This is a genomic window from Streptomyces sp. JJ36 (assembly GCF_021696945.1).
Taxonomy (GTDB): domain Bacteria; phylum Actinomycetota; class Actinomycetes; order Streptomycetales; family Streptomycetaceae; genus Streptomyces.
Genome location: NZ_JACYHE010000037.1, coordinates 1 through 55,883, shown reverse-complemented (window position 1 = coordinate 55,883; position 55,883 = coordinate 1). Strand labels below are relative to the sequence as shown.

Genomic DNA, 55,883 nt, shown 5'->3' with positions numbered 1-55,883 from the left:
CGGGCCGGGCGCCGGGGTGCCCGGGGCCCCGGCGGCGTCCGGCTCCGCGTCGTGCCGCTCCCGGGCCTCGGGGGCGCGCAGCGCCAGCGCAGCGCGGGCCGCCTCGGCCGGCGGCACCCCGGAGCCGGTGAGCCGGCACATCTCCTCCAGCACCTCCAGGTCCCGCGGTGACCAGCGGCGATGCCGTCCGCCCTCGCGGGTGGCCGGACCCACGCCGTAGCGGCGGTCCCAGGAGCGCAGTGTCGTGGGGGCCACACCGAACCGCCGGGCCACGGCGCCGGTGGTCAGGCCGGCCGTGGGGGCGTCCCGCGCCGGGCCGGAGGCGGCGGAAGGCGGTGTCCGGCCGTTCGGGTCGCTTCGGTCGCTGCTCATGCCTCCATCATACGACGCACAATCGATGCAAGTGGCTCCGCTGTGCATCGTTTGGTGACTCTCGAGGTGTCGCACAGGGCCGGCGCACCCGGCGAGACCCCGGCGAGAGGAACCCGCGATGACCACCGCCACCGAGCACCCCCCGGTCCGCGCTCCCCAGGAGGACGCGGCCGCCCGTTCCCTGCGGGCACCCGTCGAGGAGACCGCTGCGGACGAACGGCTCGCCCGGGCGTTCGCCCGGGGGGACGCGCACAGCCTCGCCGCCGTCTACCGGCGCTGGGGGACCCTGGTGCACACCCTCGCTCTGCGGTCCCTGGGCGACCGCGGCGAGGCCGAGGACGTCACCCAGCAGGTCTTCCTCGCCGCCTGGCGCGGGCGCGCCGGGTACCGGCCGGACCGCGGCGCGCTCGGCGCCTGGCTGGTGGGCATCACCCGCCGGAAGATCGCCGACGCGCTCGCCGCCCGCACCCGCCGGACCCGGCTGTTCGCCGCGGCCGCCGCCCGGGAGGGCCTTCCGGTCGTGGAGCAGGCCACCGCCGGGGCCGCGGACGGGGTCGTCGACCGGGTGCTGGTCGCGACCGAGCTCGCCCGGCTCCCACAGGCGCAGCAGCTCGTCCTCCGGCTGGCCTTCTACGAGGACCTGACGCAGACCCAGATCGCCGCCCGGACCGGCATGGCCCTCGGCACCGTCAAGAGCCACGCGCGCCGTGGCCTGCACCGGCTCCGCCGGGTGCTGGAGTCCGTGCCCGCCGAGGGCTGACCGCGCGGTCCGCGCGGTCCGGCTCCGGACGACCGGAAGAGGAGACACGATGCAACTGCGTGACGAACTGCCCGTCGACCACCGGCTGGCCGGCGTCTACCGTTACGGCGCGGCCCTCAGCGGGCTCGTCCTGCTGGCTTTCGGCCTGCTCGGCTTCGCCGACCGGCTGGCCTTCTTCGACACCGACGGGGAGCAGATCGCCGGGCTCTCCAGCAACGGCATGCTGAGCCTTCTCTCCGTCCTCTCGGCCTGCTGCTGATCGGCGGTGCCGTGGCCGGAGGCAACGCCGCGTCCACCCTGAACATGGCGGTCGGCGCCACCTTCGTGCTCAGCGGCTTCGTCCACCTCGCCCTGCTGGAGCGCTCCGCGAACATCCTGGCGTTCCGGATGCCCAACGTCCTGTTCAGCTTCGCCATGGGGCTGCTGATCCTGACCTTCGGCATGTACGGGCGGGTGAGCGGCGGACTGCCCCACGACAACCCGTACTGGCGCCGGCGCCACCCCGAGCAGGCCGCGCGCGAGGAGAGGCGCCGCGAGGAGATCGCAGCCGGGGAGAGGCGCCGCGAGGAGACCGCGGCGGGGGAGCGCCGGGCCGCCCCGGGGGCGGAGACCGCCCACGCGCGGCCCGCCGTGCGGGGAGGGACCGCGGCGGGCGCCCGCGGCGTGGCCGGCGGTGCGAGGGAGCTGCGAGGCCATGCGGCCCCGGGGGAGCGGCCGTGAAGGCCGTCCCCCGGCGCCTCGCCGTCTGGGTGCTCGCCGCACTGGCGACGGCCGCGCTGGTCGGGTCGCTGCTCACGGCGCTCGGCGGCTCCGGTGGCGACCCGCCGCCGGACTTCGGGCGCCCGCCCGCGGCCACCGGCCCGGCGCCCGCACCGCCCCCGTCCACGGAGACCGGTGCGGAGGCCGGGCCCGCCGGGGCGCAAGCCGCTCCCCCGCCCGTACGGCTCCGGGTGCCCGAGGTCTCGCTGGACGCGTCGGTGGTGCCGGTGGGCGTCGCGGACGACGGCACGGTACGCGTCCCGGCGGAGCCCCGGCAGGCCGGCTGGTACCGGTTCGGTCCCGCACCCGGCGCGGAGCGGGGCTCCGCCGTACTCGTCGGGCACGTCGACTCCCGTACCGGGGAGCTCGGCGCCCTCGCCGCCCTCTACGAGGTGCGGCCGGGCGACGGTGTGCGGGTCGCCCGGGACGGCGGGCCCGAACTGCGCTACACGGTGACCGCGCGCGCCACCGTCGAGAAGGACGCCCTGCCGGCCGCGGTGTTCCGCAGGGCCGGGCCGCCGGTGCTGACGCTGGTCACCTGCGCGCCGCCGTACGACCCGGAGCGTGGCGGCTATCAGCGGAATCTGGTCGTCACGGCGGAGCCCGCAGGGTGACGCGGGGCGCATCCGTGCGGGGCGCGTCGTGCGAAGTCCCCGATGAGAGCCCCGTGACAGCGCGGGACCGTCCCGCGGGGACTCCACGAGGGAAGGGTGAAGGAGAATCTGATGCCGTACTCACGCAAGACCGCTCTGCTGGCGGCCGTGGCCGGAAGCTGTGTGCTCGGTCTGTCGGCCGCCCTTCCCGCCGGCGCCGCCTCCGGTGGGAGCGCCGGAGCCGCCGGAAGCACCGCTGACACCCAGGGCAAGGCCATGGTGTCGGTGTTCCACGGCGTGCCCGGGATGACCGTGGACGTCTACGCCGGGGACAAGGAACTCATCCCGGACTTCGAGCCGGGCACCCTGACGGACCCGATGCCGCTCCAGCCGGGCAGCTACGACCTGAAGGTCTTCCCGGACGGCTCGGGCCCCGGCGACGGCAAGCCGGCGATGGAGAAGACGGTCGAGGTGCGCAAGGGGAGCAACGCCACGGTCGCCGCCCACCTCTCCGCGGACGGCACGCCGAAGCTGTCCGCCTATGCGAACGACACCTCCAAGGTCCCGGCCGGCGAGTCCCGCCTGACGGTTCGTCATGTCGCGGCCGCCCCCGCGGTCGACGTACGGGCGGACGGCAAGGCCGTCTTCCGGGACCTGAGCAACCCGCAGGAGAAGAGCGCCGAGGTCGCACCCGGCACCGTCTCCGCGGACGTGGTGCTCGCAGGCACCGACCAGGTCGCGATCGGCCCGGCCGACCTGCCGCTGGAGGAGGGCACGCACACCGTCGTCTACGCCTGGGGCAGCGCCGAGGACGACAGCCTGGCGCTGAAGACCCAGACCCTCTCCGGCATGCACTCCGCCCCCGGCGGTGTCCCGGCCGGCGAGGGCGACGCGATGGCGGGCGGCAACGACTCCACCGCCTGGCTGGCCGCCGGCGGCGCGGGAGCGGCCGTGCTCGCCGCCGGGGCGGTGCTGACGGCCCGCCGGCGCGCCGCCGCCCAGGAGCACTGAACCGCCCGCGTGCCCCGAGGTTCTCCGCAGTCACCACGAGCGGCGCCGGGAGGCGCCGGGAGGAGGAACACAGTTCACCGGTCTCCCCGGCCGGGCGCCGTCCGGCCGGGGGCTCGCGGCCCCGGTCCCGTCGCCGTCCCCCTCCGGCGGGGCCGGGCCGCCGCACGGCGCCGTACGCCGGGGACGCGTACGGCGCCGTGCACCGAACGGAGGGAGGTGCACCACGTGCCGCACATCGACGCCGCCGACCTCGTGGCCCGGGCCGTGGAGGGCGACCAGGCGGTCGCCGCCGAGGCCCAGGACCGGCATCTGGCCCGCTGTGCCGAGTGCCGCGAGCGCCTGGCGGCGCTGCGGCGCGTGGTGCGGGCCGCCCGGTCCGCACCCGGACCGGACCGGCCGGTGCCGCCGCCCCCCTGGCTGTGGCCGGCCCTCGCCCGCCGCGCGGGGGTGCCGGCGCACGAGCCACCCGGGCCGCCCCGTGAGCCGGGGCGGAATCCGCCGGGGGCCACCTGGCGTCGCAGGCCGCGTCAGGGGCCGCCGGGGGGCCGGAAGTAGCAGCTGGTCCCGGCGGTCCGGGGCCGGCTCCGGGGGCTCGGGTCCGGTCCCGGCGGTGCGGGTCTGGTCCGGTCGTCCTGGGTGTGGTCCCGGCGGTGCGGGCCGGTTCGGTCGGTTCGGGACGGCCTCGGCGGCCTGGGTCTGGTCCCGTCGGCCCGGGCTTGGGCCCGGCGGTCCGGCCGGTTCGGTCGTCCACTGGGTTGATCCCGGCGGCCGGTCGGCCCGCGGCGGCACGACGGCCGGCGGGCCCCGGCGGCTGCCTCCGGGCGCGGTGTGCGCCCGCGGTCCCTGCCGGACGCCCGCGGGCCCCCTCGACGGGCGGTCAGTCCACCCCGCGGGCCCGGCGGAAGCGGTCGGCTCCGGCGGCCAGGTCGACCAGCGGCTCCGGGTAGTCCAGTGCCTCCCGGTCGGCCCGGGGCAGGGACCAGGGGGTGTGCACCCGCCGCCCCCGGACCCCGGCCAGCTCCGGCACCCAGCGCCGCACATAGGAGCCGTCCGGGTCGAAGCGCCGGGCCTGGGCGAGCGGGTTGAGCACCCGGTTGGGCCGGGTGTCCGTCCCGGTGCCGGCCACCCACTGCCAGTTGAGCTGGTTGTTCGCCAGGTCGCCGTCGACCAGCAGGTCCAGGAAGTGCCGGGCTCCGGTCCGCCAGTCGATGTAGAGCGTCTTGGTGAGGAAGCCGGCGGTGAGCAGCCGGGCGCGGTTGTGCATCCAGCCCTCGTGGCGGAGCTGCCGCATCGCCGCATCCACGATCGGGTAGCCGGTGCGGCCGTCCCGCCAGGCGGCGGCGTCCTCGCGGGCGTCCCGGCCGGTCCGCCACCGGTCGCCCCTGTCGCGGTAGTCGGCGTGCGCGGCCTGCGGGCGGGCGGCGAGCACCTGGTGGTGGAAGTCCCGCCAGGCGAGCTGCCGTACGAACGCCTCGGCCCCGGGGCCGCCGTGCTCGCGGGACCGGTGCACCAGTTCCACGGCGGAGAGGGTGCCGAAGTGCAGGTGCGGGGAGAGCCGGGAGGTGGCGTCGCCGGCCAGGTCGTCGTGGCGGTCCGCGTAGCCGTCGATCCCGCGGCGCAGCCAGGCGGCGAACCGCCGCCGGCCTTCGGCCTCGCCGCCCTCCGGCAACCCGGGTGAGGTGTCGCGCACCCGCCCCCGCTCGGGCAGCCGGCCGGAGCGCACCTGTCCGGGCACCGGCACCCGCCGCGGGGCCGGCACCGGCGTCCGCAGCGACTCCTGTTCCCAGCGCCGGAAGTAGGGGGTGAAGACGGCGAAGTGGTCCCGGTCCTGCGGGGTGACCGCGCCCGGGGGCAGCGCGGTGGTCACGGCGTCGTGCACGCGCAGATCCCGGCCGTCCCCTGCCAGGCCCTCGCGCAGCCGGTCCTCCCGCCGCCGTGCGTACGCCCCGACGGAGGCGGCGAGATGCACCTCCCCCGCGCCGGTCTCCCGGGCCACCTCCCGCACCTGCTGCACCACGTCCCCGCTGCGCAGCACCAGCCGCCCGCCGCGCTCGCGCAGTCCCGCGTCGAGACCTGCCAGGCAGTCGGCGAGGAAGGCGCGCCGGTTCGGTACGTCGAAGCCGGCCGCGGTGATCGCGTCGTCCTGCACGAACAGCGGCACCACCTGCTCCGACGCGTCGAGGGCGGCCCGCAGTACGGGATTGTCGTGCAGCCGCAGATCGGCGGTGAACAGGGCGATCGAGACCTTCAACAGCTCTCCCGGGGGCGGTGCGCGGGCGCGGGCGCGGCCCGGACGGACGCGTCCGGGCCGCCTCACCGGGGATTCTGCGCGCCGCCGCCGCCCGGATGCGGCGCCGCGCACCGCGGGTCACCCGGACGGCGGCGGCCGGAGCCCGGTGCCGGCCCGCGACCCCCGACCCCGGTCCATCGCCCGACCCCGGTCCTTCGCCCGTCTCAGTCCGCCGACCGGCGCAGGGCGCCGGGCCACCACACCTGCGGGCCGATGTCCCGCACCAGCGCGGGCACCAGCAGCGAGCGGACGACCAGGGTGTCCAGCAGCACGCCGAACGCCACGATGAACGCGATCTGCACCAGGAAGGCGAGCGGGAGCACCGCGAGCGCGGCGAAGGTGGCGGCCAGCACGACGCCGGCGGAGGTGATCACCCCGCCGGTGGCGCTGAGCCCGGTGAGCACGCCCCGGCGGGTGCCGCTGCGGCGGGCCTCCTCGCGGACCCGGGTCATCAGGAAGATGTTGTAGTCGACGCCCAGGGCGACCAGGAAGACGAAGCCGTACAGCGGGACCGACGGATCGGTGCCGGAGAAGCCGAAGACGTGTTCGAAGGCGAGCGCGGCCACGCCCACGGTCGCGGTGAAGTTCAGCGCCACCGTCGCCACCAGCAGCAGCGGCAGCAGCAGGGCGCGCAGCAGCACCACCAGGATCACCAGGATGATGGCGAGCACGACCGGTGGGATGATCTGCCGGTCGCGCTCGGCGGCCTGCTGGATGTCGTACTGCTGCGCGGTGTAGCCGCCGACCAGCGCGTCGGCGCCGGGGACCGCGTGCACCCCGTCGCGCAGCCGCTGCACGGTCTCCATCGCCGCCTCGCTGTCCGCCGCGGCCGTCGGTGTGGCCCGGACCAGGGCCTGCCCGTCCTCGGTGAGCGGGGCGCCGCCGGGGCGTCCGGAGGCGGTCACCGGGGCGGCGTCCGCGACACCTTCGGTGGTCCGCGCCACCCGGGTGACCTCGCGCAGCCGGTCCGCGTCGGTGACGATGACGGCCGGGTTGCCGGAGCTGCCGGGGAAGTGCTCGTCGAGCACCTGCTGCGCGGAGACGGACGGCGTGTCGTTGATGAAGGTCTCGCTCAGCGGCACGCCCTGCGCGTTGAGCCCGGTGGCCAAGGCCGAACAGGCGGCCAGCACCACCAGGGTGCCCGCCCAGATCCGGCGAGGGGCCCGGTCGACCGCGCCGGCCACCCGGGGCCACACGCCCCGCCCGCGGGTGCCCGGGTCGGTGGGGCCGGTGGTCTCCTTGGGGCGGGCCGGCCAGTAGGCGGCGCGGCCGAGCAGGGTGAGCGCGGCGGGCAGGAAGGTGAGGGCGGAGAGCATCGCGCAGACGATGCCGATGGCGCCGACGGGGCCGAGGGCCCGGTTGTTGGAGAGGTCGCTGAGGAGCAGGGCGAGCAGTCCCAGTCCGACGGTGGCTCCGCTGGCGACCACGGCCCCGAAGGAACGGCGCAGCGCCGCGGTCATCGCGGCGAACCGGTCGCCGTGTCCGGCCAGCTCCTCCTTGAAGCGCGCGGAGATCAGCAACGCGTAGTCGGTGGCGGCGCCGATGACCAGGATGAAGAGGATGCCCTGCACCTGGCCGTCCACCCGCAGCACGTCGTGGTCGGCCAGTGTGTAGACCACCGCGGTGGCGAGCGCGAGCGCGAGGACGGCGGCGAGGATGACGGTCAGGGGCAGGAGCACGCTGCGGTAGACCAGCAGCAGGATCAGGAGGACGACGCCGAGCGCCACCGAGAGCAGCAGCCCGTCGATGCCCGCGAAGGCGTCCGTGAGGTCCGCCTGGGTCGCGGCCGGGCCGGCGATGTGCACCGTGGTGTCCGGCACCGTCCCGGCGGCCTCCCGCAGGGTGCCGACCACTTCCCCTACGCGTTCGCCCACAGCGGAGTCGAGCTGGACGACGCCGCGCATCGCCTCGCGGTCCTCGGACGGGACCGCGGGGGAGGCCTCGCCCTGGACGGCGGGCTCGTCCGTGACACCGGACAGCGCCGTGGTGGCGGCTTGGCGCTGCTGTGCGGAGACCGAGCCGTCGTCGGCCGTCCACACGACGATCGCCGGGATGCCCTCGTCCGTGCGGAGCCGCTCCTGGGCGTCCAGCACCCGCGTGGACTCGGCGTTCTGCGGCAGGAAGGCGGACTGCTCGTTGGTGGCGACCTCGCTCAGCTTGCCCGGATACGGGCCGAAGAGGCCGCCGACGGCGACCCAGAGCAGCAGCAGGGCGACGGGCAGCAGGCGGCGCGGAGTGCGCGGCATGAAGTGTCCTCATCAGGGTGGTCGGGGGCCGGTGCAATATATCTCAATGATTGAGAGACTTGTATCCTGGACCGGTGAACGCCTCTTCCGACGGCGAGGGCTCCGTGGATGCGCCGCCGCCCGGCCGGGACGGCCCGGAGCCACCCGCGTCCGCCGCCGGTCTGCGCTCCTTCGCCGTGCAGCTCCGCCGGATGAACGCCGCCTTCCAGCGGACCGCGCAGGAGTTCGCCCGTTCCCAGGGGCTGCACCACACCGATGTGGCCGCGCTCATCGCGATCCTGGACGGTGACGGGAAGGGCGGCGCGCTGACGCCGGGCCGGCTGCGGGACCACCTCCGTCTCACCTCCGGTGCCGTCACCGCCTGCCTGGACCGCCTGGAGCGGGCCGGTCACGTACGCCGGGTCCGGGACGCGGCGGACGGCCGGGTGGTCCACCTCCACTACGCGCCCCTCGGCCGGTCGGTCGCCCGGGAGTCCTTCCGCCCGCTGGCGCGGAGCGTCGACGCGACCCGGCAGGAGTTCACCGAGGCCGAACTGAGGACCGTGCTGCGCTTCCTGCGGACGCTGAACGACCACCTGGACGAGGAACGCGGGTCCGCCGGGTAGCCCGGCACGCAGTACGGGAAACTCTCCGGCGGGGCGTCAGCCGGGTTGCCGGGTGGCGGTTCCGGCGGGCCGGGCGGCCTCGGCCGCCGTGGCGGCTTCGGTGATGTTCCGTGCCATGCCGCCGAACACCAGTCCGTGGAAGGGTGCGACGGCCCACCAGTAGGCGTGGCCCGTCAGCCCGTGCGGGTGGAACAGCGCGCGCTGCCGGTAGACCGTACGGCCCTGGGCGTCCGTGCCCACCCGCAGCTCCAGCCAGGCCAGCCCGGGCAGCCGCATCTCGGCGCGGAGCCGCAGCAGGCGCCCCGGCTCGATCTCCTCGACCCGCCAGAAGTCCAGCGAGTCGCCTACCCGCAGCCGGTCGGCGTCCCGCCGCCCGCGGCGCAGGCCGACGCCTCCCGCGAACCGGTCCAGCCGGCCCCGCACCGACCAGGCGAAGCGGGAGGAGTACCAGCCGCGGTCGCCGCCGATGCCCTCGATCACCCGCCAGAGGGCCTCCGGCGAGGCGGCGGCGCGCCGTTCCCGGCGGTCGGTGTAGAGGCTGCCGCCCGACCAGTCGGGGTCGGTGGGCAGCGGGTCGCTGGGCGCGCCCGGTACCGAGGCGGAGGACCAGCGGGTCGCCACCTCGGCGTCCCGCACCCGCTGGAGGGCGAGGCGCAGCGCGCGGTCGACGCCCAGCAGCCCGCCCGGGGGGTCGGGCACGTACCGCGCGATGTCCCGCTCGTGGCAGACCACCTCGTGCCGCAACGACTCCGCCAGCGGCCGGGCGATGGCCGGCGGAACCGGGGTGACCAGGCCGATCCACTGGCTGGACAGCCGCGGGGTGAGGACCGGCACCGGCACGATCAGCCGCCGGGGCAGCCCGGCCACCGCGGCGTACCGCTGCATCATCTCCCGGTACGTCAGCACGTCCGGCCCGCCGACGTCGAAGGCCCGGCTGACCTCCTCCGGCAGCTCCGCGCAGCCCACCAGCAGGCGCAGCACGTCGCGTACGGCGATGGGTTGCAGCGTCGTGCCCACCCAGCTCGGGGTGACCATCACCGGCAGGCGTTCGGTCAGATAGCGCAGCATCTCGAACGACGCCGATCCGGAGCCGATCACCACCGCGGCCCGCAGCACGGCGGTGGGCACCCCGCAGTCCAGCAGGATGCGCCCGACCTCGGCACGGGAGCGGAGATGCGGGGAGAGTTCGCGCTCCGGCACTCCGGCGGGGGTGAGGCCGCCGAGGTAGACCAGGCGCCGCAGACCCGCCGCCCGGGCCTGCTCGCCGAAGGTCCGGGCCGCCCGGCGGTCCTTCTCCTCGAAGTCCCGCCCGCCGCCGAGCGCGTGCACCAGGTAGTAGGCGATCTGAGCGCCGCGCATCGCCTCCGCCAGGGAGGCGGCGTCGGTGACGTCGCCGCGCACCACCTCCACCCGGTCCGCCCACGGGTGGTCGCGCAGCTTGGCGGGCGTACGGGCCAGGCAGCGCACGGCGTATCCCGCGTCCAGCAGGGCCGGCACCAGCCGGCCGCCGATGTATCCGCTGGCGCCGGTCACCAGGCAGCGGGGTGCGGGGTCCGTGCCGCGGGCGGGCTCCGGCGCGGGCCGCGCGGGGGTGCCGGGGCGGTCGGGCACGGGAACCAGCTCCTTCGTGGGGTCCGGTGGGGGCGGTCCCTCACTGTGCCCCGCCCGGCCCGCCCCACGCCTCCGACGCGCCCCGGGAAGCGGTCTGCGCCCCGCCGAGCCGGTGAACGGGGGAGGCGGGGCGCCAGGGGGACGGGGCCGGCGGGCGCTGCCCGGGGGGACCGGTCGGCACGTCCCTGGACCCGGTCGGCCGGGGGCGACAGGCCGGCCCGTCCCCCCGGTGTCCGGAGGCGGTGAGGCGGTGTCAGCCGCCCTGCGGCCAGGTGTAGAAGCCGCGGCCGGACTTGCGGCCCAGCTCGCCGGCCGCGACCTTCTCCCGGAGGATGCGGGGTGGCTCGAAGCGCGGCCCGTAGGTCGCGGCGAGGTGCTGCGCGATGTCCAGCCGCACGTCGAGGCCGACCAGGTCGGTGAGGCGGAGCGGGCCCATCGGGTGCTTGTAGCCCAGCTCCATGGCGCGGTCGATGTCCTCGGCGTCCGCCACGCCGTCCTCCAGCATCCGCATCGCCTCCAGCCCGATGGCCACCCCCAGCCGGCTGGTGGCAAAGCCGGGGGCGTCGCGGACGACGATGGTCTCCTTGCCGATCAGCGCGGCCGTGGCGCGTGCCCGCTCCAGGGCGGCGTCCGTGGTGGCGGCGCCCCGGACGATCTCCACCAGGGGCATCGACCAGACGGGGTTGAAGAAGTGCAGCCCGAGGAAGGCGCCGGGGCGTTCGAGGGCGCCGGCCAGCCCGTCGATGCTGAGCCCGCTGGTGTTGCTGGCCAGCAGCTCCGGTTCGCGCGCTTCGGCCTCGGTGAGCACCCGGCGCTTGAGGTCGGCCCGCTCGGGCACCGCCTCCACCACCAGGTCCAGCCCGCGGGGGAGTCCGGCCACGGCTTGCGCGACGTCGATCCGGTCCGGCAGGGCCCCGGCGGCGGAGGCGTCCAGCTTGCCGCGCTCCACGGCGCGCGCCGCCTGCTTCCGGGCGGTCTCGCGCGCGCGTTCCGCCTGTTCCGGGTCGGGTTCCACGAGGGTGACCGCGCACCCCGCGGCGGCGCACACATAGGCCACGCCGAGCCCCATGGTCCCGCCGCCGATCACGCCCACTCGCCGCACGTCCGGCTCGCTCACCCTGCCTCCACGACTCTCGACGCTGAGAATGCGCCGCCAACCTACTACCGCCCGGCCGGGGGCCCCGGGGTGGGGTGCCGGCCGGGCCGGGGCCCCACCAGAGTGGATACCGTTCGACCGGTTTCCATTGACATACCGTTCGACCGGTTTTTACGATGGGGTGGTCGTCGTCCGGTGCCGGGCGGCGGGACCGGAGACGGCCGTGCGCCGGGAGGTGAGGAACCGTGCCGGGTCTCGAGGACGGACGTACGGAAGCCCCTGGGGACGGTGACGCCGCCCGGCTGGTGGTGGTGGGTGCGCTCGGCGACTCGCTGCCCGCCACCGAGGGGTTCCTGGTCTCGATGCGGCTGCGCTGCCGCGGCTTCCGCACGGTCAACCTGGGCACGGGCGTGACTCTGCCCGGTGCCCTGGCCGCGCTGGTCCGGCATCCGCGGGCCGAGGCGCTGCTGCTGGCCGGCGGTCCGGGCGCGCCGCTGGCCCGGGAACTGACCGGGCTGCGCCGGTGGTGCGCGGCCGGCGGCGTGCGGCGGCCGGTCTTCGTGGGCGGCAGCGGGGACGGCGCCTGGCGACTGCCCGGGCCGGCCGCAGTCGCGCTGCGGGAACTCGGAGTCGCCGCTGTGCTGGCCGACCTGGCCGACGCCGCCTTCCTGCTCCCGCGGCGGGCCGCGCCCTCCCCGGCCGGGCGTGCCGGGCCGGGCGCGGGAACTGCGGGGGGCCCGGCAGCCGCGTGGGCCGCCGGTGACCGGGCGACGGGACATCGAGGGTGACGAGCCCTCCGGGCGGGCGGGACGGGCCCTCCCGCCCGGAGGGCGGGGACGGAGTGGGGCGATGGTGAAGCAGGAACGGTCGGCGCGCACGGTGGAGCGGTTGCTGTGGTCCGCGGCCGAGCAGGTCGACCGGCGGGGCTTCACCGCCGCCTCCCTGGCCGACGTCAGTCGCGCGGCCGGGGTGACCAAGGGGGCGCTGTTCTTCCACTTCCCCACCAAGCAGGCGCTCGCGGAGGCGATCCAGGCGCGCGGCGACGACGTGCTGGAGGAGGTCGTCGGGGACCTGCGCCAGGAGCGGGACTCGGCGCTGGAGACCCTGGTGGACGTCACCCGGGCCTTCAACCGGCTGCTCCGCGAGGACCCCTTCGTACGCGCCTCCGTGCGGGTGACCCGGGAGCGCCCCGCGGGGGAGGAGCCCTCGGTCCACGACCTCTACACCCGCTGGCTCGCACAGTGCTGCCGGCTGCTGGACGACGCGCGGGCGGGCGGCGAACTGGGGCGCGCGGTGGCGGACGCCTCGGCACGGACGCTGGTGACCGCCACCGTGCTCGGGCTGGAGACCCTCGCCTGGATGGGGTACGCGCAGACGGAGGCGGAACGCTGGCTCGACGGGGTGTGGCGGCTGCTGCTGCCGCTGCTCGCCCCGGACACGGACTGGACGGCCGTCACGGACTCCGCAGCCCCGGACGGGACGGCCCCCGCAGGGACGGCTGACGCGGACCGGGCGTCTCCGGGCGACGGCGGCCCGGGGCTTCCGGAGCCCCGCGCCTCCCGGGACCGGTCCTGACGGGGCGCCGGGTCAGCGGCCGGCCGTCGCCGGTTCCCCGGTGCGGTCCGCGGCCGGAGACCGGGAGCCCGCGGCCACGGCCGGCACCGTGCCGGCGGCGTCCGGCAGCCCGAACACGGTGTCCAGATCGGCCGAGCCGGCGGGGTCGAAGCGCCCGAGGCGGCGGGGCGGGACGAGTCCGGGCAGCAGCCAGGTCCACAGGTCCGTGACCCGCCGGGTCAGGTCCTCCCGGCCGGTGCGGACCTGCGAGGCGATCTGGATGCCGGTGAAGGAACCGACCACCAGGGTCGCCGCGTCCTCCGCGGACACCTCCGGGCGGAGATCCCCGCTGTCCCGCGCCGGCTCCAGGCAGGCCCGCAGGGTGGCGATCCACCGGTCGTAGAACCGGCGGTCCGGGTCGGAGAAGGAGCCGTACTCCAGGACGAGCCGGATGCCGGCCCGCACCCGCACGTTGCTGCGCAGCTCCCGGGCCATGCGGTGCGTCAGGTCGATCGCCGTCTGGACGCCGGGCCGCTCGACCCGTTCCAGCAGGGCTGCGGTGTCGAACTGGTCCTCCATCACGGCGTAGGCCAGCGACTCCTTCGACGCGAAGTGGAAGTAGAGGGCGCCCTTGGTCACCCCCGCCTCCTTCACGATGTCGCTCAGGCTGGTGCTGCCGAACCCGGCCGCGTCGAAGGCCCGGGCCGCACCCTCCACGATCGCCGCCCGGGTGACCTCGGCACGCTCCTGCTTGGCCCTCGGCACAGATCCTCCCTTCCGCCACGGTGCGCGGAGCGGCGTGCCGCCTGCCCCGCGCCCCCCCCGCGGCAAGCCTACGGGCAATCCTGCTCCGCGGGCTTAAAAAATACCAGTCGACTGGTACGGTAATTCGCGTCTGCACCACTGCACCACCAGGCCACGGGTCCGGGACCCGGCGTCTGCCCTGCTCGTATGGTCAGGAGGCCAGCGATGAGTGCACTTCTTCAGACCCCTCTTCCTACCGACCGCCCGGCTCCGGGCTCCTTTCCCGCGGAGCCGGAACTCTTCGAACAGACCGTGCCCCGCACCCTGGTGCACCGCGCCGCCGTCTCCGAGGTGCTGCTGACCGGTATCCGCCCGGACGGTGAGCACGCCTACCGGGTCGGCGCCCAGTGGCCGCGTGGCCACAGCTACTACGGTCCCGTGGCCGGCTCCTGGCACGACCCCATGCTGCTCGCCGAGACCATCCGGCAGGCGGGGCTGCTCGTCGCCCATCAGGTGCTGCGGGTGCCCGGCGACACCCGGTTCGCCACCCGGGACACCTCCTTCCAGGTGACCGAGGACGGCGTACGGCTCGCCGACCGCCCGGCGGACCTGGTGCTGGACGTCCGGCTGAGCGAGGTCTCCCGGCGCGGCACCGCGGTGAGCGGGTTCGCCTACGACGTCACCTGCTACCGGGACGGCCGGCGCATCGGCACCGGGAGCACCACGGCGGCCTGCATACCGGACCGCGTCTACCGAAGACTGCGCGGCGCCCGGGCGGGCAACGTCGTGGAGCGACCGCTGCCGGAGCCCGTGGCGGCCGAGCGGGTCGGGCGGTGTGCGGAGCAGGACGTGGTGCTCGGCGTCACCGAGGTCGACCAGGTGTGGACGCTGCGCGCGGACCCGGACCACCCCGTCCTCTTCGACCACCGTGTCGACCATTTCCCGGGCATGGTGGTGATGGAGGCCGCACGCCAGGCGGCCCTCACCGCCCTGGGCTGCCCCGACGGCCTCTTCGTGGGATGCGCCGGCAGCTTCCGGCGGTACATCGAGTTCGACTCGCCCTGCCTGCTCTCCGTGGCCGAGCCGCAGAACTGCCTCGGCGGGCGGAGCGTGGTCCCGGTGACCTTCCATCAGGGCGGTGCCGAGGTGGCCTCCTGCGACGTCGCGGTCCGCGACCCGCACTGACGCGGCCCCCGGCCGCCCGCCGTGCACTCCGTTCTCCGCGCGGAGCCTCAGCCCCCGGCCCGCGGGCGCCAGGCCGTACCCGGCCGGGACGCCCAGGCGACGGGCGACCGCGGACCGGTGTGCTCCCGGCACCAGGGCGCCGTGCGACCGCCCGGCCACCCCGCTTCACCGCCCCCGGGCCCGGCACCGCCCGGCGCGCTCCCCGCCGCGGGAGCGCCGTGCGGGGCCCGGCGTGCGGCGAGAGTCAGCAGCACGGCCGTCACGGCGGCCAGTTCGTCCGGCTCCGGGGCGCCGCGCAGTATCCGTAGCCCCGCGCTCACTGGGGCTGGTTCCCGTGCTTGCGGCTGGGCAGCGGCGCGTGCTTGGACCGGAAGGCGGCGAGCGCGTCGATGATCCGGGAGCGGGTCTCGGCCGGGTCGATCACGTCGTCCACCAGTCCGCGTTCCGCCGCGTAGTAGGGATGCATCAGAGCCCGGCGGTACTCCTCGATCCGTTCCGCGCGGGTGGCCTCGGGGTCCGCGGAGGCGGCGATCTCCCGCCGGAAGACCACGCCGGCCGCGCCCTCGGCACCCATCACCGCGATCTCGTTCACCGGCCAGGCCAGCGCCAGGTCCGCGCCGATCGACAGCGAGTCCATCACGATGTACGCGCCGCCGTACGCCTTGCGCAGCACCACCGAGATCCGCGGGACGGTGGCGTTGCAGTAGGCGTAGAGCAGCTTGGCGCCGTGCCGGATCACGCCGCCGTGCTCCTGGCCGACGCCCGGCAGGAAACCGGGCACGTCGACCAGGGTGACCAGCGGGATGTTGAAGGCGTCGCACATCTGCACGAAACGGGCGGCCTTCTCGGAGGCGTGGATGTCCAGCACCCCGGCCAGGCTGGCCGGCTGGTTGGCCACGACCCCCGCCACCTCGCCGCCCAGCCGCACCAGGGCGCAGACCACGTTGGTCGCCCAGCCCTCGTGCACCTCGAACAGCTCGCCGTCGTCGGCGATCTCCTCGATCACCGCGCGCATGTCGTAGGAACGCGCGGGATCGGCGGGCACCAGCCCGGCCAGTCCCTCGCAGCGCCGGTCCACCGGGTCCGCCTCCCCCGCCGCGGGCGGCAGCTCGCGGTTGTTGGCGGGCAGCAGGGAGAGCAGATAGCGCACCTCGTCGAGGCAGGTCTCCTCGTCGTCGTAGGCGAAGTGCGCCACGCCGGAGGCGGTGGCGTGCGCGTCGGCGCCGCCCAGCGCCTCGTGCGTGATGTCCTCCCCGGTCACCGCCCGCACCACGTCCGGCCCGGTGATGAACATCTGCGCGGTGCCGCGGACCATGAAGACGAAGTCGGTCAGCGCGGGGGAGTAGGCGGCCCCGCCGGCGCACGGTCCCAGCAGCACGCTGATCTGCGGGATCACCCCGGAGTTGCGGACGTTGCGGCGGAAGATGCCGCCGTACCCCGCGAGCGCCGTCACCCCCTCCTGGATGCGGGCGCCCGCGCCGTCGCAGAGCCCGACGAGCGGGGCGCCCGCCGACTCGGCCATGTCCATGATCTTGTGGATCTTCTGCGCATGGGCCTCACCCAGCGCGCCGCCGAAGATGCGGAAGTCGTGGGCGTAGGCGAAGACACGGCGGCCGTCCACCAGGCCCCAGCCGGTCACCACGCCGTCCGTGTGCGGGCGCTTCGCCTCCAGCCCGAAGCCGGTCGCCCGGTGCCGGCGGAAGGGCTCCACCTCGGTGAAGGAACCCTCGTCGAAGAGGAGCGCCAGCCGCTCCCGGGCGGTCAGCTTGCCCTTGGCGTGCTGGGCCTCGGTCGCGCCCGGACCGGGACCGGCCTCCACGGCCGCCCGGAGCCCGTCCAGTTCGGCGACGCGCTCCCGCACCGTCGGCGTGCGGCCGGCCGCCTGCTGCCCGGAACCCGGCGCCGCTCCCGGCCCGGTTTCCGGGGGCGGCGCCGGGCGCGCTCTGGGGCGTACGGGTCGTGGGGGCGCCCCGTGCGCGGGCACGGCGGTGAAGGTCTCCAGCGGGTGGGCCGGTACGGCCGGGCGTGCCCGGGCGGTCTCCTCGACGATGCTCATCAGGCGGTCCTTCCGGACGGTGGCGACGGCGGGTGGCGTGCGGCGGTACGGCGGCGTGCCCGGGCCGGGCCCCGCGGGGCCGTACGGCCCGGGGCCGGTGGGGAACGGTGTGCGACCCCCGCGCTCGCAGGGTGCGCGGCGCCTTGCGCGGACGGCAACGGCGGGGCGTGCCGGTGTACCGAAAGGGGCAGCGGGGCCGGTCTTCCTTCGGGGCATTCGCCGTTCGGCGGGGTCGCGGGAGGGGAGGAGCCGCGTAGCGTCACGGGCGCTCCCGGCGGTGCCGGCGCTCCCGGACGGCCGGTGCGCCGACCGCGCCGCCGCGGCGAGCGCGTCGGGTCCGCCAGGCCCGTCGGGCGCGTCGGGCGCGTCAAGGAATCGCTCACAAGGATCAGACCGACTGGACGTCCTGTTCGTTCAGTGTATTCTGAACACTCGAAAGGGGGTGGGTGTTGCGAACCGAATCGACCGCGAGTCCGCAGGAGCTGGAGTTCGTCGAGGCCGTGGCCTTCCAGTTCGAGCAGCAGGGGCTGCTGAGGATGGCCGGCCGTGCCGTGGGGTGGTTGCTGATCTGCGAGCCGGAGGACCAGTCGCTGGGCGAGATCGCCGGGGCGCTGTCCGTCAGCGTCGGCTCCGTCAGCTCGGCGCTGCGTCATCTGGTGCCGGGCGGCCTGGTCGAGCGGTTCAGCCGTCCCGGAGAGCGGCGCGACCGGTACCGGCTCAACGCCCAGGCCTGGTTCGCGCACGCCATGGGCCAGGTGTCGCGGTACGGCGAGTTCAGACGGGTGACGGAACGGGGGCTTCGGCTGCTGGCCGAAGAGCCGCGGCCGCGGAGCCGCCGGCTGCAGGAGATGCACGACTTCTACGAGTGGCTGGAGCGCGAGATGCCGCTGGTCTGGAGTCGCTGGGAGCAGGAGATCAAAGGAGCGGATGCACGATGACCCCTGTGGCGCTCACCGAGGGCCTCAGCAAGTCGTACGGGAAGCACAAGGCACTCGACGACCTGTCGCTGAGCATCTCCCCTGGGGAGGTGTTCGGGTACCTCGGCCCCAACGGTGCGGGCAAGACGACCACCATCCGGCTGTTGCTGGACCTCATCCGCCCGACCTCCGGCCGTGTGGAGCTGTTCGGCAAGGATCCCCGGGACGGCGGCGGTGAGCTGCGCCGCCGGATCGGCTATCTGCCGGGCGAGCTGCCGCTGGCCGGCCGGGGCACCGGTCTGGAGCTGCTGGAGTTCCTCGCCCGGGCCCGCGGCGGAGTGGAGAAGGCCGCGATCCACGGGCTCGCCGAGCGGCTGGGCGTGGACCTGCGCCGCCCGGTGCACAGCCTCTCCAAGGGGAACAAGCAGAAGGTCGGCATCATCCAGGCCTTCATGCACACCCCGGAGCTGCTGATCCTGGACGAGCCGACCACCGGTCTCGACCCGCTGGTCCAGCAGGAGTTCCTGACCATGGTCCGCGAGGCCAAGCAGAACGGCCAGACGGTGCTGATGTCCTCGCACATCCTCTCCGAGGTCCAGCACGTCGGTGACCGGGTGGCGATCGTCCGCGGCGGCCGGCTGGTCTCCGTCTCCAACGTCGACACCCTGCTGGAGCAGGCCCAGCGGCGGGTGGAGATCCGCTTCTCCGACCCCGTCGATCCCCGGGTGTTCTCCGTGCTCCCCGGCGTCCGCGACGTGGACGTCCGCGCCAACACCCTGAGCTGCACCCTCGACGGCGCCGCCGACGCGCTCGTCAAGGAGGCGGCCCGGCACACCGTGCTCAGCCTGGTGTGCGAAGAGCCCGATCTCGAGGAAATCTTCCTGCACGCGTACGCGCAGGACTCCGAGGAGGAGATGCAAGGTGTCCGCTGAACCGCTCGCCGTCTTCGGGAAGGCCCTGCGCGACCAGCGCCGCGGCCTGCTCTTCTGGGGCGTCGGACTGGCTCTGGTGACCCTGATGTACACCTCCAGCTTCGACCCGGACAAGGTCGTCGAGGACGCCGGCGGCCTCCAGAAGGCGCTCAACTTCGACGACCTGGCCTCCGGCCCCGGCTTCCTGCGCGCCACCGTGCTCGGCATGATCGTCCCGCTGCTGCTGCTGGTCTTCGTGACCATCTCCGGCGCCAAGTCGGTGGCGGGCGAGGAGGAGACCGGTCTGCTGGACCTGTATCTCGCCCAGCCGATCGAGCGCGGGCGACTGCTGCTGGAGCGGTTCGCCGCCATGTGTCTGGCGGTGGCCGCGTTCGCCCTCCTGGTGGGGGCCGAACTGGTGCTGCTGAACGCCGCACTGGACATGAACGTCGGCTTCGGCAACCTCGTCGTCACCGTGCTCGGACTGGCCCTGCTGGTGATCACACTCGGGGCGGTCGCCTTCGCGACCGGAGCGATCACCGGCCGCCGCACCCTGACCCTGGCGGTCACCGCGGGCTACGGCGGGTTCTCCTTCGCCATCAACGCGCTGGCCTCGCAGTCGGAGGCGATCGAGCCGCTGAAGTACCTCTCGGCCTTCCACTACTACCTGGGCGGCAACCCGCTCCGGGACGGCTTCTCGCCGGGCATGCTCGTCCTGGTGATCGCCCCGGTGGTGCTGATGGCCGTGGGTCTCGCCCGCTTCCGGACGCGCGACCTGAACGTCTGACACCCGGGCTCCGGCCCGCACGAGCCGGCTCCGCCGCCCTTTCCCCCGGGGGCGGCGGAGCCTTGTGATCTCCGTGGGGCTGGTGCTGCCCGCGGCGCTCGCGCCGGCCTCCGGCCCCGCCCGCCTGCTCGCCCGGCCGGTGCTCGCCCGGCTCGGCCGCGTCTCCTACGGAGTCTTCCTGTGGCACATGGTCGTGATGCTCCGCACCCTGCGGATCACCGGTTCGGAGTGGGGTGAGGCCGGTCTGACCGGGTTCTGGATCATGCTCCCGCTCACCGGTGCGGTGTCGGTGCTCTTCGGCTGGCTCAGCCACGCCCTGGTGGAGGACCCCCTGCGGCGGCGCCACCGCGGGCGGCCCCGCGGCCCCGGGCCGTCCTCCTGACGCCCGGACCCGGGGGACCCCGCTGGGTGGACGGTCCGGCGGCCGCGGCGGGCACGCCGGGGCGGTGCGCCGTCAGCCCGGCGCGGGCTGGGCGAGCGGCCGGACCGGCACGGTGATCCGGTAACCCACCCCGCGCACGGTCTCGATCCACTCGTTGCTGCCGAGTTTGCTGCGCAGCGAGCCCACATGGACGTCGAGGGTGCGGGTGGAGCCGAACCAGTTCTCGTCCCACACCCGGTACATGATCTCCCGGCGCTCCCGCACCCGTCCCGGCTCGTGCAGCAGCAGGGCCAGCAGATCGAACTCCTTGCGGGTCACCCGGACCTCGTCCCCGTGCAGCAGCACCTTCCGGGTGCGCAGGTCCAGCTCCAGCGGCCCGGCACGCAGCGGGGCGGGCACCGGATCCCCGGGACCCTGCCCGGCGGACAGCGCGCCGGACAGGGTGCTTGCGGGTACGGGTGCGGGGACGGGCAGCGGCCCCGGGCCCGTACGGGCCGGGCCGCCGTCGCCGGCCGTGTGGTGCCGGCAGGCCGCGGTGCGGCGCAGTACCGCCTCCATGCGCGCCACCAGTTCGTACCGGCTGAACGGTTTGGGCACCACGTCGTCGGCGCCCCAGCGCAGCGCCATCACCCGGTCCAGCTCGTCGGAGCGGGTGCTCAGTGCGATGACGGGCACGCAGGACCGTTCGCGGATGCGGCGGCACACCTCGTGCCCGTCCAGGTCCGGCAGGTCCAGGTCGAGCAGGACCAGCGCGGCGTCGTCCAGCCGGCTCAGCGCCTCGGCGCCGGAGGCGGCGCCGAGGAGGGTGTACCCGTGCACGCCGAGGACCTGTTCGAGCGCCTCGGCCGTTCTCGCGTCGTGGTCGGCTATCAACACGTTGATGGGTCTGTACGTCGCGGTCACCAGGGCCCCCGGTATCTCCTTGAAAAACAGGTCGACTGGTTTTCTTTGAACTGTCTAGCAAGCCGGGGGAGCCTGCTTCAACGGTGCGCCCGCCCCCACGGCCCCAGGGAGGCAGGGGGCGATGCCTCCAACGGGGTACCCCGGACGTCCTGCCGCGGGCCCATGCCCCGCGAACATGTCTGCTTTGCACCGTTGTTCGTTCAAGTGATCGGGATACGCTCCGGTGTTCAGGGGCATGCGGTACCGGAGCGGGCCGGAACGGTCCCCACGAGGGCGCAACGGGGGTGAGAGGAATGGCCGAACGGGCTGCCCGGGCCGGGCACGCCGGTCGGGCGGAGCCGGCGGGACACGCCCCGCGCGTCCCGGCCGCACAGCTCCTGGAGAGCCGCACGGACGAGGTGCTGGCCGCCTACGAGGCCGCGCTGCGGAGCACCGAGAGCTCGCTGCTCCGGGACGAGCAACTGGCCCGCCGTTACGTCGCCGAGGCACGGCGGATCCTTGCCCACGTGGTCGCCGAGCTGCGCAGCGGGACCTACCTTCCGGCCGGTACGGAAACCCTGGGCTCCCCTCCGGAACCGCCCGGCGGCCCCCGCACCCACCCGGTGGAGTCCGGCCGGGCCGCGACCGCCCTCTTCGACGCCGTCGTGGTCGCGCTGCTGGGCGACCTCTCCGCGGCCCGGCTACGGGACGCCGACGCCGCGGTGCTCTTCTCGCTGCTCCACCGGCAGGTCCTCGCCCGGCACACCGCCCGCGCGGTGGCGCACATCGGCTACCTGCTGGAGCGGGTGCACAGCGCGCACAACGACGAACGCCGCCGCATCGCGCGCGAACTGCACGACGAGGTCGCCGGCCACCTGGGCAGCGCCCTCAACGGGTTCGAACTCCACGACCTCTACCTCCCCGACCGGCCGGAGCTGGCCCGGGAGAAGCTCGGCGCCGCCCGGGAGACCGTCCGCGGTTCCCTCGGCGCGCTGCGCGACGTGATGGGCGGGCTGCGCCGGCAGATCGACGCCGAGCCACTGCGCGCCGCGCTCCTCCGGGACCTGGAGGACGCGGGGGAGCACGCCCCTGACGTCCGCGTCTCGGTGACCGGCGACGAGTCCTGGGTGCCCGCCGTCACCTCCGACGAACTCCTGCTCATCCTGCGGGAGGCACAGCGCAACGCCGTACGCCACGCCCGGGCCCGGCTGGTCCGGGTCGCCGTCCACGTCGCGCCCGGCGAGGTCCGGGGCTCCGTGGAGGACGACGGCGTCGGCTTTGACGCCACGGCCGCACCACCCCGCGGCCACGGCGGAATGCTCTCGATGCGCGAACGCGCGGAACTCCTCGGCGGCAGCGTCACCGTGGAGTCCCGGCCGGGATGCGGGACCCGCGTCCTGGTCTTCATCCCACTCGAGGGGGAACCGGATGACGACCGCCCGTAGACCCGTGCGAATCCTCATCGCCGACGACCACACGCTGTTCCGGGAGGGCGTGACGGAGATCCTCACCGCCGCCGGCGGGGTGGAGGTGGTGGGGCAGGCGCACAGCGGCGAGGACGCCTGCCGGAAGGCGGCCGCGCTCCACCCCGACGTGGTGGTGCTGGACGTGGAGATGCCCGGCCAGGGGGTGCGGGAGACCCTCGCCCGGCTCCGCCGCGACGCCCCGCACTCCCGGGTCGTGGTGCTCACCATGCACGACGACGTGGTGCTCGCCCGCGAACTGCTGTCCCTCGGCGCCGGCGCCTACCTGGTGAAGGGCTCCTCCCGGCACGAACTCCTCTCCGCGATCCACAGCGTCCGGGTGGACCGCGGGCCCGGCCATGTCATCCTCTCCGTCTCCCAGCAGGGCCTGGACCGGGTCGAGGCGCCGCAGGGCGAGGCGCTCTCCACCCGGGAGCGTGAGGTGCTCACCCTCGCCGCCGAGGCGCTCAGCAACGCCCAGATCGCCCGCCGGCTCTCCATCGCCGAGGGCACGGTCAAGCGCCACCTGCGGAACATCTACGGCAAGCTCGGCGCCGTCTCCCGGCTGGACGCCGTGAACAAGGCGAAGGCCGCCGCCCTGATCTCCGGGCCCCGCCCCGGCGACGCCGGCTCGTAGCGGCGTCCGCCCGGGCGGTGGTTCACGGCACCAGCGTGGCGAGCAGGTCCCCGGTCACCTCCGCGGTCAGCGCGGCACGCTCGGTGTTGAGGAAGAAGTGGCCGCCGGGGAAGGAGCGCACCCGGAAGCCGGCGGAGGTGTGCCGCCGCCACGCCTCCAGCTCCCCCGGCCCGAACTCCGGGTCGTCCGTTCCGCCGTAGGCCGTGACCGGGCAGGACAACGGGGGCTCCTCGGTGTGGGCGTACGTCTCCAGCAGCGTGACGTCCGCCCGCAGCACCGGCAGGTAGAGCGCCCGGAGCTGCGGGTCGTCGCGCAGCGCCGGGGGGATCGCCTGGAAGCGCCGGTCCAGCGCCTCCAGCAGCAGGTCGTCCGGCAGCCGGTGCACCACCGCGTGCCGCAGCGGCAGATGCGGCGCCGCCCGCGCCGAGACGCTCAGGTGCACGGGCTCCCGGCCGTAGCCGCGGCGCAGCTCCCGGGCGAGCTCGAAGGCCAGCAGGGCGCCCAGGCTGTGCCCGAAGAGGGCGTACGGCCCGTCCAGGGCGGGCCCCAGCACCGCCGCCGCCTCCTTCACCAGCCGGGACACCTCGGTGTGGGGCTCCTCCCGGAACCGCGCCTCGCGGCCGGGCAGCCGCAGCAGCCAGGGCTCGACGGCGTCCGGCAGCAGCTCGTTCCAGCCCTGGAAGGCGGCCGGGCCGCCGCCGGCGTACGGGACGCAGAGCAGCCGCAGCGGCGGGTCGGTGCGCGGTCCGGGGCGCAGCACCCAGCGGTCGAAGTCGGAACGGTCCGCGGTCATGAGGGGGCTCCTCGCAGGGATCGGGCGGTCGCGGGCCGTGCGGGGCCGGCGTGTCGGGCCGGCCCCGCACGGCGGGTCAGGCGCGGGCGTAGTACCAGGACAGGGCGTCGTCGTCCGCGGCCCCGGGGGCGGGGCCGGGCGGCGGCCCGGCGGCCGCCGGGGCCCCCGCGGCGGGGGCGAACCGGGCGCGCACCTCGTCCAGCTTCGGCAGCGCCGCCAGCACGGTGTCGAAGGGGATGCCGAAGTCCACCAGGCAGGCGATCTCCCCGACGCCGATGCCGGCCAGCCGTTCCACCACGGCGGCGCACTTGTCCGGTGTGCCCAGCAGCGAACGCCGCTGGTAGAAGTCCTCGGCGGCGACGTCCACCAGAGCCTGCTGCTCGGCGTCGCTCATCGCCTTCGACCCGCCGTCCACCTCGGCGTCGTTCCGCTTCTGCCGGACGAAGGAGGAGAGGTAGGACCGCACCGGGTCGTGCACGATGCGCTTCACCTCCGCCTCGTCGTCGCCCACGAAGGTGTGCAGGCCGACGGTGACCACGCCTGCGGCCGGGTCCAGCCCGGCCTCCTCGCGGGCGCCGCGGTAGGCCGCGATGTTCTCCTCCAGCCGCTCCCAGCTGTCCAGCAGCGTCAGCACGTTGAGCCCGGCGCGCCCGGCCTGCAGCCAGGTCTGCGGGTTCGAGGTGTGCACCAGCCACAGCGGCAGCTCCGGCTGCTCCGGCCGCGGGTAGGTGCGCACGCTGAGCTGCTGCCCGTCCGGCCCCGGGAACTCGGCCTGCTCCCCGCGCCACAGCGACCGCAGCGTCTCGATGTGCCCGAAGGTGTACTCGCGGCGTACGTCGTAGAGGTCCGGGTGGAAGACGAAGTCGCCCTTGTGCCAGCCGGTCGCCAGGCAGATCCCGACCCGGCCGCCGGAGAGCTGGTCCACCAGGGCCCACTCCTCGGCCACCCGCACCGGGTGGTGGTGCGGCAGCACCACGCTGCCCGCCCGCAGCTCCAGGCTGCGCGTGGTGACCGCGAGGGCGGCGCTCAGCACGGCCGGGTTGGGGAAGCTGCCGCCGAACTCCTGGAAGTGCCGCTCCGGGGTCCACACCGCGCGGAACCCGCGGTCGTCGATGTAGCGCGCGACGTCGAGGATGAAGCGGTAACGGTCCCCGAAGCCGTTGCGGTCGTTGGCGGAGAAGAAGTACACGCTGAAGTCGGTCACGAGCGCTCTCCGTTCGGGACGTGGGCGGGCAGGGTGCGCTGGACGACGTCCGCGATCACGCGCAGGTTCTCCTCCAGCACGATGGTGAAGTGGTCGGCGTCGAGGAGGTGGACGGTCACGTCGTCGCCGGCGTGGTCCCCCAGGCCGTTGGTGGCGTCCGAGTCGTCACGGGTGATGGCGGGCATGCCGTACGGGTTGTCCGCGGCGGAGAAGCCCTTGGTGGCCTGGAACACCGTTGTCGGGACCGGGCGCGCGAACGGCTTGGTCTCGTAGTCGAGCAGCAGCTTGCCGTTCAGGTCGAGCAGCGCGAAGCGGGTGCGGACCAGCCGGTGCACCTCGTCCGCGGAGAGCTCGGCCGGCGATCCCTCCACGATGTGCCGGGTGATGTGGTCGATCGCCTCCTCCGGCGGCATGCCGGACAGCTCCTCGATGGTGAGCGACGGCTCCGCCTTCCAGAGCTGGGACGCGGAGTTGCCGATCAGCATGAGCGTCACGGCGTCCTGGTTCTCCTCGGTGATCACCGTGTTGTCGACGCCGTTCCAGGCGCTGGTGCCCGGCAGCAGCGCGTCCACCAGGTAGAGGTGGGACACCTCCTCACCGGCCTCGGTGAGCTGACGCGCCATCTCGAAGGCGAGGATGCCGCCGAAGGACGCGCCACCGAGGACGTACGGGCCGTGCGGGTGCTCCTCGCGCAGCTCCGCCACGTAGCGGGCGGCCATCTCCTCCACCGACGCGAACTCGGTGAACCGCAGGTCGGCGTCGAGCTGCTCCAGGGCGTACACCGGGTGGTCCATGCCCAGGTAGCGGGAGAGGTAGATGCAGTAGCTGACGTCACCGAAGAGGTGGTGCACCCAGAAGGACGGCACGTGGTCGCCGCGCCGGTTCACCGGCACCAGGAAGTGGCGGTCGTCCGCCGGGACGCTGTGCACCCCGCGGTCCGCGATCGCCAGCGGAGCGCGGGCCCCGCCGGCCGCCTCCGGCGCCGCCGTGCGGCGGCCCGCCGGGGTGCGCGCGGCCAGCTCCGCGGCGCCCGCCCGGGAGACCGTGCCGCCCGGTGCGGACACCGGGGGCATGACCACCGGCGGCGGCACCACCACCCGGTCCCAGGCGGCGGCCTCCTCCTCGGCCAGCACGGAGCACCGTCCGGCGAGGGCCAGCGGCCGCGGCGCGGCCGCGGCGGCCGCCGCCCGGGTCAGCACCCGGTGCCAGCCGGCGGCCGACGCCAGCCGGTCCGTCAGCCCGGCGCCTTGCAGCGGGGCGCCGGGCAGTTCCGCGAGGACCCGGGCTGCGGCGGACAGGGCGGCGTCGCCCTCCCCGGCGGGCATGCGCTCCACGGCGGACCAGTCCGGCCCGGTGGTGCTCCACACCGCCGCGAACAGCCCGGCGACGGCCCGTACGGCCGCCACGGGGTCCGGCACGCCGGGCGTGGCGGGCCCTGCGGGGTCTGGGGCGTCGAAGAGCACCAGCTCGGTGACCTCCTCGCCCCGGTCGGTCAGCAGCCGCGCGGTCTCCACCGCCAGCCGGCAGGCCGCGGCGTGCCCGGCGATCCGGTACGGCCCCGCGGGCCGGTCGGCGGTGACCGCGTCCGCGCAGGCGGCGGCGAGCACGGCCAGGTCCGGGGCCCCGTCCGGGTCGCGCGGGGGCGCGCCGGTGAACTCCACACCGCGCACCGGGCCGTCGCCGTCCAGGCACCGGCGCAGATGCAGCAGCCAGGTCAGTTCGCCGGTGGTGCCGGGGAGGGCGTGCACCGGGGTGCCCGGGCCCTCCGGACCGAACGGCACGGCGCGGGCGGCGACGGGCTCCGGTGCGGTCCCCGCGGACGGTGCCGTCCGTGGGGACGGTGCGTCCGCGGTGTCACTGCCGGCGGTGCGGCCGGTCGCGGTGGGGCCGGCCGCCGGGGCGGGAACCTGCGCCGCGGCGGGTGCGGGCTCCGGCTCCGGGGCTCCGGCGGCGGAACCGGCGCCGGAGGCGGTGCCGGGTGCGGCGTCGGATATGCCGTACTCGTCGACGAGATGCTGGACCAGGCTGGTGAGCGTGGTGCACTCGAAGATCGCGGCCATCGGGATGTGGTCGCCGAACCGGGCCTGGAGCCGCTGCATGATGCGCAGCGCGGAGATCGAGTCGACGCCGTAGGAGGCCAGGTCGCGGTCGGGGTCGACGGAGCCGGGGGCGAGCCCGATGCCCTCGGCCACCAGGAAGCGCACCTGGTCGGCCAGGTCGTCCCCGGCCGGGGTGGCGTCGGCGCCGGAGCTGTTTCCGGTGCCGGGCGTGTTTGCGGTGCCGGGTGACCCGGTGGCGGAGGCAGGAGCCTCGGCCCGGTCTGGGTCCGCGGTGTCACCGCCGGCGGTCCGGGCGCCCCCGGTGTTTCCGGCACCCGCGGCGGCGGGCTCCGGTGCCGGAGCGGTGCGGGCGACGGCGGCCGGGGCCGCCGGGGCCTGGGGGCGCGGCACCGGCGGCGCCGTGCGGGAGGTCACGGGTGCCGGTGCGGTGCGCGCCGGCACCGGGGGAGCGGTACGGGAGGCCGTCGTGGTGGAGGAGGGGGACGGGGCGGTCCCGGGGGACCCGTGCGGTGCGGGGGCCTGCGGGGCCGGAGCCGGCAGCGGGGCCGCCGGGGCCTGGGCGGTCGGCGTCACCCGGGCGCCCGGCCGGCCGGGGGGCGCCGTCCGGGCCGCGGTCGTGGCCGGGGCGGGCAGCCAGTGCCGCTCGCGGGCGAACGGATAGCCCGGCAGCCCCGTGACCCGCCGCGGCGCTGTGCTGCCCCCGTCCCGGTACAGCTCGTGCCAGTCGACGTCCGCGCCGCGCACCCACAGCGCCGCCACCTTGTGCAGGTCGCCCTCCCGGGCGAGCTGGAGCACCCGGGCCCGGTCGTCCTCGTCCAGCAGCCCGGCGGCCGCACGGTCCGCGGTCTCCGGGGTGGTGTGCAGCCCGGCCGGTGCCGGTTCCCCGTCCGCGAACGCCCGCAGGGCCGCGGCCAGTCCGGCCGTCGAGCCGGCGACCACGGCCAGCCGCCGCTCCCGCGCCGGGCGACCGGTCCGCAGCGTGTGCGCCAGCCCGTCCGGAGGCGGCGCCGTGGCGCCGCCGCTCCGCGCGGTGCGGTCCAGATGACCGGCGAGCCGCCGCGCGTACTCCGCCAGCGCCGCGTCCGTACGGGCGCTCAGCACGAACAGCTCCGGGCCGCCCGCGGGGGCGGCCGCGGGCTGCGGCTCGACGTACTCCTCCAGCACCACATGGGCGTTCACGCCGCCGAAGCCGAAGGAGCTGACGCCGGCCAGCCGCGGCAGCTCCCGGCCGTCGCCGGCGACCGGCCGGTCCCACGGGCGGGCGGTGTCCACCAGGTGGAAGGGGCTGTCGGCCAGCTCCAGCAGCGGGTTGGGCCGTTCGACATGGAGCGTCGGCGGCAGCATCCGGTGCCGCATGGCCAGGATGACCTTGAGCATCCCGGCGATGCCCGCCGCGGTCTCCAGGTGGCCGACGTTGCTCTTCACGCTGCCGATGCCGGCGTACTGCCGGCGGTCCTCCGGCACGCCCAGGTCCCGGAAGGCCTCGCGCAGCCCGTTGATCTCCACCGGGTCGCCCAGCGCCGTACCGGTGCCGTGCGCCTCGACATAACCGACGTGCTCGGCCCGGGTGCCGCCCCGCCGGTGCGCCGCGGCGACCACGGCGGCCTGGGAGGCGGAGTTGGGGGCGGTCAGCGAGGCCGCCCGGCCGCCGTGGTTGAGCGCCGAGCCGCGGATCAGGGCGTGCACGGTGTCGCCGTCCCGCAGGGCCGCGGAGAGCGGCTTCAGCAGGACAGCGCCGACGCCCTCGCCGCGGACGTAGCCGTCCGCGCGGTGGTCGAAGGCCTTGCAGCGGCCGTCCGCGGCGAGCATCCCCGACTTGCCGAAGGCGAGATAACCGGTCGGCGTCAGCGTCAGGTTGACGCCGCCGGCCAGTGCGGCCGAGCACTCACCGTCCTGCAGGGCGCGGACCGCCCGGTGCACGGCGACGAGGCTGCTGGAGCAGGCGGTGTCCACCGGCTCGCTGGGCCCGCGCAGATCGAGCAGGTAGGAGACCCGGTTGGCGAGGATGCTGTGCGCGTTGCCGGTGGCGAGCTGCCCGTCGATCTCGACCCCGGACTCCAGCAGCAGGGTGGCGTACTCCGTGGAGCCGCACCCGACGAACACGCCGGTGTCCGTGCCCGCCAGGGCCGTCGGGTCGTGCCCCGCGTCCTCGACGGCGTGCCACACCGTCTCCAGGAAGAGCCGGTGCTGCGGGTCCATCAGCCGGGCCTCGCGCGGGGAGATCCGGAAGAACTCCGGGTCGAAGAGGTCGACGCCCTCCAGGAAGCCGCCCCAGCGGGAGGGCACCCGGTCGGGGTCGCTCTTCGGGTCGCCGTGGATCTCCCGCCAGTCGAAGCGCTCCGCGGGGATCTCGCCGGTCAGTTCGCGGCCGGACACCAGATGGGACCAGTACGTCTCCAGATCGGGCGACCCGGGGAAGGCGCCGGCCATGCCGACCACGGCGACCGGTTCCCCGGCGGTGTGGCCGGGGGGCCCGGGTGCCGGACCGGGCGCGGGGACCGGTGCCGGCTCCGGGGCCGCGGGTTCCGTAGGGGCGGCCGCAGCGCCGGCGTCCGGTGCCGTGCCGGAGGGAGCGGCGGGGGTCGCCGGTTCCGGGGCCGGCTGCCGTTCCGCGGCCGCCGGGGCGGCAGCCGGCGGGGCGGGCGTCTCCGCCGTCGCGCCCTTCTGCCGGGCGAGCGCCTCCACCAGCGCGGCCACGTTGCGGAAGCCGTACATCTCCGCCGGGTTCAGCTCGGTGCCGAGCGCCGCGCGGATGCGGTCGGCGAGCTCGATCACGGTGACGGAGTCGAAGCCGAAGTCGCTGAGGTGCTCGTCCAGGCCGATGTCCTCGGGCTGTACGTGCAGCACGCCGGCGACGGCGTCCACCACGGTCGCCCGGATGCGTTCCCTGGCCTCCGGTGTCGGCGGGCCGATGGTCTGTGACACGTCGTTCTCCCTGCGTTCGGAGGGCTGCGGGTGCGGGTCGGGGGCCGGCGGCCGCGGCTCTGCGGCGGCCGGAGGTACGGGGTGGCCGGACACCGGCGTTCCCCCGGGGGCGGGCGGCTCGGTGCCGGAGGAGGCGGGGCCCGGGGGCCCGGGGGGCGCCGTTCCGGCGCCGACGGGTCCGTCGACGGGGGCTTCGGCGGGTCCGTTGCCGCCGGGTTCGGCGGTGGCCCGTACGGGAGGCCCTGTCGTCACGGCCGGGTGGCTCCGCCGGCCGCCGGCCTCGGTGCCGGCCGGCGCGTCGGCGGGCGGGGTGACGGACGGCAGCCGGTGCACGGTGCGGGCGAACGGGTAGCCGGGCAGCGAGACCACCCGGCCGTCGCCGAGGCCCAGCGGCCCCCCGTCGCCGTGCAGTTCCGCCCCGCGCACCCAGGCGGCCGCGGCCTCGGAGAGCGCGGACGGGTCCGCGTCCGGGGCGAGTGCGACGGCCGGGACGTCCTCCGCCGTGCCGGAGGCCCGGCCGGTGTGCACCGGGGCGCCCGGTCCGGGGGTGCTCCCGGCGCTCCCGAGGTGTCCGTCCAGCAGCCGGACCAGCTCCGGTACGTCCCCCGCCACTAGGGCGAGGCGCTCTGCCAGCGGCTCCCGGCCGGCGGCCAGGGTGCGGGCCACGTCCGCCAGGTGCGGGGCCTCGTCGCCGAGCCGCGCCAGATGGTCGCGCAGTCGCGTCGCGTGCTCCCGCAACTGCTGCGGCCTGCGGGCGGAGAGGAGTACCAGGCGCGGCCGCTCGCGACGCCCGCCGCCGGCCGCCTCGGGCGGACCGCCCACCACCACGTGCGCGTTGGCGCCCCCGGCCCCGAAGGAGCTGAGCGCCGCGACGCGCCGGGCGGGCGGCAGGTCCCCGCCGGGCCAGGGGGCCGCGTCCCGCACCAGGGCGAGCCGGCGCCCGTCGAACGGCTCCAGCGGCTGTGCGCAGTCCAGGGTGGGGGCGAGTTCGCCGTGCCGGAGCTGGAGCAGCACCTTCGCGAGCTGCGCCATCCCGGAGGCGGCCTCCAGATGGCCGAGCGCCGGCTTGACCGAGCCCACCCGGCAGCCGGGACCGCCCGCCGCGCCGAAGACCCGCGCCAGCGCCGCCGCCTCCACCGGATCGGCCAGCGCGGACCCGGTGGCCTGCGCCTCGACGTACTGCACCGCGCCGGGCTCCACCCCGGCGCGCTCCAGCGCCCGCCGCAGCAGCCGCTCCTGGGCGTCGGTGCTCGGGGTCACCATGCTCTCGGTGGCCCCGTTGGCGTTCACCGCCGAGCCGAGGATCACCCCGTGCACCCGGTCGCCGTCCCGCAGGGCCTCGGAGAGCGGCCGCAGCACCACCGCGCCGACGCCCTCGCCGGGCACCATGCCCGCCGCGTCCTGCGCGAAGGCGCGGCTGCGGCCGTCCGGGGAGAGCATCCGGCCGGCCGCGAGGGCGGCGTGGTGGGAGGGCTCAAGGAGCAGGTTGACCCCGCTCACCACGGCCGCGCCGCACTCGCCGCGCCGGATGCTCTCCGCCGCCAGGTGCAGGGCGGTCAGCGCGGAGGAGCAGGCGGTGTCCACCGCCAGGCTGGGGCCGGTGAAGCCGAAGGTGTAGGAGACCCGGTTCGCCGCCGACCAGTGTGCCGAGTACGCCTGGGCGTCCGAGCCGGAGGCCCGCAGTTCCGCGGCGAGCACCTGGTAGGGGCTGTGCATGAGGCCGACGAAGACCCCCACCCCGGAGCGGGCGGCGCGGTGGGAGGACTCCTCCAGGGCGCGCCGGGTGAGCCCGGCGTCCTCCAGGGCGGTCCACACCGCCTCCAGCACCAGCCGCTCCTGCGGGTCGGTGCGTTCCGCCTCGCGCGGGGACATCCGGAACAGCAGCGGGTCGAACGCCTCCACGTCCGGGAGGAAGGCGCCCCAGCGGCCCTCGCGGGCCGTGCCGGAGGGGTCCCAGCGCTCCGGCGGGATCTCGGTGACCGCGCGCCGGCCGGCGCGGAGGTGGTCCCAGAGGGCGTCCACCGTCCCGGCGCCGGGGAAGCGGCCGGACAGGCCGGTGATCGCCACCGGTTCGTCGTTCCCGGAGGAGCCGGCCGCCCCGGGGGCCGCCGCCGTACCGCCCGCGAGGGCGTCCGGGGCCGCCCCGGCCGGGCCGGAGACCGCCCCGGCGGCGCCCGCGCCGGGAGCCGTCTGCGCCCCGGCCCCCGTCGCCGCAGCGGGTGGGGGAGCCGCCGCCGGTGCCGCGACGGTGTTCCGGGAGACGTCCCCGGCGGGAGCCGCCGGAACGGCCGGACGACTCCCGGCCGGCGAGGGCTCCGCCGCCCCGGCCCCCGGGACCGGAACGGCGCCCGTCCCGGCGGTGCGGACCGCAGCCTCGGACGAGGCGCCCGCGGGCGGCGGGAGGGCAGGCGTCCCGGCGTCCGGGGCCGCCCCGGCCGGGGCGTGCTCCGGCGCCGCGGTCGTCCCCGCGTCGGCGCGGGGGCCGCGGGCCGGGGTGGTGGCCGGGGCGTCGCCGAGCAGGCGGGCGAGGGGCTCGGCCGCGGAGTCCAGCAGCGCCTCGACCACCCCGGTCACCGAGGTGCTCTCGAACGGCACGGTGCGCGGCACCGGCCCCAGGTCCGCCTCGATGCGGTCCATGGCCTCCATGCCGACCAGCGAGTCCGTGCCGTAGGAGGCGAGCGGGGCGTCCGGGTCCAGCTCGTCCCGGTCCAGCTTGAGGACGTCGCAGAACACGCCCGTCAGGTAGCCGGTGGCCAGCGTCGCCAGCCGCGACCGCCGTTCCGCCGCACCGCTGCCGTGCGCACCGTCGCCGGTGCCGTCCCCGGCGTCCCCGGCGGGGACGGCCGCGGGGGCCGGACCGGCGGCGTCCGCGGTGGGCACGGCCGTGGCGCACTCCGCACCGACCGGCACGGTGCCCGCGGGCACCGGCCAGCCGTCCCGCTCGGCGAGCACCACGTGCTGCCCGGCGGCCGCGTCGTCGGCGCCGGGCGCCCCCACCGCGCGGACGCCCCGGAGGCCGGAGCCGAGCAGCACCGCCCGCCAGCCGCCCGGGGTGAGCAGCGGCGAGTGCGGCTGCCGCAGCGCCGCGTCGTCGTACGCCCACCAGCCCTCGGTGAGGCCGAAGATGACGGTGACGGCGTCCAGCACCCGGGTGCCCTCGTTGACCAGCAGCAGCCCGCCGGGCCGGAGCATCCGGGCCGCCGCCCGCACCGTGCGCGACACGTCCGGCGTGGCGTGCAGCACGTTCGCGGCCAGCACCACGTCGTAGGAGCCCTCCGTGAAGCCCTGGGCGGCCGGGTCCCCGGCGATGTCCAGCACGGAGAAGCCCGCCCGGGGGTGCTCGTCGCCGAAGCGCTGCCGGGCCTTGCGGACCAGGCCGGGGGAGAGGTCGGTGAAGGCGTAGTCGAAGCGGTCGCCGAGCGGCCGCAGCGCCTCCAGCACCGGGCGGCTGGTGCCGCCGGTGCCCGCGCCGATCTCCAGCAGGTCCAGGTGCCCGGCGCCGTCCGCCAGCCGCCGCCCGGCGTACGCCGAGACGGCCGCCGCGCAGACCGCGTTGAAGTGCCCGGAGCGCGGGTCGTCGTGGTAGAGCGGCGCGAGCCGGTGGTCGGAGCCGCCGGGGAAGAGCACCGAGAGGCCGGTGCGCCGGCCGCAGAGCACCTCCGGCAGCGCCTCGGTGCAGGCGCGCAGCAGCTCGGTGAGGCTCCCGGCGTGCGGGTGCTCCGCGACCAGCCGGGCGCGCAGCGCCTCGGCGGCGGCCGGGTCCGGCACCGCGGGCTCGCCCTGCGGCACGCTCAGCGCGCCGTCCGGGCCGGACGTCAGGTGCCCGCCGCGCTCCAGCGCGAAGAGCGCCGCGTCCAGCAGGCGCCGCTGGGCAGGGAGCACGCCGAGCCGGGCGGCCAGTTCGTCCCGGGCGACCCGGGTGCCCGGCTGCGGCCAGCCGCCGTGCGCCAGCAGCGCGTCGCGGAGCAGCAGCCGGGCGTACGGCTCCAGGGCGCCGAAGAAGTCCCGGCCGGGCAGGGCGGTGGCGCCCTCCGCCGTGCGGGCGTGCGCGGCACGGGCCGCGGCGGCCACGGCGGCGCCCTCGTCCGCGGGACGCTCCGGCAGCGGGCGTACGGGCTCCGTGGTGTCCGCTGCGTCCGGGCCGGCCAGGCGCACCGGGGCCACCTGCACCAGCGGCCCGGCGAGCACCCGGTGCAGGGCGTCCAGGCCGTCCGCGTCGCTGAGCGGCGCCACGCCCAGCCGGCGGGTGACCTGCGCCCGGTAGTCCTCGGTCGCCACCGAGCCGCTCTCGCCCCACAGGCCCCAGTTGAGCACCCGCACGGGCCGGTGCAGCCGGGCCGCCAGGAAGCGTCCGTAGGCGTCCTGGAGGGTGGAGGCGGCGGCGTAGTTGGCCTGTCCCGCGTTGCCGTTGTGGGAGATGGCGGAGGAGAAGAGGGCGAAGAAGTCCAGCGGTTCGTCCGCCAGCACCCGGTGCAGCAGGACGGTGCCGCGGGCCTTGGGCGCGAAGGAGGCCCGCAGGGTCTCCTCGTCCATCCGGGACAGCGTGCGGTCGTCCAGCACGAAGGCCGACTGGAACACGCCGTCCAGGCCGCCCCACTCCCGGCGCACGGCGTGCACCGCGTCCCGGAGCGCGGTCTCGTCGGCGACGTCCGCGGCGAGGTAGCGGACCTGCCCGGGGAACTCCGCCGGCAGCGCGGCGACCCGCTCCGGCAGCCGCTCCGGGGCGCGGCGGCCGAGCAGCAGCACCCGGGCGTCGTACCGCCGGGCCAGGTGCCCGGCGACCACGGCGCCCAGGCCGCCGGCGCCGCCCGCTATCAGGTACCGGCCGCCCTGCCGGAAGACCGGTGCGGGCCGCGCTCCGTCCCCGGCGGTGGCGTCCCCGTCCCCGGCCGGCGCGGGCAGGAACACCCGCTCCAGGTGCCGGGCGTAGCGGACGCCGTCCGCGATCGCGGCCGGGTGTGCCGGGCGGGCGGCGGGCTCGGCCGTCAGCAGGTCCAGCAGGGGTTCCCACAGGCCGGTCGCGGCGGCCCGCACCAGGTCGTCCCGCGCCACGTCCACGCAGCTCAGACCCGGGCGGCCGCGTTCCCGCGAGGCCGCGGCGACCAGGCCCGGCAGCCCGCCGCCGAAGGGGTGGCAGGCGGCCACGGCCTCGTCGGTCTGCTGCACCCCGGAGGTGACCACGTGCAGCCGCGCCGGGCCCCGGGCCTCCCCGGACCTCGTCCCGCCTGCGCCGTCCAGCGCCTTCAGCAGATGGAAGAGGCCCACCGGACCGTCGTCCAGGGCGTCGTCGAGCTGGTCCAGGTCGTCCGCGGAGTAGCGCCGGTCCTCGACGCCGCCCAGATACCAGACGGTGCCCGGGTCCCCGGCGGCCGCCAGCTCCGCCGCGAAGCCCTGCGCACCGCGCGGTACGTCGGCGAGGTGCGTCACCCGCACCGCCGAGCCGGCCGCGCGGTGGCGTGCGGCCAGGGCGGCGCCGAGACCGTGGTCGTGCGCGGTGGTCAGCACCAGCACCGGCCGGCCGTCGTCATCCGCGGGACCCGCGGGCGGCTCCGGCCGCCACACCGCCCGGTGCAGCGGCACCGGGCCGTCGCCGCCGGGCGCCCGGCCCGCGGTGGCGTCCGCGGTGGCGTCCGCGGTGACGTCCGGGACGGTGGCGGCGTCCGGGACGGTGGCGGTGGCCGGACGCGCCGCGGTGTCCGCGGTGCCGGCGGTGTCCGTCCCGGCACCGGGCGCGGCGCCGGGACGCGCGCCGGCGGGCCGGGCGATGCGCAGGTTCTCGAACCGCACCAGCACCCGCCCGTCCTCCGCCGCCAGCGTCACATCGGCCCGCGCGGTGCCGCGCGCCGAGTCCAGGGCCCGCAGCGCGACATGGGCGTGCCGGGCGGCGCGGGCCGGGCCGTGCACCGCGATCCGCTCCACCGAGGCGGGGAGCGCCGTGCCGGTGCCGCCCTCCGGCAGCACGCCCTGCACGGCGTGCAGCGCGCTGTCCGTCATCGCGGCCTCGACGGCCCACTCCGGGGCGCCGGTCTCGGGGCGCTCCAGTTCGGCCAGCGCCTCCCCGTCGCCCCGGCGCAGCGTCCGCAGCCCGCGGAAGAGCGGCCCGTACCGCAGCCCCGCGGCCTCCGCCGCCGCGTACACCGCGTCGCCCGGCACGGCCCGCGGGCAGCGGTCCCGCAGCGCGGCCACGTCCAGCGGCTCCGGCGTCTCCTCCGGTGCCCCGGGGTGAGCGGTACCGGTGGAGTGGACGGTGCCGGTGGAGCGTTCCCGTACCGCGTACTCCACGCCGCCCGGCTCCGCCCCCTCGGTGAGCGTCACCTCGGTCTCCAGGGCGTCGTCGTGCGCCTCCAGCGGCACGCGCCACCGCACCCCTTCCAGCACCACCGGTGCGTCGGGGGCGTCCGGCGCGAGGGCCGCGCGGACCAGCGCGAGCTGCACCACCCCGGCCACCACGGCGCGGTCCCGCACCCGGTGGTCGGCGAGCACGGCGTCGGTGCGGCGCAGCACCGCGGAGTGCGGGGCCGGTTCCGGCCGGCTGTCCTCCGTACGGGACGCCCCGGCCGGTTCCGGGCGCCCGGCGCCCGGCGCGGCGTCCTCGGCGGCCAGCGGCACCCAGTAGCGCCTGCCGCCGAACGGGTAGGCCGGGAGCGGCACCGGGCGCGGCCGCGGCCCGTCCCCGAAGACCTCCGCCGGGTCCAGGGACGCCCCGGCCGCCCAGGCCGCGGCCCACGCGCCGGCGTCCGCGCCGCCGGGCGTCCCGGGCGGCTCCGCGGCGCCGGCCCGCCCGGTGTGGACGCCGGTCCCGTCCGCGCCGCCGAGGTGGGCGCGGAGCGCCCGGCACAGCTCGTCCACGGAGGACGCGGCCACCGCCAGCCGGTGGTCCCAGGCGTCCCGCCCGGCGAGCAGCGTCCAGGCGACGTCCCGCAGCGCCGGGCTCCCGTCCCGCCGTTCCAGGGCGGCCGCCAGCCGCTCGGCGACCTTCCGGAGCTGCTCCGGCGTACGGGCGGAGACACAGACCGGATACGCCCGCTCCCGGGTGTCCGGCGCGGCGGACGCCCGGTCCGGCTCCGGCTCGTGCCATTCCTCCAGCACCACATGGCCGTTGGCGCCGCCGGCCCCGAAGGAGCTCACGGCGGCCCGCCGCGGCACCCCCTCCGGGGACTCCCACGGCTCCGTGGTGCGCTGCGGCCGGAACGGGGTGGACTCCAGGTGCAGCTTCGGGTTGACGGGCTCGGAGTGGAGGGTGGGCACCAGGGTGCGGTGGGCGAACTGGAGCACCACCTTGGTCACCCCGCACACCCCGGCCGCCGCCTCCAGGTGCCCGATGTTGGACTTGACCGAGCCGATGGCGCAGAAGCCCCGGTCCTCCGTCCCGGCGCGGAAGGCGCGGGTCAGGCCCTCCAGTTCGACGGGGTCGCCGAGGGCGGTGCCGGTCCCGTGCGCCTCGACGTAGGAGACGGACCGCGGGTCCACCCGGCCCCGGCGCAGCGCCTCGGCGACCACGGCGCCCTGGGCGCGGGGGGTGGGGACGGTGTAGCCGTTGCTGCGGCCGCCGTGGTTGATCGCGGTGCCGCGGATCACGGCGTGGACCCGGTCGCCGTCCGCGAGCGCGTCCGCCAGCCGCTTGAGCACCAGGGCGCCCGCCCCCTCGCCCGGCACGAAGCCGTCGCCGCCGGCGCCGAAGGCGCGGCACCGGCCGTCCGAGGCCAGCAGCCGCATGTCGGTGAGGGTGGCGTACTTCAGGGGGTGCAGGTTGACGTTCACGCCGCCCGCGAGGGCCATCCGGGTCTCCCCGGACAGCAGGCCGCGGCACGCCAGGTGCAGGGCGGTCAGCGAGCCGGAGCAGGCGGTGTCCAGCACCATGCTGGGGCCGTGCACGTCCAGGACGTAACTCAGCCGGTTGGCGAGGGAGTAGTCCATGGAGTGCGCGAAGACCCGGTTACCGCGGCCCCACTGCTCGGCGCCCACCAGCCCGTACTGCGAGCCGGTGACGCCGACGTAGACGCCGACCGAGTGCGTCCCCTCGGCGGTACGGGTGCGTTCGTGCAGCAGTTGCCGGGAGTACCCGGCGTGCTCCAGCGCCGACCAGGCGACCTCCAGGAAGATGCGCTCGTTGGGGTCCAGCCGGGGGGCCTCGCTGGGCGCGATGGAGAAGAAGAGCGGATCGAAGCGGGCCACGTCGTCCAGGAAGCCGCCCCAGCCCGCGGTGACGGCGCCGGGGGCGCCGCGCTCGGCGGCCCGGTAGCGGCTGTTGTCCCAGCGGTCGGCGGGGATCTCCCGGATCAGGTCGGCGCCAGTGGAGAGGGAGTCCCAGAACTCCGCCAGGTCGGCGCCGCCGGGGTAGCGGCACCCCAGGCCGACGATCGCCACGGCGTCCCCGAGGTCTTCCCCGGTGCCCTCCGGGCCTCCGGGCGTGCCGGGTGCGGTGTCCCGCGCCGCTGCGGTGCCCACGTCCGGTGCGGCGGCGGGTCCGCTGCCGGCCGCGGCCGGAGCCGGGTCCGCCGCGGCGGACCCGGCGGTGTCCGCACCGCCGTCGCCGGCTGCCGCCTGGTCGCCGGTTCCGGCCCCGGACGGGAGGCCGGCTGCCTGCCCGCGCCGGCCGGAGTCCGCAACCGGCGCACCGGCCGGCCGGCGGTCGCCGTCGCCGGATGCGGGGACGCCCGTGGTGTCGCCGGTGTCCGGGCCGCGGGAAGCGTCCGCCGCGCGGGCGGGACCGCCCGGCACCGCGCCGTGCGGCGCGGTGGCGTCCTCGGCGGCGTCGCCGGTCCCCGGAGAGGGCGGGGGACCGGCGCCGTCCGGCGCCGGCCCGGGCGCGGGGAGCGCGGCGCGCAGCTCGGCGGGGCGGTGGGCGGCGAGATAGCCGGCGAGTTCACCGACCGTCCGGTTCTCGAAGAAGAGCGTCACCGGCAGCTCGCCCAGCCGGTCCTCCAGGGCGGCGGTGAGCTTCTTGATCAGGATGGAGTCGATGCCGAAGGTGGCGAACTCCTGGTCCGCGCGGAGGCGCCCCGCGGGCAGCCGGGCCGTCCGGCGCACCAGGTCGAGCAGCCACTCCTGTGCCGCGGCCGTCAGCCCCTCACCGGACGGGCCTCCGGGCCCCTCGGCGGGCTCCCCGGCGGACGCGGGCCCGTGAGCGGGCGCCGCGTCCGGTGCCGGGTGACCGGTCCCGGGAGCCGGCGCCGCGGTCGCGGACAACCCGCTCACCCAGCGTTCGATCCGCGCCTCCCGGCCGTACACCACCACGGTCTCCGGCCGCCCGGCGGCGATCGCCCCGCGCAGCGCCCGGAACCCGACCGGGGTGGGCATGGCCACCATGCCCTGCATCTCCTCCAGCACCTGCCGGGTCTCCGGGGCGATCTCCATGCCGCCCTCGGCCCAGAGCGGCCAGGCCACGGAGACCGACGCGCCGTGCCGGGTCCCCTCGGCCACCCGTTCCGCCCGTGCGGCGGCCAGCGCGCCCAGGCCGCGGTTGGCCGCGGCGTAGTCCGCCTGCCCGGCGGCGCCGGACCACGCCGAGGTGGAGGAGAACAGCGCCAGGAAGTCCAGCCGTCGCCCGGCCGTGGCACGGTCCAGGTGGGCGGCGCCGGTGAGCTTGACCGCGAGCACCCGGCGGGCCGAGGCCGGGTCCTTGTTGACCACGTAGGCGTCCTCGTTCAGCCCGGCGCAGTGCAGTACGCCGTCCAGGCCGCCGTAGTCCTGCTCGGCGGTCGCCACCGCCTCCGCCACGTCCGCGTACCGGGTCACGTCGCCGCGTACGTACCGGACCCGGGCCCCGGCCTCCTCCAGGCGGCGCAGCTCGGCGACGAGCTCCGCGTCGGGCGCGGAGCGCCCGGTGAGCACCAGGCGTGCCCGGTACTCGCGGGCCAGCACGGCCGCGAGCCGCCGCCCGATGCCCTTGCCGCCGCCGGTGAGCAGGTAGCGGCCCCCGGGACGGAAGACCGCGTCCCCCTCGGGTGCGTCCCCGGCGCCGTCCGGTGCGGTGTCCGCGCCGGTGGCCGTTCCGGCCGGCCCGGTGGTGTCTCCGGCGCCGCAGCGGCGCAGCACCCGCACCCGGCGCCCCTCCGCGCCGTACCGCACCTCGGCCAGGCCCGGCCGGGCGCCGCCCAGTTCGGCCAGGGCGCGGGCGAAGGGCGTGCCGGGCCCCGGCCACCGGTCGTCCACCCGGACGGACACCGCGGCCAGCCGCCGGTCCTCGTCGGCGACGACCTGGGCGAACGCGCCCAGCGCCGCGCCGAGTCCGGCGCCGTCGGCCCCGGTGACCAGGAAGGCCACGGGCAGCGGCCCGGGGTCGCGGGCGGCGATGACCGCCTGGAGCGCGGGAAGCACCAGCTCGACGGCGCGCTCCGGCGTGATCCGCCCGGCGGGCAGCGCGAAGACCAGGCCGCGGGGCAGCCGCCCGGCCGTGCGCAACTCGTCGAGCAGGGCCGTCCAGGCCGCGGTGTCCCCGCCGACGTCGCGGCCCACCCGGACGTGGCGGAGCGGGACGTCCCCGGGACCGGCGTCCCGGGGCCCGGAGAGCCCGTCCCCGGGGCCGTCGCCGCGCTCCGCGGGACCGGCGGTGCCGTCCTCGACGAGCAGCACCTCCCCGGCGGGCAGGGCGGTTCCGGCGGGAGAGCCCGGCCCGCCGGCCTCCTCCCACACCGGCTCGTAGCCGACGAGGGTGCAGGCGCGGTCGGCGGCCGTGCCGTTGCGGGCCGCGAGCAGCCGGGCCGCCACCGCGGTGTCCAGCCGTCCGCTGCGGACCCGCTCCAGTATCAGCCGGCGCAGGGTTTCGGTGTTCGCGTTCATCGGTCCATCCCGTCGTCGTTCCGGACCAGTCGCAGGTCCACTTCGTCCACGGACAACTCGCCCCGGCCGAGGGCGTCGAGCAGCGCGACCAGTTCGGCGCTCGCCTCGTCGGCTGCCGCCTCGCCGGGCCCGTCCCCGTCCGCCGGCGCGCCGGGCGCCTCCGGCGGCCCGTCCGGCTCCTCGCGGGCCGGCTCCGCACCGGGGGCACCGGCCACCTCGTCCCCGGGCACGCCCGGCTCGGCCGCCGCCCACCAGCGGTCGGGGCGGAACGGATAGCCGGGCAGCGCGGTGCGCCGTACGCCGGGCCGGGAGAGGACCGCGAGCGCCTCGTGCGGGACGCGCCCCTCGGCCCACTGGCGGGCCAGTCCGGGCAGGTCCTCCGCGGGCCGCTCCGTTCCCGGCCCGCCGTCCCGGCCGGTGACCAGGCCCGGCGCGGGACGCCCGGACAGCCGGGCGCGGAGCGCCGCGACCAGCTCCGGAAGGCTCCGGGCCACCACGGCCAGCCGCCACTCCAGCGGGTCCCGCCCGGTGCGCAGGGTGTGCGCCACCTCGGCGGCCGTGGCGGCGGGCCGGTCCGCCAGCCGGGCGGCGAGTTCCCCGGCCGCGGCGTCCAGCCGGTCGGCGCTGCGGGCGCTCAGCACGAACAGCTCCTCGGGCCCCGCCTCCGCGGTATCCGCCGCCTCCGCGGGCGCGTGCGCCGGGTACTCCTCCAGCACCACATGGGCGTTGGAGCCGCCGAAACCCATCGAGCTGACGGCCGCCCGGCGCGGCAGCCGCGCGCCCCGCTCGTCCACGGGGGCCGGCCAGTCCACCGCGCGGTCCGCGATCCGGAAGGGGCTGCCGTCCAGGTCCAGCAGCGGGTTGGGCTCCCGTACGTGGATGCTGGGCGGCACCGTGCCGTGCCGCAGCGCCAGCACCGCCTTCGCCAGCCCGGCGAGGCCGGCTGCCGCCTCCAGGTGCCCCATGTTGGACTTGAGCGAGCCGACCCGGCACCACGCGTCCACCGCCCGGTCCTCCGGCACCCCGGTGCGCTCGGCGAACGCCTTGCGCAGGCCGCGCAGCTCGATCGGGTCGCCGACCTCGGTGCCGGTGCCGTGCGCCTCGACGTAGCCGACGGTGCGCGGGTCGGTGCCCGAGCGGCGCAGCACGTCGGCGACGAGCGCCGCCTGCGCCGCCGGGTTGGGCACGGGGAGGGACTGGGCGTGGCCGCCGTGGTTCACGCCGCTGCCGCGCACCAGTGCGTACACGGTGTCGCCGTCCGCGAGGGCGCGGGAGAGCGGCTTGAGCCACACCGCGACGACGCCCTCACCGCGGACGAACCCGTTGGCGGCGCGGTCGAACGCGTGGCACCTGCCGTCCGGCGAGAGCGCCCCCATCTGGCCCAGGGCGACGAACATGTCCGGGGCCAGCAGCAGATGCACGCCGCCGACCAGCGCGGTGTCGCACTCGTCGTCCCGGAGGGCCTGCACCGCCCGGTGCAGCGCGGTCAGCGAGCTCGAACAGGCGGTGTCCAGGGCCTCGCTGGGGCCGTGCAGGCCCAGCTCGTACGAGATCCGGTTGGCCAGCACCGTCTTGGCGTTGCCGCTGACGGCGTACGCCTCGCGGTAGCGGCCGACGCGGGCGAGGTGGGCGGTGTAGTCGTGCGAGGTGGCCCCGACGAAGACGCCGGTGCGGCTGCCGTGCAGCGAGGACGGGGCGTGCCCGGCGTCCTCCACCGCGTGCCAGGCGGTCTCCAGCATCAGCCGCTGCTGCGGGTCCATCACCTCGGCCTCGCGCGGGGAGACGCCGAAGAAGCCGGCGTCGAACTCGGTGACGCCGTCCACGAACGCGCCCCACCGGCTGTTGGTCCGCCCCTCCTCGCGGTGCGGGTCGCCGAAGAGGGGGCGCCAGTCCCAGCGGTCGGACGGGATCTCGGTGACGTGGTCGGTGCCGGCCAGCAGATTGCGCCACAGCGCCTCCGTGGTGCGGGCGCCGGGCAGCCGGACCGCCATCCCCACCAGGGCCACCGGGTCCGGTGCCGGGCCGGCGGGTGCGGGCGCCACGGTGTCGCGGGGCGCGGAGTCCGCCGCCGTGCGGTCCGGTGCTCCGGGTGCCGCGGGGTCGTGCAGCGCGGTCTCGCCTGCGCGGCCGAGCGGGTCCTCCGTGAGCGGCCCGGTGGCCGCCGGGCCGGCGGACGCGGTCTGCGGAGCGGCGGCGGGGGCCGCACTCCGCTCCGGCGGGGTGCCGGTCTTCCCGGCGTCGCGGGGCCCGGCGTCCGCTACGGGAACGGCCGCGGTCCCGGCGTCGCCGGGCGCGGTGTCCCGTGGACCGGCCCCACCGGCGCGCTCCGCGGTCGCGGCGGCCGGGGCACCGGGGTGCCCGGTGCCGGTCGGGCCGGCACCCTTCGCCCCGGCGTCCGCGGGCGCGGCCTCCCGGGCGAGGCGGGCGCACACCCCGGGGGAGCGGTCGGCCAGTTCGCGGGCGAGTTCGGTGACGGTGCCCGCCTCGTAGAGCAGCACCTTGGGCAGCTTGCCGAAGTCCTCCTCCAGTTGACGGACCAGCTCGATGGTGCCGAGCGAGTCGATGCCGAGCCCGCTGAACGGCGTCGCGTCGTCCACGGTGTCCGCGGGCACCGCCAGGAACTCGGCGACCAGCTCCCGCAGATGGGCCCGTACGGCGGCGTCCGGATCCGTCCCGGGCGCCGTCTCCGGTGCCGCCGGGGCTTCCGCAACCGGCGCGGACTCCGCCGGCGGCACCGCCCCGGCTGCGGGCGCCGCTGCGGGCGTGGTTGCGGGCGCGGCGGCGTCCGCCCGGGCCACCAGCACGCACTGGTCGTCCTCGCTGGGCACCCCGTTGTCGTGGGCGTGCACCCGGCTGTCGCCGAAGCCGGTGCGGGCCAGCACCGCCTGCCAGCGGTCCGGCCCCAGCAGCGGGCTGCCGGGCAGGCGTTCGGCGTCCCGGCACATCCACCAGCTCGGGATCATCCCGAAGAGCAGGAAGGCGTAGTCGATGTTGGAGGTGACCTCGTTCAGCAGCAGCAGGCCGCCCCCGGTCAGCAGCCGGCGCAGATTCCGTACGGAGACCTCGACGTCCGCGGTCGCGTGCACGACGTTCGAGGCCACCACCAGGTCGTACGCGCCCGCGTCCAGACCCTGCCCGGCCGGGTCCCGTTCCAGGTCGAAGGGGGTGAAGACCATCCGCGGGCCGGCCTCGGCGAACCGGGCCCGCGCCTGCCGGAAGTACGCGGCCGAGATGTCGGTGAAGGTGTACTCGACCCGTTCCCCGTGCCGCCCGATCCGGTCCAGCACCGGCCGGGTGGTGCCGCCGGTCCCGGCGCCCACCTCCAGCAGCCGCACCGGACGGTCCGGACGGTCGGCGAGCCGGTCGGCGATGCAGGCGTCGGCGAGCCGGGCGACCAGTGCGTTGTAGTGGTCCGCGATCGCGTTGCCGCCGTAGATGCGGCCCAGCAGTTCGCCGGCCTCGCCGCCGAAGTAGAGGTCGAGGGCCCGGGTGCGGCCGGTCACCACGGCGGGGATGTGCGGGATCACGGTCCGCGCCAGCGCCGTGTGCGCCGCGAGTTCCGGGTGGTCGGTGACGATGTCGTCCAACTCCCGGCCGAGCAGTTCCCGCTCGGCACGCGGGTCCGGCAGCGGGCGGGGCGCCGCCGCCACCACGTCCGCCAGCCGGGCGAGATAGCGCTCGTACGGCTCCACCGGGGTGAGCGCCGCCCGCACCTGCCCGGCGGTCAGCGGTTCCCGGGTGCCGAGGTGTTCCCGTACGGCGAGCGCGGCCAGCCGGGCGCCGACGGCGCCGAGCCGCTCCAGGCCGCGGCGTATCGCGGCCGCGTCGTAGGAGGTCTCGGCCAGGAAGGCGTGGGCGGCGTCGGTCGGGGCCGCCGGCACGGCGGGCCGCTCCCGGTCCGCGGGACCGGCCAACGGCCCGTCGGCGACGGCCGGGGCGGTGCCCGCCGGACCGGCCCCCGAGGGGGCCGGCCCGTCCGCCTCGCGCAGCCAGAACCGCTCGCCGGCGAAGGGCAGCCCGGGGAGGCCGGCCCGGGGCGCCCGGGTGCCCCCGGGCGCGCCGTCCCAGTCCACGGTGGCCCCGCCGGCCCACTCCCGGGCGGTGGCCACCACCGGCTCCGGTGCGTCCGGCGCCGCCTCCACGGCCCCGGGGACGAGCGGCGCGGCGAGCAGCGCGTCCAGCGCGCTCAGCAACTCCGGCACGGTGCGGGCCACCGCCGCGGCCCGCTCCCGCAGCGTCTCGCGTCCCCGTTGCAGGGTGGCGGCCACGGCGGCCAGGTCCCGGTGCCGGGGCAGGGCCGCGCGGTGCCGGCGCAGCAGTTCCGTGAGCTGCCCGGCGGTGGGCGCGGAGAACGGCACCACCAGCGCGTCGCCGTCCGACCCCGCGGCCTCCGGGCGGGCGGGCCGCGGCGGCGCCTGTTCCAGCACCACGTGGGCGTTGGCGCCGCCGAAGCCGAAGGAGCTGACCCCGGCCCGGCGCGGCACTCCGGGCCGGTCCGGCCACGGCACGGGGGCCCGCGGCACCGTCAGCGGGCCGTCGTCCAGGGCACAGTACGGGTTGGGATCGGTGAAGCCGGGCATCGCCGGGACGGTGCCGTGCTCCATGGAGAGCACCGCCTTCACGATGCCGACCACGCCCGCCGCGCCCTCGGCGTGCCCGAGGTGGGCCTTGGCGGTGCCCAGCACCACCGGCGGGGCGTCCTGCGGCCGCCCGCTCAGGGCGCCGCGCACCCCCTCCACCTCGATGGGGTCGCCGAGCGCGGTGCCGGTGCCGTGCGCCTCCAGGCAGCCCATGGTGTGGGCCGGCACCCCGGCGTCCCGCCAGGCCCGTTCGATCAGCGCGGTCTGCCGCTGCGGGCTGGGCGCGGTCACCGCCCCGGCGTGCCCGCCGTGCCCGGTGGCGACGCCCTTGAGCACGGCGCGCACCGGGTCGCCGTCGGCCAGCGCCCGGTCCAGCGGCTTGAGCAGCACCGCGGCCACCGCCTCGGCCGGCACGTAGCCGTCCGCCGCCGCGTCGAAGGCGTGGCAGCGGCCGCTGGGCGAGAGCGCCCCGGTGGCGGAGAGCGCCAGGTAGTGGCGCGGGGAGAGCATCAGGTTGGCGCCCGCCGCGAAGGCCATGGAGCACTCGCCGCGGCGCAGCGACTCCACCGCGAGCTGCACCGCGTGCAGCGAGGACGAGCACGCCGTGTCGACGGTGAGGCTGGGTCCGGAGAGATCGAACCAGTACGAGGGCCGGTTGGCCGCCATGGTGGTGGCGATGCCGGTCGCGTCGTAGGGCCCGGACCTGCGGCCCCGGGCGATCATCTCCCCCTCGTAGTCGCGGAAGCACTGGCCGACGAAGACGCCGGTGTCCGAGCCGCGCAGCGCGGGCAGCACGGCGGCGTCCTCACCGGCCTCGTAGAGCACCTCCAGCAGCAGCCGGAGCTGCGGGTCCATCGCCTCCGCCTCGGCGCGCGGCACCCCGAAGAAGGCCGCGTCGAAGGAGCGGACGTCGTCCAGGAAGCCGCCCGCCGGGCACTCGGTGGTGCCGGCGCCGCCCTCCGGGTCGTGGTGCTGCGCGTGGTCCCAGCGGTCGGCGGGGACCTCCCGCACCAGGTCGCGGCCGTCGAGCAGGGCCTGCCAGAGCGCCTCGGCGCTCGGGGCGCCCGGGAACCGCCCGGCCAGGCCGATGACGGCGATGTCCCGGGTGGAGTCCCCCTCCGGGAGCGGCGGGCCGGGGCGCGTGGCCGTGGTCGGGGCGGCGGCGGTGCCGCCGGTGCCGCCCGTGTCGCCGGGGGCCGGCGCAGGCGCCGCGGACCGCTCCGGGCCGCCCGCGAGCGCGGCGTGCCAGCGGGCCACCGCCCCGGGGTGCTCGGCGGCGAAGTGCGCGGCGAGTTCGGGCACCCGGGTGCAGCGGAAGAAGAGCGTGGGCACCACCTCGATCCCGAGGACGGCGCCGAGCCGCGAGCCGAGCGTCACCACGTCCACGGAACCGAGGCCCAGCTCCATGAAGGTCCAGGTGAGCAGCTCCTCGCGGAGTCCGGCGGTGTGCGGCAGCAGACCCTCCACCGTCTCCGCGATCATCTCCTCCAGGGCGGCCCGCAGGGCGTCCTCGTCCGGGGCCGGTCCGGTACGGGCACCGGCCGGGTCCGGCCCCGGCGCAGCGGTCCCCGGTGCGTCCGGTACGGCCGTGCCCGCGTCCCCGGCGGTGGCCGCGGGCCGCGGTGCGGCCGGTGTCCGTGCGGGCAGGATCGTCCCGAGCAGCTCCTCGACCTTCTCCCGGTCGCCCTCGAAGACCGCGAGCTGCGGCCCGTCATGGGCGAGACCGGCCTCCAGGGCGGCCAGCCCGTGCGCGGTCGCCAGCGGCACCAGCCCGGTGCTGCGCAGCACCTTGTCCTCCACGGCCGGGTTGATCCGCATTCCGCCCTCGTCCCAGAGCGGCCAGTTGAGGGTCACGCTGCGGCCGTGCCGCTCGCCGCGCCGCACCAGCTCCGCGCGGTGGGCGGAGTAGGCGTCCAGATAGGCGTTGGCGGCGGTGTAGTCGGTGGTGCCGATGCTCCCGAGCACCGAGGAGGTGGAGGAGAAGAGCACCAGGTAGTCGAGCGGCTCCCCGGCCGTCGCGAGGTCGAGGTTGCGGGCGCCTGCCAGCTTGGGCGCCAGCACCCGGCGCACCGACTCCGGCTTCTTGTTGATCAGCAGGCCGTCCTCCACGACGCCCGCCGTGTGGATCACGCCGGTCAGCGGGCCGAAGCGCTCGGTGCAGGCGGACACCAGCCGCCGCACCTCGTCCTCCCGGGTGACGTCGGCCCGCAGATACGCCGCCCGGCAGCCCAGGGCGGTCAGCTCCGCCAGCAGCTCGCGGTGGGCGTCGCCCTCGGGGGAGCGCCCGCACAGCACGATGTCCGGCCGCGCGGCACGCGCCATCCGGCGGACCACATGGCGGGCGATGCCGCCCGCGCCGCCGGTCACCAGATAGGTGCCGCCCGGCCGGGCCAGCGGGACCCCGGAGACCGCCGGGCGCACCGGTGCGAAGCCGCGCACCTCGCGCTCGCCTGCGGCGGTGCGGCGGACCTCCAGGTCCCCCGCGGCGGCCTCGGCGAGCAGCGCCTCCGCCGTACGGGCGGGGTCCCGCGGCGGCGCCGCGAACCGGACGGTGGTCAGCGGCAGTTTGGGCTGCTCCAGGCGCAGCCCGCGGGCGAGGCCGCCGACGGCGGCCTCGGGCGGGCTCTCGGACGGCGCGTGGTAGGCGTGCACGACCGGCAGCGGCGCGCGGCGCCCGACCGCCCAGGACTGGCAGAGGAGATAGACGGAGAGCAGCCCGGTGTCCGGGTCGGGCCGGCCGCCCGGGTCGGTGCCGTCCAGGTGCCACAGGTGCAGCACGGCGCCCGGCACCCGGCCGTCCTGCTCCAGCGCCTTCCGCAGCCGTACGAAGTCCTCGCCGGACGCGGGCCGGACGGTGAAACGGTCCTCCGCGAGACGGGCGAAGCCGTCGCCGGGCGTCACCAGCACGGCGGCGGTGCGGGCCCGCAGGGCCGCGAACCTCTCCTCGGAGGTGTCCAGCACCAGCACCGGCCCCTCGGCGAGGCTTCCGGCGGGGGCGGGGGCGTGCCGGGCGGTCCAGCCCGGTTCGTAGAGCATCACCCGCTCCAGGTCGGCGACGGGGACGGGCGCCGGCTCCGGCGCCTGTCCGGCCTCGCGGGGCCCGGCGGGCCCCCCGGCGGAGGGCGGTTCCCCGGTGGCCGGGGGCTGCGCGGCGGCCGGAGGCGCGGGGGCCGCGGCCGGTGCCGGCCGGGGGGCCGGGTGCGGGGCCGCGGACGGGGAGACCCGGTGCCGCTCCCCGCCGAACGGGTAGGTGGGCAGGGCGATCCTCCGCCCGCCGGGCACCGGCTCCAGGGCGGTCACGGTGCCCCGCGCCCACCCCTCGGCCCGGCCCTCGGCGTCCGTACGCGCCGGGCCGGCCGGCTCACCGCCCGTGTCCCCGGGCCGGCGCCGCACCGTGCCCAGGAAGGCGGGCACGGCGGGCGTGCCCCCGGTGGCGAAGGCGTCGAGCGCCGCCGCGAGTGCGCCGGTCGAGGAGGCCACCAGGGCCAGCCGCTCGGCGAGGTGCCGGCGTCCGGTCGCCAGCGTGTGCGCCACGTCGGCCAGCCGCAGCGGCCGGTCCGCGGGCGCGTTCCGCAGCGCGTCCCGCAGATCGGCGGCCCGCCGCACCAGTTGGTCCTCCGTACGGGCGGAGAGCGCCACCACCCGAGGGGTGCCGTCGTCGCCGGGGGCCGCCGGCGGCGCCGGGTACTCCTCCAGCACCACATGGGCGTTGGCGCCGCCGAAGCCGAAGGAGCTGACCGCCGCCCGCAGCGGGGCGGGCGCGCCGGTCTCCGGGTCCGTCACCGGCGTCCACGGCTCGGCCCGCTCCGGCAGCCGGAACGGGGAGCCCGCCAGCGGCAGGTCCGGGTCGGGCGCCGAGCCCGGCAGGGCGGGCACCAGCGTGCGGTGCCGCATGCACAGCAGCACCTTGGTGAGCGAGGCGAGGCCGGCCGCGGCCTCGGTGTGCCCGATGTTGGCCTTCACCGAACCGGCCGCGCAGAAGCCCTCCCGGTCGGTGTGCCGGCGGAAGGTGCGGTTCAGGGCGTCCAGTTCCATCCGGTCGCCCAGCGCGGTGGCGGCGCCGTGCGCCTCCAGCAGGGTGACGGTCCCGGCCGGCACCCCGGAGCTCTCCAGGGCCTCCTCCACCACCCGGCTCTGGGCGTCCGGGCTGGTGACGGTGTAGCCGCTGGTGCGGCCGGTGTGCCCGACCGCGGAGCCCCGTACGACCGCGAGGATGCGGTCGCCGTCCGCCTCCGCGTCGGCCAGCGGACGGACGAGCAGCGCACCCACCCCGTCGGACGGCACATAGCCCGAGGCGCCCTGCCCGAAGGGCCGGCTGGTGCCGTCCCGGGAGAGCAGCCCGTTGGCGGCGGACCGCACGTACTTGTACGGGTGCAGGGACAGGCTGGCCCCGCCGACCAGCGCCGCCCGGCACTCGCCGCGCCGGAGCGAGACGCAGGCCTGGTGCAGGGCGGTGAGCGAGGAGGAGCAGGCGGTGTCGACCAGTTCGCTGGGGCCGCGGAAGTCGAAGGCGTGCGAGACCCGGTTGGGGATGCCGCCGAGCCAGCTCAGCGCCACCTCCCCGCCGCCGTCCCGCACGTTCTCCAGGCCGTGCAGGTGGTAGTCGGCCCACATGGAACCGGCGAAGACGCCGACCCGGCCGCCGGCCGCCGCGTTCAGCGACTCGGGCGTGTAGCCGGCGTCCTCCAGCGCCGACCACGCGACCTCCAGGAACTGCCGCTCGTGCGGGTCCATCAGCTTCGCCTGCTGCGGCGGGACGGTGAAGAAGAGCGCGTCGAACCGGTCCACCTCGGGGAGGAAGCCGCCGCGCCGCAGGTAGGTGCGCCCGGGGGTGCCGGGCTCGGGGTCGTACCACTGGTCCACGTCCCAGCGGTCGGCCGGGACCTCGGTCAGGCAGTCCCGGCCCTCCCGCAGCACCTCCCAGAGGGCGTCCGGGTCGGGGGCGCCGGGGTAGCGGCCGGCGACGCCGACGATCGCGACGGGGCCGTCGAACGGGTCGGGGCCGGGGGACGCGTCGCCGGTGGCCGGGGACGGGGCGGGCGCCGGCGCGGCGGCGGGGCCGGGCACCGCGCTCTGCGGGGCCGCGGGCTCCGGTGTGGTCCGGCGGGTGGCCGGTGCGGTGGGGTCGGTGGGTGGGGTGTGTCCTTCGTCGGTGAGGTGGGTGGCGAGGGCGGTGATGGTGGGGTGTTCGAAGAGGAGGGTGGGGTAGAGGTCGGTGTTCAGTGCGGTTTCGAGGTGTCCGGCGATGGTGAGGAGGTCGACGGAGGTGAGGCCGAGTTCGTAGAAGCCCTGGTCGGGGTCGGGGGTCGCGGTGTCGTCCCCGAGTTGGCGGGTGACGGCGTCGGTGACCAGCGCGGCCATGGCGCCGGCGTTCCCGGTGTCCCCGGGAGACCCCGGGGCCCCGGGGTGCCCGTGGTGGTCCCCGGCGACCGTCGTGGGTTCCGGTGTGGTCCGGCGGGTGGCCGGTGCGGTGGGGTCGGTGGGTGGGGTGTGTCCTTCGTCGGTGAGGTGGGTGGCGAGGGCGGTGATGGTGGGGTGTTCGAAGAGGAGGGTGGGGTAGAGGTCGGTGTTCAGTGCGGTTTCGAGGTGTCCGGCGATGGTGAGGAGGTCGACGGAGGTGAGGCCGAGTTCGTAGAAGCCCTGGTCGGGGTCGGGGGTCGCGGTGTCGTCCCCGAGTTGGCGGGTGACGGCGTCGGTGACCAGCGCGGCCATGGCGCCGGCGTTCCCGGGACTTCCCGGGCTCTCCGCGGCTCCGGTGTCCCCGGGGTACCCGGCGGGGCTCCCCGGTTCCCCCGAGCCGGTGCCCGCGCCCTGCGCGGGCGGCGCCGCCGGGGCCGGAGCGGCGGCTGGGGCCTGCGCCGGGGCGCCCCGGGCGGCCGCCCGGCGTCCCTCCTCGGCATGCTTCCGGATGTCCTCCGTCGAGCGGACCCGTTTCGCCCGGTAGCCGCTCAGCCGTACCGCCACCTCGCCGTCCGGTGTGCAGAGGTCGATGTCGGCGACGACCGCCTGGGTGCTGTCGTCCAGCCGCAGGCTGTCCATCCGCGGGGCGTGCACCAGGGTGCGGGCCTCCAGCGGCCGGCGGGCCCGGAAGGAGTCCACGTAGATCGGGATGAACGGCTGCACCACGCCGCGCCGCACCTCCGCCGGGAACTGGAGGAACGGCACCAGCACCGAGAAGTCCATGAACACCGGGTGCACGAAGAAGTGGCCGAGCTGCTCGGCGGCGCTGGGGTCGAGGGAGACGTCGGCGACGGAGAAGTCCGCACCCGCGCCCACCCGGCCCTGCACCTTCATGAACGGGCCGTGCCGGATGTCCAGTTGACGCGCAAGCCCGTACAGGTCGTCGGCGTCCAGCGAGCCGGGGCCGGAGGCGGCCGTCAGCCGCTCCGGTGGCACCGGCTCCGGCTGCCACGGCGGGGCGGCGTGGATCTCCGCCTGGAAGTTGGTCTGCCACTCCTCGTCGACGACCTCGCCGTCGACCAGCGGCCGGCTGCGTACCGTCACCGGAAGGCCGCCGCGGGCACCGGGCTCGCCCACGGTGACCCTGAGCTGCCGGTCGAGGGAGCCCACGGCGATCAGCGGCCGGATGAACACGCAGCGCCGCAGCTCCACCCCGGCCGGGTCGACGCCGAGCGAGCGCACCAGGCGCAGCACCAGGTCGAGATGGAAGACGCCGGGGAGCACGGGGGTCTCGTGCACCAGGTGGTCGCGCACCGCGGCGTCCTGCGCGGTCACGCGGGTCGCGAAGCGGCGGCCGCTCAGTGCGCGGAGCGCGGGCTCCGCGCCGGGGGACCGGAGGATCTCGGACATCGTCAGTTCAGCTCCTCGAGGGACAGGATCGGGCGGCTGCCGGCCGTGGGGGCGGCGGTGACCGGGCGCGGGGCGGGCTCCGCCGCCGGCACGGCTGCGGCAGCGGGGATGCCGGGGGGCGCCGCGCCCGCCCCGGGGGCGGGCTCCGCGGCGGCAGCGGCGTCCGGCCGGTCCACCCAGTGCCGGGTGCGGTGGAAGACGGCCGGCGGCAGGCTCGGGCGTTCGCCCGTACGGGCCGCCAGCTCGGCGCCGGTGGGCTCGCGCAGGATCGCGTGGCAGTTCACGCCGCCGAAGCCGAAGGCGCTCACCCCCGCCCGCCGCAGGCCGGTCTCCGGCCGCCAGTCGCGCAGCGCGGTGTTGGGGAAGAACGGCGACTCCGCGAAGGAGAAGCGCGGGTTCGGCGTGTCGCAGTGCAGGGTCGGCGGGAGGGCGCCGTGCCGGAGGGCCAGCACGGTCTTCTGCAGCCCGGCCATGCCGGCGGCCATCAGCGCGTGGCCGATGTTGGACTTGACGCTGCCCACGGCGCACCAGCCGCGGTCGCCGGCGCCGTCCGCGCCGCCGAACGCCCGGGTCAGCGCCCGCAGTTCCATCGGGTCGCCGATCAGTGTGCCGGTGCCGTGCGCCTCCACGCAGCCGATCTCGCGCGGGCGGACGCCGGCCAGCTCCAGGGCCCGCCGGACGACCTCCTCCTGCGCGTCGGGGTTGGGCGTGGTCAGGCCCATGGTGCGCCCGTCGTTGTTGACGGCCACCGACTCCAGCACCGCGTACACCCGGTCGCCGTCGGCGAGCGCCGTCTCCAGCGGCTTGAGCAGCAGCGCGCCGGCGCCCTCGCCCAGCACCAGCCCGTTGGCGCCGACGTCGAAGACCCGGCAGGCGCCGTCCGGGGAGAGCGCCCCGGAGGCGCTCAGCTTGAGATAGGGCATCTCGTCCAGCAGCAGGTCCGCCGCCGCGACCAGCGCCGTGTCGCACTCGCCGAGCCGCAGCGCCTGCTCGGCCAGGCTGAGCGCGGCCAGCGAGGAGGAGCAGGCCGTGTCCACCACCAGGTGCGGGCCGCGCAGGTCGTAGACCTGGGCGAGCTGGGCGGCGGCGAAGTTCTGGTTGAGCCCGGTGACGGTGTTGCGGTGCGGGGTGCGGATGCGCGCCGCGTACGCGCCGGTGTGGGCGGCGGCGAACACGGCCGTACGGGTGCCGGCCAGCTCCTCCCGTGCGTAGCCGGCGTCCCGGAAGGTCTGCTCGGCGCACTCCAGCACCAGCCGGATCAGCGGGTCGACATGGGCGGCGTCCTCCGGGGCGATGCCGAACGGCTCCGGGTCGAAGTCCTCGATGCCGTCCAGGAACGCGCCCCAGCGGGAGACCGAGCGGCCCGGCCGCTTCGCGGCGTCGTACAGGGCCGAGCTGTCCCAGCGGGAGCGGGGCACCTCCCGGACGGCCGACCGCCCCTCGGAGAGCAGCCGCCAGAAGGCGTCCGTGCCGGGCGCGCCGGGGAAGCGGCTCGCCATGCCGATCACGGCGAGCGGCCGCGGGCCGTCCGGACGGGCCGTACCGCCGGGGGTGGCGGCTCCGCCGGGCTGCGGGCCGGCCTGGGCGACCGTCGTGGCGGTCGCGTCCGTCCCGGCGTCCGTCCCGGGTTCCGCCGCGCCGGTGCCGGCCCGCGCCGCCGCGCCGTCGTCCGTCCCGGCGCCCGCGCCGGTGTCCGCCGCGGGCTGTCCGCCGGCGGCGTGCGGGTCGGCACCGTTGTCCGTTCCCGTACCCGCCGGGGAGCCGGCGTTCCGGACCGCCCAGGCGGCCACCCCGTCGGGGAACGCGGCCGTCAGATGGGCGGCGAGCCGCCGGGCGGTGGGGTTCTCCAGCACCACCGAGGGATCCACCGGGGCGTCGGTCAGCTCCTCCAGCCGGCCCACCATGCCGGCCAGCAGGATGGAGTCGACGCCCAGGTCGGCGAAGGCGTCGTCCGCGTCCACCGACGCGCGGGGCAGCATCAGTTCCTGCGCCATCAGGTCGAGGAGGAAGCCCTCGACGGCCGTGCCTGTCCCGGCGCGCTCGGCGCCGTCACCCGTGGTCACCTTCTGCTCCTTCTGCTCGGGGTCGTCCCGGAGCGCGTCCGGGGCCGTGCCGGGGTCCGGCGGGTTGCCGGGGGTCGTGCCCGGGGTCGTGCCGGGGCCCGGGTGCGCGCCCGGCTGCGGGGCGCCCTGCAGTGCCGCGCCGGCGTACGGGCGGCCGGCGTCCGGGCCCGTACCGGGCGCCGGTTCCTCCGGGAAGCTCCGCGGGCGCACGGCCGCCGCCACGGCGTCCGTCACCCGCTCGTCCTCCGGCCGTCCGGCCGCGGTCTGCTCAAGGAGCACCCGTTCCAGCAGGTCCAGGCCGTCCTCCCGGGCCAGGGCGCCGAAGCCGCGGGCCCGGTACGCCTCCGCCGTGACCTCGCCCATCCCCAGGCCGGTCCAGCTCCCCCAGGCGACGGGCAGATAGCGGGTGCCGTCCGGGCCCGCGGCCGCGTTCCGTTCGGCGGCGAAGGCGTCCAGATGGGCGTTGGCGGCCGCGTAGTCGCCCAGCCCGACGGCCAGTTCGGGCAGCCGGGCGGAGACCGAGGAGTAGAGGACGACGAAGTCCGGGCGGTCCGTCCGCACCAGCTCGTCCAGCACCCGCAGGCCCGCCACCTTCGGCTCCCAGGTGGCGGCCACGTCCTCGACCGTGCGGCGGACGAACGCCGGGCGGCGCCGGTGCACCGCACCCGCGCAGTGCAGCACGCCCGCCACCGGGCCGAGTTCGTCCCGCACCCGGTCCAGGAAGCCGGTCAGGGCGGCGCGGTCGGTCAGCGGCCCGGTGTGCAGGGCCACCCGCACGCCCCCGGCCTCCAGCCGCGTCACCGTGCGGGCCAGCTCCGCCGTGCGGGCGTCCGGGTCGGGCGCGGCACCGGGCGTACCGTCCGCCGGCGCGGGCCAGGACGCGCGCGGCGGCAGCGGGCGGCGGCCCAGCAGCGCCAGCCGCCGGGCGCCGAGCGCGGCGAGCCGTTCGGCGGCCGCCAGGCCCAGCCCGGAGGTGCCGCCGGTCACCAGATAGGTGCGGTCCGGGTCGAGGGCCGGGCGCGCGGGCTCCGCGGCCGGGCGCGGCCGGCGCCGCAGCGGGCCGGGCACGAAGCGGTCGCCGCCGCGCAGCACCACCTCGCCGGGCGCCGGCCCCGCCGCGGACAGCTCCGCCCGTACGGCCTCCAGCACCTGCTCCGGGCCGGTACATGCGGGGTCGAGGTCCACGGAGGCCGACCGCACCGCGCGGTACTCGGCGCCGACGGCGCGCACCAGCCCTGCCATGGCCGCGCCCCGCGCCGTGGGCACCGGGTTGCGCAGCGCGTGCCGGCCGCGGGTCACCTGCAACACGGTCAGGTCGTCGCCGGCCGCCGTGGCCCGCCGTACCAGGTGCTGCAACAGCCCGATACGGGCCGCCTCGCCCGGCAGCGGGGGGCCGTCCGGGCGCGGCGTGCGCGACGTCAGGTCCACCAGGTCGACCACGGCGTCCAGCCGGCCGTAGCGCTCGTAGAGCTGCTCCGCCAGGCCCTGGGCGGCCGCGTGGTCGGCGAGGTCGATGCCGTACTCGTCGGGGCCGAGCCGGGGGTGCACGCTGTCCTCGCGCACCAGCACCCAGCCGCCCTTGTCGGCCCCGTCGGCGTGCGCGGCGGCCTCGGCGTACTCCAGGGTGTCCGCGGCGCCGACCAGCAGCACGCCGAGCGGGCGCCGGGCCGGCCCGCTCGCCGGGGTGCGGGGCGCGGCGATCCACTCCCGGGTCAGCAGCGCCGGGACCGGCCGGTCGGCGGCGGGCTCGTCGTCCGGGGCCGGCCCGTCCGGGGCGTGCCGGTCCGGGGCGTGCCGGTCCGGCG

Annotated in this window: 28 protein-coding genes and 1 pseudogene; 15 read left to right on the top strand and 14 right to left on the bottom strand. The window is 76.9% G+C overall.

All coding sequences use genetic code 11. The features are described 5' to 3' along the window. The coding region (locus HOY81_RS15870; protein WP_237321061.1) for a MerR family transcriptional regulator at positions 1-372 on the bottom strand (372 nt) is incomplete at its 3' end. 118 nt (positions 373-490) lie between these two features. On the opposite strand from HOY81_RS15870, the gene HOY81_RS15865 reads away from it, so the two are divergent. From HOY81_RS15865 to HOY81_RS15845, 5 genes and pseudogenes are all read left to right on the top strand, one after another. Next, a complete protein-coding gene (locus HOY81_RS15865) occupies positions 491-1,132 on the top strand; it encodes a sigma-70 family RNA polymerase sigma factor (protein ID WP_237321060.1) in 642 nt (213 codons plus the stop codon). A gap of 49 nt (positions 1,133-1,181) precedes the next feature. Continuing rightward, positions 1,182-1,852: pseudogene (locus tag HOY81_RS15860) on the top strand (DUF4383 domain-containing protein). Next, positions 1,849-2,505 (top strand): class F sortase, encoded by a 657-nt coding sequence (locus HOY81_RS15855; RefSeq protein ID WP_237321059.1) that lies wholly within the window; start codon positions 1,849-1,851, stop codon positions 2,503-2,505. The pseudogene HOY81_RS15860 and the gene HOY81_RS15855 overlap by 4 nt, the downstream one beginning before the upstream one ends. Before the next feature lie 111 nt (positions 2,506-2,616). Beyond that, a complete protein-coding gene (locus HOY81_RS15850) occupies positions 2,617-3,495 on the top strand; it encodes a DUF4397 domain-containing protein (RefSeq protein ID WP_237321058.1) in 879 nt (292 codons plus the stop codon). A 225-nt stretch (positions 3,496-3,720) separates the two neighbouring features. Continuing rightward, the gene (locus HOY81_RS15845; protein WP_237321057.1) at positions 3,721-4,050 is read left to right on the top strand and encodes a hypothetical protein; all 330 of its coding nucleotides are present in this window, start codon (positions 3,721-3,723) and stop codon (positions 4,048-4,050) included. 322 nt (positions 4,051-4,372) lie between these two features. Here the strand turns inward: HOY81_RS15845 and HOY81_RS15840 are convergent, their stop codons facing one another. Next, entirely contained in the window at positions 4,373-5,746 is a 1,374-nt protein-coding gene (locus tag HOY81_RS15840; RefSeq protein WP_237321056.1) for a deoxyribodipyrimidine photo-lyase, read from the bottom strand. Between the two features lie 203 nt (positions 5,747-5,949). Next, positions 5,950-8,031 (bottom strand): MMPL family transporter, encoded by a 2,082-nt coding sequence (locus HOY81_RS15835; protein WP_237321055.1) that lies wholly within the window; start codon positions 8,029-8,031, stop codon positions 5,950-5,952. A gap of 104 nt (positions 8,032-8,135) precedes the next feature. Between HOY81_RS15835 and HOY81_RS15830 the strand changes: the two genes are divergently transcribed. Continuing rightward, on the top strand, positions 8,136-8,636 hold the full coding sequence (locus HOY81_RS15830; RefSeq protein WP_237321066.1) for a MarR family winged helix-turn-helix transcriptional regulator: 501 nt from the start codon (positions 8,136-8,138) through the stop codon (positions 8,634-8,636). Between the two features lie 36 nt (positions 8,637-8,672). Here HOY81_RS15830 and HOY81_RS15825 read toward each other — a convergent pair whose 3' ends face one another. Together HOY81_RS15825 and HOY81_RS15820 are read right to left on the bottom strand one after the other, a co-directional pair. Further along, complete coding sequence (locus HOY81_RS15825; RefSeq protein WP_237321065.1) at positions 8,673-10,169, bottom strand: SDR family oxidoreductase; 1,497 nt, start codon at positions 10,167-10,169, stop codon at positions 8,673-8,675. Positions 10,170-10,500: 331 nt separating this feature from the next. After that, positions 10,501-11,364 carry a 3-hydroxyacyl-CoA dehydrogenase family protein gene (locus HOY81_RS15820; RefSeq protein WP_308341074.1) on the bottom strand — a complete coding sequence of 288 codons (864 nt, stop codon included), beginning with the start codon at positions 11,362-11,364 and terminating at the stop codon, positions 10,501-10,503. Positions 11,365-11,588: 224 nt separating this feature from the next. Here HOY81_RS15820 and HOY81_RS15815 point away from each other — a divergent pair, with 224 nt between their 5' ends. Continuing rightward, positions 11,589-12,131: a hypothetical protein gene (locus tag HOY81_RS15815; protein WP_237321054.1), complete on the top strand. Its 543-nt coding sequence runs from the start codon at positions 11,589-11,591 to the stop codon at positions 12,129-12,131. A gap of 61 nt (positions 12,132-12,192) precedes the next feature. After that, positions 12,193-12,918: a ScbR family autoregulator-binding transcription factor gene (locus tag HOY81_RS15810; protein WP_237321053.1), complete on the top strand. Its 726-nt coding sequence runs from the start codon at positions 12,193-12,195 to the stop codon at positions 12,916-12,918. Positions 12,919-12,930: 12 nt separating this feature from the next. Here the strand turns inward: HOY81_RS15810 and HOY81_RS15805 are convergent, their stop codons facing one another. Then, positions 12,931-13,662: a ScbR family autoregulator-binding transcription factor gene (locus HOY81_RS15805; protein WP_237321052.1), complete on the bottom strand. Its 732-nt coding sequence runs from the start codon at positions 13,660-13,662 to the stop codon at positions 12,931-12,933. A gap of 204 nt (positions 13,663-13,866) precedes the next feature. Here HOY81_RS15805 and HOY81_RS15800 point away from each other — a divergent pair, with 204 nt between their 5' ends. Then, a complete protein-coding gene (locus tag HOY81_RS15800; protein ID WP_237321051.1) occupies positions 13,867-14,826 on the top strand; it encodes a ScbA/BarX family gamma-butyrolactone biosynthesis protein in 960 nt (319 codons plus the stop codon). Positions 14,827-14,873: 47 nt separating this feature from the next. Here the strand turns inward: HOY81_RS15800 and HOY81_RS27735 are convergent, their stop codons facing one another. Continuing rightward, on the bottom strand, positions 14,874-15,146 hold the full coding sequence (locus tag HOY81_RS27735) for an acyl-CoA carboxylase subunit epsilon (RefSeq protein WP_368857739.1): 273 nt from the start codon (positions 15,144-15,146) through the stop codon (positions 14,874-14,876). Beyond that, complete coding sequence (locus HOY81_RS15795; protein ID WP_237321050.1) at positions 15,143-16,882, bottom strand: acyl-CoA carboxylase subunit beta; 1,740 nt, start codon at positions 16,880-16,882, stop codon at positions 15,143-15,145. The genes HOY81_RS27735 and HOY81_RS15795 overlap by 4 nt, the downstream gene beginning before the upstream one ends. A 449-nt stretch (positions 16,883-17,331) precedes the next feature. Between HOY81_RS15795 and HOY81_RS15790 the strand changes: the two genes are divergently transcribed. The 4 genes from HOY81_RS15790 (at position 17,332) to HOY81_RS15775 (ending at position 19,879) form a co-directional block, all read left to right on the top strand. Then, a complete protein-coding gene (locus HOY81_RS15790; protein ID WP_237321049.1) occupies positions 17,332-17,820 on the top strand; it encodes a GbsR/MarR family transcriptional regulator in 489 nt (162 codons plus the stop codon). Further along, entirely contained in the window at positions 17,817-18,731 is a 915-nt protein-coding gene (locus HOY81_RS15785; protein ID WP_237321048.1) for an ABC transporter ATP-binding protein, read from the top strand. The genes HOY81_RS15790 and HOY81_RS15785 overlap by 4 nt, the downstream gene beginning before the upstream one ends. After that, positions 18,721-19,497: an ABC transporter permease subunit gene (locus HOY81_RS15780; RefSeq protein ID WP_237321047.1), complete on the top strand. Its 777-nt coding sequence runs from the start codon at positions 18,721-18,723 to the stop codon at positions 19,495-19,497. The genes HOY81_RS15785 and HOY81_RS15780 overlap by 11 nt, the downstream gene beginning before the upstream one ends. A gap of 64 nt (positions 19,498-19,561) precedes the next feature. Then, complete coding sequence (locus tag HOY81_RS15775) at positions 19,562-19,879, top strand: hypothetical protein (protein WP_237321046.1); 318 nt, start codon at positions 19,562-19,564, stop codon at positions 19,877-19,879. 72 nt (positions 19,880-19,951) lie between these two features. On the opposite strand, the gene HOY81_RS15770 is transcribed toward HOY81_RS15775, so the two are convergent. Further along, positions 19,952-20,782, bottom strand: a complete 831-nt coding sequence (locus HOY81_RS15770; protein ID WP_308341072.1) for a response regulator transcription factor — start codon at positions 20,780-20,782, stop codon at positions 19,952-19,954. Positions 20,783-21,075: 293 nt separating this feature from the next. Between HOY81_RS15770 and HOY81_RS15765 the strand changes: the two genes are divergently transcribed. Together HOY81_RS15765 and HOY81_RS15760 are read left to right on the top strand one after the other, a co-directional pair. Beyond that, the gene (locus HOY81_RS15765; RefSeq protein ID WP_237321045.1) at positions 21,076-22,206 is read left to right on the top strand and encodes a sensor histidine kinase; all 1,131 of its coding nucleotides are present in this window, start codon (positions 21,076-21,078) and stop codon (positions 22,204-22,206) included. 4 nt (positions 22,207-22,210) lie between these two features. Continuing rightward, complete coding sequence (locus HOY81_RS15760) at positions 22,211-22,861, top strand: response regulator transcription factor (RefSeq protein WP_237321044.1); 651 nt, start codon at positions 22,211-22,213, stop codon at positions 22,859-22,861. A gap of 22 nt (positions 22,862-22,883) precedes the next feature. Here the strand turns inward: HOY81_RS15760 and HOY81_RS15755 are convergent, their stop codons facing one another. From HOY81_RS15755 to HOY81_RS15730, 5 genes are all read right to left on the bottom strand, one after another. Then, positions 22,884-23,654 (bottom strand): thioesterase II family protein, encoded by a 771-nt coding sequence (locus tag HOY81_RS15755; protein ID WP_237321043.1) that lies wholly within the window; start codon positions 23,652-23,654, stop codon positions 22,884-22,886. 76 nt (positions 23,655-23,730) lie between these two features. Continuing rightward, on the bottom strand, positions 23,731-24,858 hold the full coding sequence (locus HOY81_RS15750; RefSeq protein ID WP_237321042.1) for a MupA/Atu3671 family FMN-dependent luciferase-like monooxygenase: 1,128 nt from the start codon (positions 24,856-24,858) through the stop codon (positions 23,731-23,733). Further along, positions 24,855-40,625, bottom strand: a complete 15,771-nt coding sequence (locus HOY81_RS15745) for an SDR family NAD(P)-dependent oxidoreductase (RefSeq protein WP_237321041.1) — start codon at positions 40,623-40,625, stop codon at positions 24,855-24,857. The genes HOY81_RS15750 and HOY81_RS15745 overlap by 4 nt, the downstream gene beginning before the upstream one ends. After that, positions 40,622-52,015, bottom strand: coding sequence for an SDR family NAD(P)-dependent oxidoreductase (locus HOY81_RS15740; protein WP_272892868.1), 11,394 nt, complete (start codon positions 52,013-52,015; stop codon positions 40,622-40,624). Before HOY81_RS15740 ends, HOY81_RS15745 begins: the two co-directional genes overlap by 4 nt. Before the next feature lie 2 nt (positions 52,016-52,017). Continuing rightward, on the bottom strand, positions 52,018-55,883 hold a 3,866-nt coding region (locus HOY81_RS15730), incomplete at its 5' end, for a beta-ketoacyl synthase N-terminal-like domain-containing protein (protein ID WP_237321040.1).

Excerpts from the sequence above, each read along its gene's own strand:
- HOY81_RS15865 (WP_237321060.1), top strand. The coding sequence starts at position 491 with ATGACCACCGCCACCGAGCACCCCCCGGTCCGCGCTCCCCAGGAGGAC.
- HOY81_RS15850 (WP_237321058.1), top strand. The coding sequence starts at position 2,617 with ATGCCGTACTCACGCAAGACCGCTCTGCTGGCGGCCGTGGCCGGAAGC.
- HOY81_RS15835 (WP_237321055.1), bottom strand. The coding sequence starts at position 8,031 with ATGCCGCGCACTCCGCGCCGCCTGCTGCCCGTCGCCCTGCTGCTGCTC.
- HOY81_RS15810 (WP_237321053.1), top strand. The coding sequence starts at position 12,193 with ATGGTGAAGCAGGAACGGTCGGCGCGCACGGTGGAGCGGTTGCTGTGG.
- HOY81_RS15800 (WP_237321051.1), top strand. The coding sequence starts at position 13,867 with ATGAGTGCACTTCTTCAGACCCCTCTTCCTACCGACCGCCCGGCTCCG.
- HOY81_RS15795 (WP_237321050.1), bottom strand. The coding sequence starts at position 16,882 with ATGAGCATCGTCGAGGAGACCGCCCGGGCACGCCCGGCCGTACCGGCC.
- HOY81_RS15785 (WP_237321048.1), top strand. The coding sequence starts at position 17,817 with ATGACCCCTGTGGCGCTCACCGAGGGCCTCAGCAAGTCGTACGGGAAG.
- HOY81_RS15765 (WP_237321045.1), top strand. The coding sequence starts at position 21,076 with ATGGCCGAACGGGCTGCCCGGGCCGGGCACGCCGGTCGGGCGGAGCCG.
- HOY81_RS15755 (WP_237321043.1), bottom strand. The coding sequence starts at position 23,654 with ATGACCGCGGACCGTTCCGACTTCGACCGCTGGGTGCTGCGCCCCGGA.
- HOY81_RS15745 (WP_237321041.1), bottom strand. The coding sequence starts at position 40,625 with ATGAACGCGAACACCGAAACCCTGCGCCGGCTGATACTGGAGCGGGTC.
- HOY81_RS15740 (WP_272892868.1), bottom strand. The coding sequence starts at position 52,015 with ATGTCCGAGATCCTCCGGTCCCCCGGCGCGGAGCCCGCGCTCCGCGCA.